Origin of the sequence: Microbacterium sp. ZW T6_19 (assembly GCF_044987465.1) — a bacterium.
Lineage (GTDB): Bacteria > Actinomycetota > Actinomycetes > Actinomycetales > Microbacteriaceae > Microbacterium > Microbacterium natoriense_A.
Window position 1 is genome coordinate 114,418 of the sequence record NZ_JBJDRH010000007.1, and the last position, 55,531, is coordinate 169,948.

Annotated in this window: 58 protein-coding genes and 2 tRNA genes (1 of these 60 cut by a window edge); 43 read left to right on the top strand and 17 right to left on the bottom strand. The window is 67.3% G+C overall.

The genetic code is table 11. The annotated features are described in order from the left end of the window. Positions 1–748: the 3' portion of a cytochrome c oxidase subunit I gene (ctaD, locus tag ACI3KT_RS12220; RefSeq protein ID WP_292908245.1), read on the top strand. The gene continues 983 nt to the left of window position 1, outside the view; 748 of the gene's 1,731 nt are visible here — the last part of the coding sequence; its start codon lies beyond the left edge, outside the window; the stop codon is at positions 746–748. A gap of 3 nt (positions 749–751) precedes the next feature. Continuing rightward, the gene (locus ACI3KT_RS12225) at positions 752–1,186 is read left to right on the top strand and encodes a cytochrome c oxidase subunit 4 (protein ID WP_292908247.1); all 435 of its coding nucleotides are present in this window, start codon (positions 752–754) and stop codon (positions 1,184–1,186) included. Positions 1,187–1,263: 77 nt separating this feature from the next. On the opposite strand, the gene ACI3KT_RS12230 is transcribed toward ACI3KT_RS12225, so the two are convergent. From ACI3KT_RS12230 to ACI3KT_RS12260, 7 genes are all read right to left on the bottom strand, one after another. Continuing rightward, positions 1,264–1,683 (bottom strand): rhodanese-like domain-containing protein, encoded by a 420-nt coding sequence (locus ACI3KT_RS12230; RefSeq protein ID WP_292908249.1) that lies wholly within the window; start codon positions 1,681–1,683, stop codon positions 1,264–1,266. A gap of 41 nt (positions 1,684–1,724) precedes the next feature. Continuing rightward, positions 1,725–2,261 (bottom strand): GNAT family N-acetyltransferase, encoded by a 537-nt coding sequence (locus tag ACI3KT_RS12235; RefSeq protein WP_404904517.1) that lies wholly within the window; start codon positions 2,259–2,261, stop codon positions 1,725–1,727. Beyond that, the gene (locus tag ACI3KT_RS12240) at positions 2,258–2,662 is read right to left on the bottom strand and encodes a RidA family protein (RefSeq protein WP_404904518.1); all 405 of its coding nucleotides are present in this window, start codon (positions 2,660–2,662) and stop codon (positions 2,258–2,260) included. The genes ACI3KT_RS12235 and ACI3KT_RS12240 overlap by 4 nt, the downstream gene beginning before the upstream one ends. Positions 2,663–2,732: 70 nt before the next feature. Beyond that, on the bottom strand, positions 2,733–4,547 hold the full coding sequence (locus tag ACI3KT_RS12245; RefSeq protein WP_292908255.1) for a cytochrome bc complex cytochrome b subunit: 1,815 nt from the start codon (positions 4,545–4,547) through the stop codon (positions 2,733–2,735). Beyond that, positions 4,544–5,620 carry a ubiquinol-cytochrome c reductase iron-sulfur subunit gene (locus ACI3KT_RS12250; RefSeq protein WP_292908257.1) on the bottom strand — a complete coding sequence of 359 codons (1,077 nt, stop codon included), beginning with the start codon at positions 5,618–5,620 and terminating at the stop codon, positions 4,544–4,546. Before ACI3KT_RS12250 ends, ACI3KT_RS12245 begins: the two co-directional genes overlap by 4 nt. 36 nt (positions 5,621–5,656) lie before the next feature. Next, positions 5,657–6,460 carry a c-type cytochrome gene (locus ACI3KT_RS12255; protein ID WP_307297738.1) on the bottom strand — a complete coding sequence of 268 codons (804 nt, stop codon included), beginning with the start codon at positions 6,458–6,460 and terminating at the stop codon, positions 5,657–5,659. A gap of 20 nt (positions 6,461–6,480) precedes the next feature. Beyond that, positions 6,481–7,095: a heme-copper oxidase subunit III gene (locus tag ACI3KT_RS12260; protein ID WP_404904657.1), complete on the bottom strand. Its 615-nt coding sequence runs from the start codon at positions 7,093–7,095 to the stop codon at positions 6,481–6,483. A 232-nt stretch (positions 7,096–7,327) separates the two neighbouring features. On the opposite strand from ACI3KT_RS12260, the gene trpD reads away from it, so the two are divergent. After that, positions 7,328–8,392: an anthranilate phosphoribosyltransferase gene (gene trpD / locus ACI3KT_RS12265; protein ID WP_292908263.1), complete on the top strand. Its 1,065-nt coding sequence runs from the start codon at positions 7,328–7,330 to the stop codon at positions 8,390–8,392. A gap of 7 nt (positions 8,393–8,399) precedes the next feature. Beyond that, the gene (locus ACI3KT_RS12270) at positions 8,400–9,386 is read left to right on the top strand and encodes a PHP domain-containing protein (RefSeq protein ID WP_404904520.1); all 987 of its coding nucleotides are present in this window, start codon (positions 8,400–8,402) and stop codon (positions 9,384–9,386) included. Position 9,387: 1 nt separating this feature from the next. Here ACI3KT_RS12270 and ACI3KT_RS12275 read toward each other — a convergent pair whose 3' ends face one another. After that, positions 9,388–10,317, bottom strand: a complete 930-nt coding sequence (locus ACI3KT_RS12275) for a 5'-3' exonuclease H3TH domain-containing protein (protein ID WP_404904522.1) — start codon at positions 10,315–10,317, stop codon at positions 9,388–9,390. A gap of 210 nt (positions 10,318–10,527) precedes the next feature. On the opposite strand from ACI3KT_RS12275, the gene rpsA reads away from it, so the two are divergent. The 4 genes from rpsA to ACI3KT_RS12295 all read left to right on the top strand — a co-directional run bounded on the left by rpsA (position 10,528) and on the right by ACI3KT_RS12295 (position 14,705). Continuing rightward, positions 10,528–11,982: a 30S ribosomal protein S1 gene (gene rpsA / locus ACI3KT_RS12280; RefSeq protein WP_292908269.1), complete on the top strand. Its 1,455-nt coding sequence runs from the start codon at positions 10,528–10,530 to the stop codon at positions 11,980–11,982. A gap of 94 nt (positions 11,983–12,076) precedes the next feature. Then, complete coding sequence (coaE, locus tag ACI3KT_RS12285) at positions 12,077–12,676, top strand: dephospho-CoA kinase (RefSeq protein WP_404904524.1); 600 nt, start codon at positions 12,077–12,079, stop codon at positions 12,674–12,676. Then, positions 12,673–13,884, top strand: coding sequence for an MFS transporter (locus tag ACI3KT_RS12290; protein WP_404904526.1), 1,212 nt, complete (start codon positions 12,673–12,675; stop codon positions 13,882–13,884). Before coaE ends, ACI3KT_RS12290 begins: the two co-directional genes overlap by 4 nt. A gap of 35 nt (positions 13,885–13,919) precedes the next feature. After that, complete coding sequence (locus ACI3KT_RS12295) at positions 13,920–14,705, top strand: GNAT family N-acetyltransferase (protein ID WP_404904528.1); 786 nt, start codon at positions 13,920–13,922, stop codon at positions 14,703–14,705. Here ACI3KT_RS12295 and ACI3KT_RS12300 read toward each other — a convergent pair. Then, entirely contained in the window at positions 14,684–15,292 is a 609-nt protein-coding gene (locus ACI3KT_RS12300) for a DUF4126 domain-containing protein (protein WP_404904529.1), read from the bottom strand. The two genes, ACI3KT_RS12295 and ACI3KT_RS12300, sit on opposite strands and share 22 nt — an antisense overlap. A gap of 58 nt (positions 15,293–15,350) precedes the next feature. Here ACI3KT_RS12300 and uvrB point away from each other — a divergent pair, with 58 nt between their 5' ends. Together uvrB and ACI3KT_RS12310 are read left to right on the top strand one after the other, a co-directional pair. After that, complete coding sequence (gene uvrB, locus ACI3KT_RS12305) at positions 15,351–17,423, top strand: excinuclease ABC subunit UvrB (protein ID WP_292908277.1); 2,073 nt, start codon at positions 15,351–15,353, stop codon at positions 17,421–17,423. A gap of 16 nt (positions 17,424–17,439) precedes the next feature. Beyond that, positions 17,440–17,772, top strand: a complete 333-nt coding sequence (locus ACI3KT_RS12310; protein ID WP_292908279.1) for a TfoX/Sxy family protein — start codon at positions 17,440–17,442, stop codon at positions 17,770–17,772. 13 nt (positions 17,773–17,785) lie between these two features. On the opposite strand, the gene ACI3KT_RS12315 is transcribed toward ACI3KT_RS12310, so the two are convergent. Further along, the gene (locus tag ACI3KT_RS12315; protein WP_404904531.1) at positions 17,786–18,028 is read right to left on the bottom strand and encodes a hypothetical protein; all 243 of its coding nucleotides are present in this window, start codon (positions 18,026–18,028) and stop codon (positions 17,786–17,788) included. 44 nt (positions 18,029–18,072) lie between these two features. On the opposite strand from ACI3KT_RS12315, the gene ACI3KT_RS12320 reads away from it, so the two are divergent. The 16 genes from ACI3KT_RS12320 (at position 18,073) to ACI3KT_RS12395 (ending at position 33,866) form a co-directional block, all read left to right on the top strand. Beyond that, the gene (locus ACI3KT_RS12320) at positions 18,073–18,528 is read left to right on the top strand and encodes a MarR family winged helix-turn-helix transcriptional regulator (protein WP_404904533.1); all 456 of its coding nucleotides are present in this window, start codon (positions 18,073–18,075) and stop codon (positions 18,526–18,528) included. Positions 18,529–18,537: 9 nt separating this feature from the next. Further along, positions 18,538–19,272 carry a DUF4129 domain-containing protein gene (locus ACI3KT_RS12325; RefSeq protein WP_404904534.1) on the top strand — a complete coding sequence of 245 codons (735 nt, stop codon included), beginning with the start codon at positions 18,538–18,540 and terminating at the stop codon, positions 19,270–19,272. Continuing rightward, positions 19,269–19,736: a hypothetical protein gene (locus tag ACI3KT_RS12330; protein ID WP_404904536.1), complete on the top strand. Its 468-nt coding sequence runs from the start codon at positions 19,269–19,271 to the stop codon at positions 19,734–19,736. Before ACI3KT_RS12325 ends, ACI3KT_RS12330 begins: the two co-directional genes overlap by 4 nt. Beyond that, positions 19,733–20,698 carry a MoxR family ATPase gene (locus ACI3KT_RS12335; protein ID WP_292908289.1) on the top strand — a complete coding sequence of 322 codons (966 nt, stop codon included), beginning with the start codon at positions 19,733–19,735 and terminating at the stop codon, positions 20,696–20,698. Before ACI3KT_RS12330 ends, ACI3KT_RS12335 begins: the two co-directional genes overlap by 4 nt. Beyond that, on the top strand, positions 20,695–21,954 hold the full coding sequence (locus tag ACI3KT_RS12340; protein WP_404904538.1) for a DUF58 domain-containing protein: 1,260 nt from the start codon (positions 20,695–20,697) through the stop codon (positions 21,952–21,954). Before ACI3KT_RS12335 ends, ACI3KT_RS12340 begins: the two co-directional genes overlap by 4 nt. Continuing rightward, on the top strand, positions 21,951–22,463 hold the full coding sequence (locus ACI3KT_RS12345; protein WP_307297705.1) for a hypothetical protein: 513 nt from the start codon (positions 21,951–21,953) through the stop codon (positions 22,461–22,463). The genes ACI3KT_RS12340 and ACI3KT_RS12345 overlap by 4 nt, the downstream gene beginning before the upstream one ends. Before the next feature lie 41 nt (positions 22,464–22,504). Then, positions 22,505–25,393 carry an excinuclease ABC subunit UvrA gene (gene uvrA, locus ACI3KT_RS12350; protein WP_307297704.1) on the top strand — a complete coding sequence of 963 codons (2,889 nt, stop codon included), beginning with the start codon at positions 22,505–22,507 and terminating at the stop codon, positions 25,391–25,393. Beyond that, the gene (gene uvrC / locus ACI3KT_RS12355; RefSeq protein WP_404904539.1) at positions 25,393–27,285 is read left to right on the top strand and encodes an excinuclease ABC subunit UvrC; all 1,893 of its coding nucleotides are present in this window, start codon (positions 25,393–25,395) and stop codon (positions 27,283–27,285) included. Before uvrA ends, uvrC begins: the two co-directional genes overlap by 1 nt. 30 nt (positions 27,286–27,315) lie before the next feature. After that, a complete protein-coding gene (rapZ, locus tag ACI3KT_RS12360) occupies positions 27,316–28,188 on the top strand; it encodes an RNase adapter RapZ (RefSeq protein WP_292908299.1) in 873 nt (290 codons plus the stop codon). A 68-nt stretch (positions 28,189–28,256) separates the two neighbouring features. Then, complete coding sequence (gene whiA, locus ACI3KT_RS12365; protein ID WP_292908301.1) at positions 28,257–29,234, top strand: DNA-binding protein WhiA; 978 nt, start codon at positions 28,257–28,259, stop codon at positions 29,232–29,234. Positions 29,235–29,435: 201 nt separating this feature from the next. Next, on the top strand, positions 29,436–30,062 hold the full coding sequence (locus ACI3KT_RS12370) for a superoxide dismutase (RefSeq protein ID WP_292908303.1): 627 nt from the start codon (positions 29,436–29,438) through the stop codon (positions 30,060–30,062). A gap of 99 nt (positions 30,063–30,161) precedes the next feature. Further along, positions 30,162–31,172, top strand: a complete 1,011-nt coding sequence (gap, locus tag ACI3KT_RS12375; protein WP_404904540.1) for a type I glyceraldehyde-3-phosphate dehydrogenase — start codon at positions 30,162–30,164, stop codon at positions 31,170–31,172. 11 nt (positions 31,173–31,183) lie between these two features. Then, positions 31,184–32,398 (top strand): phosphoglycerate kinase, encoded by a 1,215-nt coding sequence (locus ACI3KT_RS12380; protein ID WP_404904542.1) that lies wholly within the window; start codon positions 31,184–31,186, stop codon positions 32,396–32,398. After that, a complete protein-coding gene (gene tpiA, locus ACI3KT_RS12385) occupies positions 32,389–33,180 on the top strand; it encodes a triose-phosphate isomerase (RefSeq protein WP_307297693.1) in 792 nt (263 codons plus the stop codon). The genes ACI3KT_RS12380 and tpiA overlap by 10 nt, the downstream gene beginning before the upstream one ends. Positions 33,181–33,264: 84 nt before the next feature. Then, positions 33,265–33,513 carry a preprotein translocase subunit SecG gene (secG, locus tag ACI3KT_RS12390; RefSeq protein WP_045258292.1) on the top strand — a complete coding sequence of 83 codons (249 nt, stop codon included), beginning with the start codon at positions 33,265–33,267 and terminating at the stop codon, positions 33,511–33,513. After that, positions 33,513–33,866 carry an RNA polymerase-binding protein RbpA gene (locus tag ACI3KT_RS12395; RefSeq protein ID WP_045258293.1) on the top strand — a complete coding sequence of 118 codons (354 nt, stop codon included), beginning with the start codon at positions 33,513–33,515 and terminating at the stop codon, positions 33,864–33,866. Before secG ends, ACI3KT_RS12395 begins: the two co-directional genes overlap by 1 nt. A gap of 51 nt (positions 33,867–33,917) precedes the next feature. On the opposite strand, the gene ACI3KT_RS12400 is transcribed toward ACI3KT_RS12395, so the two are convergent. Continuing rightward, complete coding sequence (locus ACI3KT_RS12400; protein ID WP_404904544.1) at positions 33,918–35,114, bottom strand: hypothetical protein; 1,197 nt, start codon at positions 35,112–35,114, stop codon at positions 33,918–33,920. Positions 35,115–35,168: 54 nt separating this feature from the next. Next, a tRNA-Gly gene (locus ACI3KT_RS12405) sits at positions 35,169–35,239 on the bottom strand. A gap of 94 nt (positions 35,240–35,333) precedes the next feature. Here ACI3KT_RS12405 and ACI3KT_RS12410 point away from each other — a divergent pair. The 9 genes from ACI3KT_RS12410 (at position 35,334) to ACI3KT_RS12450 (ending at position 43,227) form a co-directional block, all read left to right on the top strand. After that, positions 35,334–35,407, top strand: a tRNA-Pro gene (locus ACI3KT_RS12410). 62 nt (positions 35,408–35,469) lie between these two features. Further along, positions 35,470–36,960, top strand: a complete 1,491-nt coding sequence (tig, locus tag ACI3KT_RS12415) for a trigger factor (RefSeq protein WP_404904547.1) — start codon at positions 35,470–35,472, stop codon at positions 36,958–36,960. A 67-nt stretch (positions 36,961–37,027) separates the two neighbouring features. Beyond that, positions 37,028–37,519 carry a tetratricopeptide repeat protein gene (locus ACI3KT_RS12420; RefSeq protein ID WP_307297687.1) on the top strand — a complete coding sequence of 164 codons (492 nt, stop codon included), beginning with the start codon at positions 37,028–37,030 and terminating at the stop codon, positions 37,517–37,519. Between the two features lie 81 nt (positions 37,520–37,600). Then, positions 37,601–38,197: an ATP-dependent Clp protease proteolytic subunit gene (locus ACI3KT_RS12425; protein WP_105674431.1), complete on the top strand. Its 597-nt coding sequence runs from the start codon at positions 37,601–37,603 to the stop codon at positions 38,195–38,197. Between the two features lie 20 nt (positions 38,198–38,217). Then, positions 38,218–38,859 (top strand): ATP-dependent Clp protease proteolytic subunit, encoded by a 642-nt coding sequence (locus ACI3KT_RS12430; RefSeq protein WP_045258297.1) that lies wholly within the window; start codon positions 38,218–38,220, stop codon positions 38,857–38,859. Between the two features lie 134 nt (positions 38,860–38,993). Then, positions 38,994–39,929 carry a sugar-binding transcriptional regulator gene (locus ACI3KT_RS12435; protein ID WP_292908325.1) on the top strand — a complete coding sequence of 312 codons (936 nt, stop codon included), beginning with the start codon at positions 38,994–38,996 and terminating at the stop codon, positions 39,927–39,929. Further along, entirely contained in the window at positions 39,926–40,927 is a 1,002-nt protein-coding gene (deoC, locus tag ACI3KT_RS12440) for a deoxyribose-phosphate aldolase (RefSeq protein ID WP_404904548.1), read from the top strand. Before ACI3KT_RS12435 ends, deoC begins: the two co-directional genes overlap by 4 nt. Before the next feature lie 9 nt (positions 40,928–40,936). Then, a complete protein-coding gene (locus tag ACI3KT_RS12445) occupies positions 40,937–42,379 on the top strand; it encodes an aldehyde dehydrogenase family protein (RefSeq protein WP_404904550.1) in 1,443 nt (480 codons plus the stop codon). Continuing rightward, positions 42,376–43,227 carry an aldehyde dehydrogenase family protein gene (locus ACI3KT_RS12450; RefSeq protein WP_404904552.1) on the top strand — a complete coding sequence of 284 codons (852 nt, stop codon included), beginning with the start codon at positions 42,376–42,378 and terminating at the stop codon, positions 43,225–43,227. Before ACI3KT_RS12445 ends, ACI3KT_RS12450 begins: the two co-directional genes overlap by 4 nt. Positions 43,228–43,347: 120 nt before the next feature. On the opposite strand, the gene ACI3KT_RS12455 is transcribed toward ACI3KT_RS12450, so the two are convergent. From ACI3KT_RS12455 to ACI3KT_RS12465, 3 genes are read right to left on the bottom strand one after another with little or no spacing between them, the layout of a single operon-like run. After that, entirely contained in the window at positions 43,348–44,115 is a 768-nt protein-coding gene (locus ACI3KT_RS12455; protein ID WP_404904554.1) for an ABC transporter permease, read from the bottom strand. After that, positions 44,116–44,871 carry a hypothetical protein gene (locus ACI3KT_RS12460; protein ID WP_404904556.1) on the bottom strand — a complete coding sequence of 252 codons (756 nt, stop codon included), beginning with the start codon at positions 44,869–44,871 and terminating at the stop codon, positions 44,116–44,118. After that, positions 44,868–45,626, bottom strand: coding sequence for an ABC transporter ATP-binding protein (locus tag ACI3KT_RS12465; protein WP_292908337.1), 759 nt, complete (start codon positions 45,624–45,626; stop codon positions 44,868–44,870). Before ACI3KT_RS12465 ends, ACI3KT_RS12460 begins: the two co-directional genes overlap by 4 nt. Before the next feature lie 129 nt (positions 45,627–45,755). On the opposite strand from ACI3KT_RS12465, the gene ACI3KT_RS12470 reads away from it, so the two are divergent. The 4 genes from ACI3KT_RS12470 to ACI3KT_RS12485 all read left to right on the top strand — a co-directional run bounded on the left by ACI3KT_RS12470 (position 45,756) and on the right by ACI3KT_RS12485 (position 49,253). Beyond that, positions 45,756–46,628, top strand: coding sequence for a sensor histidine kinase (locus tag ACI3KT_RS12470; RefSeq protein ID WP_292908339.1), 873 nt, complete (start codon positions 45,756–45,758; stop codon positions 46,626–46,628). Beyond that, entirely contained in the window at positions 46,625–47,296 is a 672-nt protein-coding gene (locus ACI3KT_RS12475; protein WP_404904557.1) for a response regulator, read from the top strand. Before ACI3KT_RS12470 ends, ACI3KT_RS12475 begins: the two co-directional genes overlap by 4 nt. A 139-nt stretch (positions 47,297–47,435) precedes the next feature. After that, a complete protein-coding gene (clpX, locus tag ACI3KT_RS12480) occupies positions 47,436–48,704 on the top strand; it encodes an ATP-dependent Clp protease ATP-binding subunit ClpX (RefSeq protein WP_307297675.1) in 1,269 nt (422 codons plus the stop codon). 12 nt (positions 48,705–48,716) lie between these two features. Beyond that, on the top strand, positions 48,717–49,253 hold the full coding sequence (locus ACI3KT_RS12485) for an NUDIX hydrolase (protein WP_404904558.1): 537 nt from the start codon (positions 48,717–48,719) through the stop codon (positions 49,251–49,253). Between the two features lie 91 nt (positions 49,254–49,344). Here the strand turns inward: ACI3KT_RS12485 and ACI3KT_RS12490 are convergent, their stop codons facing one another. Together ACI3KT_RS12490 and ACI3KT_RS12495 are read right to left on the bottom strand one after the other, a co-directional pair. Then, complete coding sequence (locus ACI3KT_RS12490) at positions 49,345–51,396, bottom strand: M3 family metallopeptidase (RefSeq protein ID WP_404904560.1); 2,052 nt, start codon at positions 51,394–51,396, stop codon at positions 49,345–49,347. Beyond that, entirely contained in the window at positions 51,393–52,301 is a 909-nt protein-coding gene (locus tag ACI3KT_RS12495; RefSeq protein WP_292908347.1) for a LysR family transcriptional regulator, read from the bottom strand. Before ACI3KT_RS12495 ends, ACI3KT_RS12490 begins: the two co-directional genes overlap by 4 nt. A gap of 81 nt (positions 52,302–52,382) precedes the next feature. Here ACI3KT_RS12495 and tdh point away from each other — a divergent pair, with 81 nt between their 5' ends. The 4 genes from tdh to ACI3KT_RS12515 are packed head-to-tail and all read left to right on the top strand — an operon-like array spanning position 52,383 to position 55,513. Further along, positions 52,383–53,426 carry an L-threonine 3-dehydrogenase gene (tdh, locus tag ACI3KT_RS12500; RefSeq protein WP_292908349.1) on the top strand — a complete coding sequence of 348 codons (1,044 nt, stop codon included), beginning with the start codon at positions 52,383–52,385 and terminating at the stop codon, positions 53,424–53,426. Positions 53,427–53,444: 18 nt separating this feature from the next. Beyond that, positions 53,445–54,623: a glycine C-acetyltransferase gene (locus tag ACI3KT_RS12505; RefSeq protein ID WP_404904561.1), complete on the top strand. Its 1,179-nt coding sequence runs from the start codon at positions 53,445–53,447 to the stop codon at positions 54,621–54,623. A 60-nt stretch (positions 54,624–54,683) separates the two neighbouring features. Then, on the top strand, positions 54,684–55,292 hold the full coding sequence (locus tag ACI3KT_RS12510) for a transcriptional regulator (protein WP_307297664.1): 609 nt from the start codon (positions 54,684–54,686) through the stop codon (positions 55,290–55,292). 2 nt (positions 55,293–55,294) lie between these two features. Further along, the gene (locus ACI3KT_RS12515; protein WP_292908355.1) at positions 55,295–55,513 is read left to right on the top strand and encodes a hypothetical protein; all 219 of its coding nucleotides are present in this window, start codon (positions 55,295–55,297) and stop codon (positions 55,511–55,513) included. The last annotated feature ends 18 nt before the right edge of the window (positions 55,514–55,531 follow it).

The following is a 55,531-nucleotide window of genomic DNA, read 5'->3' on the forward strand; positions in this document are numbered from 1 at the left end:
GTACGTCACCGGCTCGGTGCTGCTGCCCTTCTTCGCGGTCATGACGATGCTCATCGCCGTTCCGACGGGCGTGAAGATCTTCAACTGGATCGGCACACTTTGGCGCGGATCGGTCACGTTCGAGACTCCGATGGTCTTCGCCCTCGGCTTCCTCGTCTCGTTCGTGTTCGGCGGTCTGACCGGCGTGATCCTCGCGGCCCCGCCGCTGGACTTCGCGCTCTCGGACTCGTACTTCGTCGTCGCGCACTTCCACTACGTGGTGTTCGGCACCGTCGTGTTCGCGATGTTCGCCGGCTTCTACTTCTGGTGGCCCAAGTGGACCGGACGGATGCTCAACGAGCGTCTCGGCTACATCCACTTCTGGATGCTGTTCATCGGCTTCCACATGACGTTCCTCATCCAGCACTGGCTGGGCGTCGAGGGCATGGTGCGCCGCTACGCGGACTACTCGTCCTACGACAACTTCACGTGGCAGAACCAGGTGTCGACGATCGGTGCGATCATCCTCGGCGCGTCGATGCTGCCGTTCTTCCTGAACGTGTGGATCACGGCGCGCAAGGCGCCCAAGGTCACGGTCAACGACCCGTGGGGCTATGGCGGTTCGCTCGAATGGGCGACCAGCTGCCCGCCGCCGCGCCACAACTTCACGTCGATCCCGCGTATCCGCAGCGAGCGTCCCGCCTTCGACCTGAACCACCCGGAAGCCGCCGACTACCCTGTCGCCGGCGCCGAGCGAGAGGTGCACTGAGACATGCGCGACAACGTCATCCTCTGGTGGATCCTCACCGCGTTCTTCGCCCTGATCGGCGTGATCTACACGGGCTGGAACATTCTGGCCCACCCCGACCTCCCGCTCGTGAACCAGATCGAATGGGTCGGTACGGTCGCCCTGTTCTTCTCGGCCTTCATGGGCGCGATGATCGCGTTCTACCTCGACCGCACGCACTCTGCACAGGGTGGCGAACTGCCCGAGGATATCCTGACCGCTGACATCGATGACGGCGACCCGGAGCTCGGTGAGTTCAGCCCGTGGTCCTGGTGGCCGCTCGTGCTCGCCGGATCGGCGGCCGTGTTCATCATCGGTCTGGCCGTCGGGCACTTCCTGCTTCCGATCGGACTGGCGATCTTCGTCGTCGCGATCGTGGGCTGGGTGTACGAGTACTACCGAGGCAACTTCGCCCGCTGATGTGAGGCGACGAAAAGGGCCCCTGCTTCGGCAGGGGCCCTTTTCCTATGCTGAACGGGCCTGTGGGACCGGTGCCGTCACGCGCGAGTGCGTACCCGGGCGATGCCGGTGAGCGGGTCGACAGGGCGTCGGTGCACCCCGTCGGCGTCTTCGACGGGGTAGCCCTCGCGCACCCAGTATTCGAAGCCTCCGATCATCTCACGGACGGCATACCCGAGCTTGGCGAACTCCAGTGCCCCTTTGGCGCCGGCGTTGCATCCGGGGCTCCAGCAGTACACGACGACCTCGGCGTCTTCGGGGATCTCGAGGGGAGCGCGGGCGGCGATCTCGCTGTAGTGCATGTGGATCGCGCCTGCGACGCGCCCCTGAGCCCAGGCCTCGTCGGATCGTACATCGATGACGTAGATGCTCTCGCCCGCCTTGCGAGCGGCGTGGACGTCACTGGCATCCGTCTCGTAGGCGAGCTTGGCTGCGTAGTAGTCGGTGCGTTCGATCATGCATTCAGCCTAGATCTGAGGCTTTGGGCACGCGTCTCCCATTACCGTCGGGGATCGGTGGAATCCTGCCAGCGGGGGAGAGTTGCGGTCATCTGGATGCGGCGGCCGTGGGCCATGAGTCCGAGAGCCTGTTCCACATAGACCAGCGAGCGCAGGAAGTTCGTATCCGGTTCAGAGGGAACGAAGCCGCATGTCTCGTAGAACGGTCCGTTCCACGGCACGTCGGCATAGGTGCGCAGAGTGATCTGCGCGTGCCCCCGCCGAGCCGCTTCGTCGCGCGCCGCGTCGATGAGGCGGCGACCGTGTCCGCGCCGTGAATGCGAGGGAAGCACGGAGAGCTGCTCCAGATGCGCGTGATCCTCGATCTCGAGCACCTGAACGAACCCGATCGGCGTGAGGCTGTCCAGATCCTCGGCCACGAGGACGAAACCAGGAGCGGATGCTCGGTCTTCGGCACTGGTCGGCCCAGGCCAGTCCGCCGGGGAGAAGCGATCGACGAACGCGGTGTCGGCGATCGCCTCGATACGCTCGGTCGCGGGGTAGTCACCCGTTGACGCGGGACGGATGACGACGCTCACACCGCCACCGCCGCGACCGCCTCGATCTCGACGAGCTGGTCGGGATAGCCCAGTACCGTCACTCCGAGCAGGGTGCTGGGAACCTCGTGGTCCCTGAAAGCGGTGTGCACGACATCCCAGGCGGTGACGAGGTCGGCGCGGTCGGCGGAGGCGACCAGCACTCGCGTGCTGATGATGTCCGTCAGCGTCGCACCGGCGGCCTCCAATGCGGTGCTCAGCGTCTCCACGCAGCGAGCTGCCTGTGCCGCATAGTCATGGGGCGCCACCGTCTGCCCGTCGTCGTCGAGAGGGCAGGCGCCGGCGAGGAAGATCAGCCGAGACGCCGGTGGTGCCGTGGCTGCACTCGCATACGGCGCATCGGCCAGGGCGGAGGAACGGATCAGCTGTACGACGGACGACACCTCTCGAGGATAACGAAAGAAGACCCCGTCTCGAGCGAGTCGAAACGGGGCCTTCCGGACAGCGGCGAGACTACTCGCCGTCGTCCGACTTCTTGCGGGGCTTCTTGACCGGCTCGGTGGCGATCACCGAACTGGGGGTGTTCGGCGTCTCATCGATATGGGTCTCTTCACCCGGTGACAGCGGAGCGTCCGGGAAGCCGGCGCGCTCGTGCGCGCCCTGGATCTCGGCGGCCTCGGTCTCTTCGTTCTGAGCCGTGACATGGTGCTGGTGGGAGTCGGCCTCGTCGATCTCCGCCTGCGTGAGCGGGGCGAGACGGTCTTCGTAGAACCAGCGCGAGATCGCGGAGCGCAGGTTCTGCGTCCACGGGATGCGGCCCTTGTCGTTGGGGCGGACCACGAGGGGCTCATAGCCGTCGACGTCGATGAGCTTCCAGCGGTCGTACGTGTCGACCGGCTGGTGCACCTCGATGAACTCGCCACCGGGGAGGCGCACGATGCGACCGGATTCGTAGCCGTGCAGGACGATCTCGCGGTCCTTCTTCTGCAGAGCGATCGCGATGCGCTTGGCGACGAAGTAGCCGAGCACCGGGCCGATGATCAGCAGAGCCTGGAGCGTGTGGATCACGCCTTCCATCGTCAGCATGAAGTGCGTGGCGATGAGGTCGGACGAGGCGGCAGCCCACAGCACCGCGTAGAAGATGACTCCGGCCACGCCGATTCCCGTGCGCGTCGCCGCGTTGCGCGGGCGCTGTGCGAGGTGGTGCTCCCGCTTGTCTCCGGTGACCCACGCCTCGATGAACGGGTAGAGGGCCACGAGCACGATGAACAGGCCGAGGACGACGAGCGGAAGCAGGATGCCGAACGACCAGGTGCGGTCGAGGAACACGATGTCGAGGTTCGACGGAGCAAGGCGCAGCGCGCCGTCCGCGAATCCGATGTACCAGTCGGGCTGCGTTCCCGCCGAGACGGGGGACGGGTCGTACGGTCCGTAGTTCCAGATCGGGTTGATCTGGAAGAACGTGGCGATCAGGACGATCGTGCCGAACACGATGAACAGGTAACCGCCCATCTTCGACATGTAGACCGGCATCATCGGGTAGCCCACGACGTTGTCGTTCGTACGGCCGGGGCCGGCGAACTGCGTGTGCTTGTTGACGATCATCAGCATGAGGTGCACGACGATGAGGCCGATCACGAGCAGCGGCAGCAGCAGGATGTGCAGCGTGTAGAGACGACCGACGATCGCGGTGCCGGGGAACTCGCCGCCGAAGAGCAGGAACGAGGTCCAGGTGCCGATGAGCGGGATGCCCTTGACCATGCCGTCGATGATGCGCAGGCCGTTGCCCGAGAGCAGGTCGTCGGGGAGAGAGTAGCCGGTGAAGCCCTCAGCCATCGCCAGGACGAACAGCACGAAGCCGATCACCCAGTTGAGCTCGCGGGGCTTGCGGAACGCGCCGGTGAAGAACACGCGGAGCATGTGCACACCGATACCGGCGACGAACACGAGTGCGGCCCAGTGGTGGATCTGGCGCACCAGAAGGCCACCGCGCAGGTCGAACGAGATGTTCAGCGACGACTCGAGTGCGGCGGACATCTCGATGCCGCGCATGGGCGCGTAAGCGCCGGTGTAATGCGTCTCCACCATCGAGGCCTCGAAGAAGAACGTCAGGAAGGTTCCGGAGAGGAACACGGCGACGAAGCTCCACAGGGCGATCTCGCCCAGCATGAAGGACCAGTGATCGGGGAAGATCTTGCGGCCGAGCTCCTTGACGAAGCCGGAGAGGCTGGTGCGCTCGTCGATGTAGTTCGACGCAGCACCGACGAAGCGGCCGCCAAGGGGTGCCTTGGTGTCCTGCTCGTCCTTGGACAGCGTTGCGGTGCTCAATGGCGCTCCCAGAAGCTCGGGCCGACGGGCTCGGTGAAGTCACTGCGTGCGATGAGGTAGCCCTCGTCGTCGACGGTGATGGGCAGCTGAGGCAGCGGACGTGCAGCCGGGCCGAAGATGACCTTGGCGTGATCCGTCACATCGAACTGCGACTGGTGGCAGGGGCAGAGGAGGTGGTGCGTCTGCTGCTCGTACAGGGCGACAGGGCAGCCCACGTGCGTGCACACCTTCGAATAGGCGACGATGCCGTCGTAGGACCAGTCCTTGCGGTCCTCGGCTTCGGTGAGCTGCTCGGGACGCAGGCGCATCATGAGCACGATCGCCTTCGCCTTCTCCTCGAGGTAGCCGTCGTGGTGGCTGAGCTCGGCGAGATCCTCCGGGATGACGTGGAAAGCCGACCCGAGGGTGACGTCCGCCGCGCGGATCGGGGTGCCGTCGGGGTCGCGCACCAGGCGCTGTCCCTTGTCCCACATGGTCTGCTTCAACAGGACCACGGGATCTCCCGCTGTGGGGTCCTCCGGGGTGGAGTGCGGTGCGAGACCGCGGAACAGAGTGACCCCCGGAATGATCGATGCCACGACTGCGGCGAACAGCGAGTTGCGGATCATCGTGCGTCGTCCGAAGCCGGACTCCTCGTTCGCGTCGGCGAACGCCTTGATGGCCGCCTCACGGGTCGAGTCCTTGCCACGAGTGGGGTGACGGTACTCGATGTGCTCCTTGTCGCTCATCAGAGCCTTCGACCAGTGAATGGCGCCGAGACCGAGAGCGAGCAGCGCAAGGGCGATGCCGAGACCGATGAAGAGGTTGTTCTGGCGGATGTCGATCAGCGCGCCGCTCTCGATCGGGAACAGCATGTAAGCGGCGACCGCCCAGATGCTTCCGGCGAGAGACAGGTAGAACAGCGTGTAGACGGTGCGGACAGCAGCCTTCTCGGCGCGCGGGTCCTTGTCGGTCATCCGCTCGCGGTGCGGCGGCAGCCCGGGGTTCTGCACGGGATCGCTGACTGCGACACCCAGCCCCGGAGAGGGCTGGTAGGCCCTGTCAAGAGCCTGCGAGTCGTCGTCGTGTGCCATGGTGCTCCTCGTACGTTCCTCTTCGATGATTAAGCGTCAGTTGGACTTCGCCGTGATCCACACGGTGATGGCGACCAGGGCGCCGATGCCGAAGATCCACACGAACAGGCCCTCCGACACGGGTCCGAGAGACCCGAGCGACGCGCCGCCGATCTGCACGGACTGCTGCTGGAAGAGCAGTGCCGAGATGATGTCGCGCTTGTCCTCGTCCGACAGGTTCATGTTGCCGAAGACCGGCATGTTCTGGGGGCCCGTGACCATGGCGGCGTACATGTGCAGCGCGCTGGTCTCCGTGAGCGCCGGGGCGTACTTGCCCTCGGTGAGTGCGCCGCCGGCTGCCGCCACGTTGTGGCACATCGCGCAGTTGACACGGAACAGCTCTGCGCCATGAGCCACATCGCCCTCCCCATCGAGGATCCTGTCCTCGGGGAAGGTCGGGCCAGGCGCCTCGGACTGGATGTACGAGGAGATCGCGAGGATCTGCTCCTCGGTGAACTGCGGCTTCTTCTGCGGGGCCTGCGGTCCCTGCATCTGCAGCGGCATGCGTCCCGTCGAGAGCTGGAACTCCGCGGCGAGCTCGCCGACTCCGTAGAGGCTCGGTCCGTTGGCCGTGCCCTGCAGATCGAGGCCGTGGCAGGTGGCGCAGTTGGCGGTGAACAGCTTCTCGCCGTCTTCGACCGTCAGCGTGGATGCCGCAGCCGCCTGGGTGTCGGTCGACGCGAACGCCGCCGAGGCGCCTGCGTACACCGCGCCCGTGATCATGAGGCCTGCTCCGATCAGGGCTGCCGCGGCCAGGGGGCTACGGCGGCCGGAGGAACGGCGCTTCTTCTCTCGTGCCATCTCGGGGATCAGCTCCGCTCTTATTTCAGGAAGTAGATAACGACGAACAGCACGATCCAGACCACGTCGACGAAGTGCCAGTAGTAGGACACCACGATCGAGGACGTCGCCTCCTTGTGCCGGAAGTTCTTGACGGCGTAGGCGCGTCCGATGACGAGGAGGAACGCGACCAGGCCGCCGGTGACGTGCAGGGCATGGAAGCCGGTCGTCAGGTAGAAGGCCGAGGCGTAGGAGTCGGCGCTGATGGGCATGCCCTCTGCGACGAGCTGCGCGTACTCCCAGACCTGACCGGACACGAAGATCGCGCCCAGAGCGAAGGTGAGGAAGAACCACTCGACCATGCCCCATCCGAAGAGGCGGCGACGGCCAGCGGCGTTCTTCTCGCCCTTGGCGATACGGTACGGCTGCAGGTCCTCTGCGGCGAACACGCCCATCTGGCACGTGAACGAGGAGAAGACCAGGATCGCCGTGTTGACGAAGGCGTAGGGAACGTTCAGCAGCTCCGTGCGCGCCGCCCACAGTTCAGGGGAGGTGCTGCGCAGGGTGAAGTAGATCGCGAAGAGTCCCGCGAAGAACATCACTTCACTGCCGAGCCACACAATGGTTCCGACAGCTACCGGATTGGGCCGCTTGATCGTTCTCGCCGCCGGGGCATACGTCGCTGAGGTCGTCACTCCTCCATTATGGCCGATCCGCAGGGGTGATTCTTGCACCGGAGCGCCTGGTTTTGCCTCTCGTGCACTTAGGAGACCCTAAGAAAAGCCTGCGAATCGGCGGTGAATCCGCGGGAAATCGCCGGACACCGTCTCGCCTCGCGGTCACGGTGAACGGACTGCACGTTTTCTCGACGCCGATAGGATCGCACACATGGCTGATTCCCTGACCTGGTCCGACCTGCTCACGACCCTTCTGGAGCGGCGCGATCTCAGCGTGTGGGAGTCGACTTGGGCCATGCGCCGCATCATGCAGGGTGAGGTCTCGGAAGCGCAGCTGGCGGGATTCCTCGTCGCCCTTCGTGCCAAGGGCGAGACGATCGACGAGATCGTCGGCTTCCGTGACGCGATCCTCGAGGCCGCCGTGCCTCTGCCCGTCTCGCCGGACGTGCTCGACATCGTCGGAACCGGCGGAGATCGTGTCGGCACGGTGAACGTCTCGACCACGGCGGCCGTGATCATCGGCGCCACCGGCATCCCCGTGGTGAAGCACGGCAACAGAGCGGCGAGCTCGGCGTCCGGATCCTCCGACGTGCTCGGCGCGCTCGGTCTCGAACTGACGCTCGACCCCGCAGCGGTCGCGACCATCCTCGACCGCACCGGCATCACCTTCGCATGGGCAGGAGCCTTCCACCCGGGGTTCAAGCACGCGGGCGCCGTGCGCGCGGAGCTCGGAGTGCCCACGGTCTTCAACATGCTCGGTCCGCTGTGCAATCCGGCGCGAGCCGAGGCGAACGCGGTAGGCGTGGCGCAGATCGAGCGGGTGCCATTGATCACGGGCGTGTTCCGCACCCGCGGCGCCACCGCCCTCGTCTTCCGCGGCGATGACGGCCTCGATGAACTCACCACGACCGGCCACAGCCGGATCTGGGAGGTCACGCGCGGTGACATCCACGAGCACGACCTCGACCCCCGCGACCTCGGCATCCCGCTCGCCGAGCTGTCCGATCTGATCGGCGGCTCTCCCGCGCACAACGCGCAGGTCCTGCGTCGCACGCTCGAGGGTGAGAAGGGAGCGGTGCGCGACATCGTGCTGCTGAACGCCGCGGCAGGCATCGTCGCCTTCGAGCTCTCGCGGGATGCAGGGCAGGTGCAGCGTCCGATCCTCGATCGACTGCGTGAAGGCTATGAGCGTGCGGCGGCTGCTGTCGACGACGGCCGCGCCGTGGCGAAGCTCGACGAATGGATCGGCGTGAGCCGGGAGCTGGCTTCGGCCTGAGGATGCCGTGGAACCCGTAGACGCGCTGCTCGAGATCGCCTCGCTGCTGGAGCGCGAGCGGGCGTCCCGGTATCGGGCGAAGGCGTTCCGCGTCGCAGCCGCCGCGTTCCAGGATCTGCCTGACGACGTGAAGGACGACGCCACCAGGCTCAGAGCGGTCAAGGGGATCGGCGAGTCCACCTTCGCCGTGATCCGCGAAGCGCAGTCAGGGATCATTCCGACCTACCTGGTCGAGTTGCGGGGAGACGTCGAACCCGAGATCGCCTCGACGCTGCGTCCGGCTCTCCGCGGCGACCTCCACGCCCACACCGATTGGTCGGACGGGACGACCTCGATCTCGGTGATGGCCGCGGCGGCTCGTGCCCTCGGACACGAGTATCAGGCCGTCACCGATCATTCACCGCGGTTGCGCGTCGCGCGCGGGCTCTCGGCCGAGCGACTGCGCTCGCAGATCCCGCTCGTGCGCGCCGAGTCCGGCGACGGCTTCTCGATGCTCGCAGGCATCGAGGTCGACATCCTCGACGACGGAGCACTCGACCAGGACGACGAGCTCCTCTCCGAACTGGACGTCGTCGTCGCCTCCGTGCATTCACACCTGCGGATGGAGTCGCGTCCGATGACGGCGCGGATGATCGCGGCGGTGCAGAACCCGCGCGTGAACGTCCTCGGGCACTGCACCGGACGACTCGTCGAAGGCGATCGAGGCACGCGGCCTCCCTCGCAGTTCGACGCCGCCGCCGTCTTCGCCGCGTGCGCCGAGAACGGCGTCGCGGTCGAGATCAACTCCCGTCCGGAGCGACAGGACCCGCCCGACGAGCTGATCGCGATCGCTCTCGACGCCGGGTGCCTGTTCTCGATCGACTCCGACGCGCACGCGCCAGGGCAGCTCTCACTGCTCGACCACGGCGCTCAACGGGCGGAGCGGGTGGGAGTGCCCGCGAGCCGGATCGTCACCACCTGGGGGCTGGAGCGTCTGCTCGCCTGGGCCGACTGACTCACTCTCCGATCGTGGCGACCGCGGCGATGGCGCGCGTCATCGATCCGCCCAGGTTCCACTTCTCGGCCAGGGCGGTCGCGGCATCCGCCTCCGCCGGATCGAGCGGGCGCAGCCCGACGGACGGCGGCTCGACCTCGAGCGACTTCGCGACCTCGACCACCGTCGGGGCGACGTCGAGATAGGCGGAGGAGGCCTGGATCTTCGCCCGCACGCCGGCGCTCATGCCCTCGCCTGCCTCGGCAGCGGCGCGGATGCCGGCTAGATCGCCGTGCGCCTGCAGGAGTGTCGCCGCAGTCTTCTCGCCGACGCCCGCGACGCCCGGGAGGCCGTCGGATGCATCGCCGCGCATGGTCGCGAAGTCTGCGTACTGCGAGGGCAGGACCCCGTATTTCGCGACGACCACGGCATCCGTCACGACCTCGAGGTTGCTCATGCCGCGGGCCGTGTAGACGACCCGCACGTCGCGCGCGTCGTCGACGAGCTGGAACAGGTCGCGATCGCCGGTCACGATGTCGACCGGGATGGTCGACTTGGTCGCGAGCGTTCCGATGACGTCATCCGCCTCGTGAGCGAGGACGCCGACGATCGGAATGCCCAGGAGACCGAGGGTCTCGCGGATCAGGGGGAGCTGCGCCTCGAGGGGGTCCGGGACCTCTTCGATGTCCGGTCCGACCTCGACCACCTCGACCACCCGATGCGTCTTGTAGCTGGGGATCAGGTCGACTCGCCACTGCGGGCGCCAGTCGTCATCCCAACAGGCCACGACATGCGTGGGGTGGTACAGGGTGATCAGCTTCGCGATGATGTCGAGCAGTCCGCGAGCGGCGTTGATGGGGGAGCCGTCGGGCGCTGTGACCTTGTCGGGCACTCCGTAGAACGCGCGGAAGTAGAGCGAGGCGGTGTCGAGCAGCATCAGACGTTCGGTCACGGACCACAGTCTGACACGGAGCCGGATGCGCGCAGCATCCGCTTGTCCACGCCCCCGCGATATCTGGTAGCCTGAACTGTCACTCGTGGCAGGCCTATGCGTGCCCTCGTGACGTAGCAACCAAATCCAACCGCTGTGATGCATGCCGTCGGACGTGCGCGTCCGTTGCCCCACAGCCCGAGTCTCCATTCAACAAGGACAACCCACTACATGACTACCGCAACGACCGCCCCGGCCACCAAGCAGGTCGCCATCAACGACATCGGATCTGCTGAGGACTTCCTGGCCGCGGTCGAGAAGACCCTGAAGTTCTTCAACGACGGCGACATCATCGAAGGCACGATCGTCAAGATCGACCGCGATGAGGTTCTGCTCGACGTCGGGTACAAGACCGAGGGTGTCATCCCCTCGCGCGAGCTCTCCATCAAGCACGACGTCGACCCCAACGAGGTCGTCAAGGTCGGCGACGAGGTCGAGGCTCTCGTTCTCCAGAAGGAGGACAAGGAAGGCCGCCTGATCCTCTCCAAGAAGCGCGCACAGTACGAGCGCGCCTGGGGAGACGTCGAGAAGATCAAGGAGAACGACGGCGTCGTCACCGGTACCGTCATCGAGGTCGTCAAGGGCGGCCTCATCGTCGACATCGGCCTCCGCGGCTTCCTTCCGGCCTCGCTCATCGAGCTGCGTCGCGTCCGCGACCTCACGCCGTACCTCGGCCAGGAGATCGAGGCCAAGATCCTCGAGCTCGACAAGAACCGCAACAACGTCGTGCTCAGCCGCCGCGCGCTGCTCGAGCAGACGCAGTCGGAGTCGCGCACCACGTTCCTGAACAACCTGCACAAGGGTCAGGTCCGCAAGGGCGTCGTCTCGTCGATCGTCAACTTCGGTGCGTTCGTCGACCTGGGCGGCGTGGACGGCCTCGTGCACGTCTCCGAGCTGTCCTGGAAGCACATCGAGCACGCCTCCGAGGTCGTCGAGGTCGGCCAGGAGGTCACCGTCGAGATCCTCGAGGTCGATCTCGACCGCGAGCGCGTCTCCCTGTCGCTGAAGGCGACGCAGGAGGACCCGTGGCAGGTCTTCGCCCGCACCCACGCGATCGGTCAGGTCACGCCGGGTAAGGTCACCAAGCTCGTTCCGTTCGGCGCGTTCGTGCGCGTCGCAGACGGCATCGAGGGCCTCGTCCACATCTCCGAGCTCTCCAGCAAGCACGTCGAGCTGGCCGAGCAGGTCGTCTCCGTCGGCGAAGAGGTCTTCGTCAAGGTCATCGACATCGACCTCGAGCGTCGCCGCATCTCGCTCTCGCTCAAGCAGGCGAACGAGTCGGTCGACCCCAACGGCACCGAGTTCGACCCGGCGCTGTACGGCATGCTCGCGGAGTACGACGAGAACGGCGAGTACAAGTACCCGGAGGGCTTCGACGCCGAGACGGGTGCCTGGAAGGAAGGCTTCGACGCTCAGCGCGAGGCTTGGGAGCAGGAGTACGCAGCGGCTCAGGCTCGCTGGGAGGCCCACAAGGCTCAGGTCGTCAAGGCGGCCGAGGCTGAGGCAGAGGCGGGCGCCGACTTCGGCGGCCAGACCTTCTCCAGCGAGGCGACCGGTGCCGGCACGCTCGCCGACGACGAGGCTCTCGCGGCTCTGCGCGAGAAGCTCTCGGGCGGCAACGCGTAAGCATCTCACCCTGAACGGGCCGTCATCCTTCGGGATGGCGGCCCGTTCTGCATGTCCGCCGAGACGGGCCTCGGCGCGTGCCAGGATGGAAGGCATGCCACTCATCGCTCTCACCGGCGGCATCGCCTCGGGGAAGTCGACCATCGCCCGGCGTCTCGCGGAGCACGGCGCCGTCATCGTCGACGCCGACGCGCTCGTCCGAGAGGTGCAGGCCCCGGGTACCCCGGTGCTGACGCGTATCGCGGACGAGTTCGGCGCGGACGTCATCGCGGACGACGGGACGCTGGACCGGGCGGCGCTGGGGGCGAAGGTGTTCGGCGAACCGGATCGGCTCGCCGCCTTGAACGGCATCGTGCATCCGGCTGTGCGCGCCGAATCCCAGCGCCGATTCGATGAGGCGTTCCGGAACGATCCGGACACCGTGGTGGTCTATGACGTGCCGTTGCTGGTCGAGGCCCGGGTCGACGACCCCTGGGATCTCATCGTCGTCGCCCACGCGCCGGCCCCCGAGCGTCTGCGCCGTCTCGTCGAACTGCGCGGCATGGATCACGCCGCGGCTCAGGCGAGGATCGACGCGCAGGTGCCGGACGCACGCCGACTCGCGATCGCGGACGCGGTGATCGACACCGCCGGAACCCTGGCGAACACGCTCGAGCAGGTGGACGCGCTCTGGGAGCGGATCCGCGCGCAGTGACGTTCTCGGGCCACACCCCGGATTCCCGGGAGTACCGTCGCCTGATCCTCGGCCTCTTCTTCGCGGGGATCGCGACATTCGCCCAGCTCTACTCGCCGCAGGCGGTGCTGCCGCAGATCGCCGCGGATCTGGACGTCGGACCGGCGACCGCGGCGCTGGCGGTCTCGGCGGCGACGCTCGGCCTCGCGGCAGCCGTGATCCCGTGGTCGGTCGTGGCCGACCGGGCGGGACGGGTGCCGGCGATGGCCGTCGGCATCCTCGCCGCGACCGTTCTCGGTCTCGCCGCGCCGTTCAGCCAGGAGATCGCCGTGCTCCTGGTGCTCCGTTTCGCCGAGGGTGTGGCACTCGGCGCTGTGCCCGCCGTGGCTCTGGTGTACTTGAATGAAGAGGTGTCGCGCAGACATGCGGCCGCCGCTGCCGGGAGCTATATCGCGGGAACCACCGTCGGCGGGCTGCTCGGTCGCGTGGTCTCGGGCGTAGTGGCCGACCTCTCCGATTGGCGTACCGGCGTGTGGATCGCGGGCGCGCTGTGCGCGGTGTCGGCCGCGCTGTTCCTCTGGCTCGCCCCGCGGGCACGAGGATTCGTGCCCGGTCGGCTGCGCACGGCGGGCGGCCCCGGCATCCGCTCGCGCCTGCTCGCCCCATTGCGGTCCCCGCAGCAGCTCGCCCTCTACGCGCAGGGTTTCCTGCTGATGGGCGCGTTCGTCGCGGTGTACAACTACCTGGGCTTCCACCTCGCTGCCGCACCGTTCCTGCTGCCTGCGTGGCTGGTGACCCTGCTCTTCCTCGCCTACCTCGCCGGCACGGTCTCCTCGCCGTGGGCGGGACTTCTCGCATCGTCGAGAGGCAGGTACCCCGTACTGCTCGGCTCCATCGCGATCATGAGCGCGGGTGCGGTGCTGATGCTCGCTCCGCTCGCCGCCATCGTGCTGGCAGGGCTTCTCCTCTTCACTGCGGGCTTCTTCGGCGCGCACGCCGTGGCATCCGGCTGGACACCGGCCGCGGCCCCACCGGAGAGCCGGTCTCAGGCATCGTCGCTGTACTACTTCGGCTACTACGCAGGATCCAGTCTGTTCGGTTGGGCTCTCGGGCTCGTGTTCGGGTCTGCCGGCTGGCCATGGTTCGTCGGGACGGTCCTCGTGATGTGCGCAGCCGCCGCCTTCGTCGCGGCGACGGCTCTGCGCGCCGAGCCGAGCGGCTGGACGTGAGGGCAGAGCGCCTGAGCTCTGACAGAGTTGAGCGTATGCAGCATGGATTCCTCGACGCCTACGACGCCCAGCTCAGGACGGGACCAGAGACGGCGCACGCGTCGGAGCTGCGCAGGTACGGCCCCCTGCACCTTGCGGTCTTCGACGGGCGTCGAGGTTTCGTCACCTATGCGGATCTCGGCGGAGCGGATGCGGTGGGCCTCGGCGCGCTCGTCGACGCCGCGGTCGAGCATTTCCGTGACCGACCCGAGGTGGCCTCGGTCGAGTGGAAGACCCGAGGGCACGATGTCGCCGCCGGCCTCCACGAAGCGCTCGTCTCCCGCGGGTTCGCGCCAGAGGACCCTGAATCGATCATGATCGGAGAGGCCTCGCTGCTCGCCCAGCACGTCGAGCTGCCGGTCGGGGTCGCGATCCGGCGTGCGACGACGGACGATGAGGTGCTCGCCGCGGGGGAGATGCAGGGCCGGGTGTTCGATGATCCGGACTGGCGCTCGCGGGCGGAGTCGCTCATCGAGCGCCTCCGTCGCGACGACACGGCGGAGCTGTGGATCGCGGTCGCGGATGGCGCAGTGGTCAGCGCAGGGCGTCTAGAACCGGCCGCCGGCACCGATTTCGCCGGACTCTGGGGAGGCGCCACGGAACCCGGCTGGCGCGGGCGCGGCATCTACCGGGCGCTGACGGCGGAGCGCGCGCGATCGGCGCTGGCGCGCGGCACGCGCTACCTGCAGTCCGACTCCACCGAGTTCTCCCGTCCCATCCTCGAACGCGCAGGCCTGGTCAAGGTCTCGACCACGACGCCTTACGTGTGGACCCGCGCCTGAGCGGCGGCCCGCCGTCGTGATGAGCGCCGGCGCACCACGACGACCACGAGGACGACGAAACCGACCAGCAGGAGCGCTGCGACGCCGGGGATGACGATCGCGGCGGCTGCCAGCAGGAACGAGGCGCCGTCCTCGACCGTGCTGAGCACAGGGGCGGCGAGCCCCGCGGTCGTCGCGTTCGCCGCGACGCGGGCCGTAGCCTTCGTGATGTGCACGACGAGCGCGATCGCGATGCCGATCACGACGGGCACCCAGGCGTTGGTGGAGAAGAACGACGCGGGGTCGTCGACCGCGACGGTCTGCGCGCTCGCGCCGGCGCCGAACGCGATGCCTCCGGAAGCGGGACGGAGGATGCTCTGGACGACGTCGTTCATGGAGTCGAGAGCCGGGATCTTGTCCGCGACGATCTCGAAGAGCAGCAGCGCCCCGACGATCCAGAGCGCGAGGTCGCTGGACAGCCAGGACCAGCCCCCGGGCAGCTGCACCGCGGGGAGGAACCGGTCGGCGAGACCGAGCAGGAACAGGGGCATCCAGGCGTTGAGGCCGGCGGATGCCGAGAGGCTGGTGCCGATGATGAACTCGATCACGCCCCCAGACTAGGCGGCATCCGGCCTCGATGTCTGCGGCCCCGCCTACGCTGGAGGTATGCAACCCACGCGCAGTGTCCGTCCCTTCGAGGTCATCAGCGAGTACGAGCCCGCCGGCGACCAGCCGCAGGCCATCGCCGACCTCGCGGCACGCATCAACGCAGGTGAGACCGACGTCGTCCTGCTCGGCGCGACCGGCACCGGAAAGTCGGCGACGACGGCGTGGCTCGTCGAGCAGGTGCAGCGACCGACCCTCGTGCTCGCCCACAACAAGACCCTCGCCGCGCAGCTCGCGAACGAGTTCCGTGAGCTCATGCCGAACAACGCGGTCGAGTACTTCGTCTCGTACTACGACTACTACCAGCCAGAGGCCTACGTCCCGCAGACCGACACCTTCATCGAGAAGGACTCCTCGATCAACTCGGAGGTCGAGCGGCTGCGGCACTCGACCACCAACTCGCTGTTGAGCAGGCGCGACGTCGTGGTCGTCTCCACTGTGTCCTGCATCTATGGCCTCGGCGCGCCGGAGGAGTACCTGCGGGCCATGGTCGCACTGCAGGTGGGGGAGCGCTACGACCGCGACGCGCTGATCCGCCAGTTCATCGCGATGCAGTACAACCGCAACGACGTCGACTTCTCCCGCGGTAACTTCCGGGTCCGCGGCGACACCATCGAGATCATCCCGGTGTACGAGGAGCACGCGATCCGGATCGAGCTGTTCGGCGACGAGATCGAGGCGCTGTACTCGCTGCACCCGCTCACCGGCGAGGTGATCGAGAAGCTCGACTCGGTGCCGATCTTCCCCGCGTCGCATTACGTGGCGGGCACCGACGTGATCCAGCGGTCGATCGGCACGATCGAGGCAGAGCTCGAAGAGCGGCTCGCGGAGTTCGAGAAGCAGGGCAAGCTGCTCGAGGCGCAGCGTCTGCGCATGCGCACCACCTTCGACCTCGAGATGCTGCAGCAGCTCGGTTTCTGCTCGGGCATCGAGAATTACTCGCGACACATGGACGGGCGCGCGCCCGGTGAACCGCCGCACACGCTGCTCGACTTCTTCCCCGACGACTTCCTGCTCGTGATCGACGAGTCGCACGTCACAGTTCCGCAGATCGGCGCGATGTACGAGGGAGACGCCTCCCGCAAGCGCACTCTCGTGGAGCACGGATTCCGCCTTCCGAGCGCGATGGACAACCGGCCGCTGCGCTGGGACGAGTTCAAGAACCGCATCGGGCAGACCGTCTATCTCTCGGCGACGCCGGGCAAGTACGAGATGGGCATCGCCGACGGCGTCGTCGAGCAGATCATCCGCCCGACGGGCCTCGTCGACCCGCACATCATCGTGAAGCCCTCGAAGGGGCAGATCGACGACCTCCTGGAAGAGATCCGCATCCGGGTCGAGAAAGACGAGCGCATCCTCGTCACCACGCTCACCAAGAAGATGGCCGAGGAGCTCACCGACTTCCTCGGCGAACACGGCGTGCGCGTGCGATATCTGCACTCCGACGTCGACACGCTGCGCCGAGTCGAGCTGCTCAGCGAACTCCGCGCCGGGGTCTACGACGTGCTCGTGGGCATCAATCTCCTGCGCGAGGGTCTCGATCTACCTGAGGTGTCGCTGGTCGCCATCCTCGATGCCGACAAGGAGGGCTTCCTCCGGTCGGGAACGTCCCTGATCCAGACGATCGGTCGCGCGGCGCGAAACGTGTCGGGTGAGGTGCACATGTACGCCGATCGGATCACGGACTCGATGGCGAAGGCGATCGAAGAGACCGATCGACGTCGCGAGAAGCAGGTGGCGTACAACCTCGAGAAGGGCATCGATCCGCAGCCGCTGCGCAAACGGATCGCGGATATCACGGAAGTGCTCGCCCGCGAGGGCGCCGACACCGCCGACATGATGTCGAGCCGTGGTCGGGCGAGCGGCAAGGGCAAGTCGCCCACACCCAACCTCCGCCGCACCGGAATCGCCGCAGAGGGCGCCCAGCAGCTCGAAGCGACGATCCAGGACCTCTCCGACCAGATGCTGGCTGCGGCTGGTGAGTTGAAGTTCGAACTCGCGGCCCGGCTGCGTGACGAGGTGCAGGATCTCAAGAAGGAGCTGCGCGCCATGGAGCGCGCAGGTCACGCCTGATCATGGTCGCCCGCTGATGGATGCTGCGGGGGAGGAGCTCGCGGACCGTGTCCGCGCCCTTCTCGGAACGGACCCGGAGATCGAGGAGCGTCGCATGTTCGGCAGCCGCGCGTTTCTGGTCGAGGGCAGCATCCTTGTCGGCGCACGGAAGGGCGGCACGTTGCTCGTGCGGGTGTCGGCGGAGCATGGTGCGGCTCTGATGACGCGGCCGGGCGTGTCCCCAGCCGTGATGGGAGCGAAGACGATGAGTCCTCGCTGGCTCGACGTCGAGGCGTCCGCAGTGGCGGATGACTCGGATCTGATGTTCTGGCTCGATGTCGCGCGCGAGGACGGACTCGCTCAGGCCTGAGGTTTTCTCGGCGTCAGGGGCAGTACACGAGGGTCTTGGGTCCTGAGCGATCGATCTCGTGCTGCGTCATCGGTGCGCCGCAGAGCGGGCACGCGCGCTCCGCTCGTTCCTCGTTGCTCGGGGGCGGGGTCTTCTCGTATGGGCCGACGGACGCCGGACCCGCGAGCCGGACCAGATTCGCGTTGAACCAGGAGTAGAAACCGCCCGCCTCGCGAATGCGGGCGCGAAGCGGAGGGCGGTCGGAAGCAGTGGCCATGTTCATTAGTGTACTAACGATTAGTGTCTAGATATACTCGAGCGGTGACGGCATCCGATGATCTCCTCAAGCTCGAGAACCAGCTCTGCTTCGCGGTGGTGACTGCGGCACGAAATGTGGTGGCGATCTACCGGCCCATCCTCGAGCCCCTCGGGCTCACGCACCCGCAGTACCTCGTGATGCTCGCGCTCTGGGAGCGCGCCCCTCGCACGCTGAACGACCTCGCTGCAGATCTCGCCATGGAACCCGGCACGGCCTCACCGCTCGTCAAGCGGCTCGAAGCCGACGGGCTCGTAGTCCGGCAGCGCAGCGTCGATGACGAACGTCGACTCGACATCATGCTGGCCGATGCCGGGTCGCGCCTGCGCGAGCGTGCAGTCGACGTCCCGCACCAGGTGATGGCGGCCGTCGGCATGGGCGTCGACCAGATCGCGACACTGCGAGACGGGTTGTCCGCGTTCGCGGGCAGGAGGAGTTCGGAGCCCGTGCGCACGCCTTAGGGTGAGGGGATGCGACGCCACGGATCGAGCCCCGAACGGGCCGTCGTGTGGCGCGGGGGACTGCTTTTCGCCGTCGTCGCTCTGTTCCTGATCGTGATGATCGCTGCCGCGATGCAGGGCGCTGCGCGCATCCATCCGATCGGAGGGACTCCTGAACCGCGGCCACTCGAGACGATGCCCGTATTGCCCGGGGCGAGTGGCACACCCACGCCGGAGCCTCTGCCGCCGAACCCGGTGACCGAGCTGCTCGGTGCAGTCATCCTGGGAATCCTCGTGGTGCTCGTCGGCGTCGGTGTGATCGTGCTGATCGTGCTGCTCGTCAGAACTCTCGTCGGAGCCTGGCACGATCGCCCGCTGCGCCGTCGCGACGGCGACGAGGTCGGACTCGCCATCGTGCACGCGTCGGTCGACCCCGAACCCGAGGTCATCGCAGCCGCGATCCAACGGGGCATCGCCGGGGCGCTGCGCGAGATCGACGAACGCCCGCTCCCCGAAGACGCCATCGTCGCCGCCTGGGTCGGGCTCGAGGAGAGCGCGGCGGATGCCGGACTGGTGCGCGGCGCGAGCGAGACCCCGGGGGAGTTCGCCGTGCGCATCATCACGCGTAGGGCGGGGATCACGGCTGAGGCCGAGACGCTTCTGCGCCTGTACGAGCGTGTGCGCTTCGGCGGGCACCCGGCGCTCGAAGACGACCGAGCCGTCGCCAGGGCGGCTCTGAAGAACATCGAGGTGGGCTGGCGATGAGCTGGTGGAAGACCTCGTTCGTCGCCGTCGCTGCTGCAGGCGCGACGGTCGTCCTCTCTGCGCTCGGGGTCGAGCTCCCGTTCGCGATCGGATGGGCTCTGGCAGGTGGCGCGGTTGCGCTGCTCCCGCAGCTCGCGCTCCCGGTCGAACCAGGCGCGGATGCTCCGCACGTCCCCGCGGATCGCGAGCGTCGGGCCACCGAGATCTCGCGCATGGCGTGGGCGCTGAACGCCCGCACGGGGCTCGCCGGAGAACGCGTCACGCGGCGTGTGCGCAGCATCCTGCGCCACCGCCTTCAGGGCATGGGGATAGATCCCGACGATCCGGCGGATCGAGCGCGCCGTGACGCCGTGCCCGGAGGCGACGTCTGGGACAGGCTCGCCGGACAGAACACATCGATCGCCGCCGTCGAACGAGCCCTCGACGCCATCGACCGCCTTTCGCCGACCAAGGAGAAGAAATGACGAACCCCGCCGCGATCGCCGAGACCGGCGCGCAGATCCTCGCCGCTGTCCGCACCGTGGTCGTCGGGATGGACGATCCGCTGGAGATCGCGCTCGCGACCGTGCTCGCCGGCGGACACGTGCTCTTCGAGGATGTACCCGGCCTCGGCAAGACCTTGGCCGCACGGAGCCTCGCGGCCGCCCTCGGCCTCTCTTTCCGTCGACTGCAGTGCACGCCCGACATGCTCCCCGGTGACGTCACCGGATCCTACGTCTACGCTCCGGACAGTGGAGACTTCGTCTTCCGCCCCGGTCCGATCTTCACCGGGCTCCTGCTGGCCGACGAGATCAACCGAACCACGCCGAAGACCCAGTCAGCGATGCTCGAGGCCATGGCCGAACGGCAGGTCACGGTCGAGGGAAACAGCTTCGCTCTCGAGCCTCCCTTTCACATCATCGCCACCTCGAACCCGATCGAGTACGAGGGGACCTACGCGCTCCCCGAAGCACAGCTCGACCGATTCCTGGTGCGACTGTCGGTGGGGTACCCGGGTCCCGGTGGCGAGACGCAGATCCTGCTGAACCGCGTGGCCAGGCAGCAGGAGGCGACGACTGTCGCACCCGTGCTCGACCCTCAGCGACTGCTCGAGCTGCAACGCGAGGTCGAGGCGATCCGCGTCGATCCCGACATCGCGCGCTACTGCGTCGAACTCACCCGCGAGACGCGCACAGCATCGAACGTCGAAGTCGGCGCGTCGCCCCGCGGCTCGCTCGGACTGCTGCTGCTCGGTCGAGCACTCGCCGCCCTCGACGGCCGCGACTTCGTCCGCCCGGACGACATCAAGCGCATCGCCGTCCCGGTTCTGGCCCACAGGCTCACGCTGACCCCGCAGGCCTGGGCGCAGGGGATCTCCGCCGCCGACATCGTCGCGGGAGTGGTGTCGCGCGTCGCCGTGCCGCCGACCGTCAGGGCGCTCGGATGACTGAGGCCTCGCCGCACGGACGCGCGGGTCCCGCTTTCGTGATCGCGATCGGAGCGGCCGTGGTGCTGGGCGCGGTGGGACTGTTCGCCTCTCGCCCCGACATCGCCGCCATGGGCCTTCCGCTGGCGACATGGAGCGCTCTCATGATCAGGCAGGCGCGGCGCCGCGCTGACGTCGTCATGACGTTCAGCCCGATGCCCGGCGGCGAGGGCGAGGTCAGGACGGCGATCGAGGTCGACAGCGCGGCGGATGCCGTGGAACTGGTCCTCGTGCAGGCACAGCGGCGGACCCGACGGCTGATCGTGCCAGCATCGGGCGGATCGATCATCGCCCGCAGCAGGGTGCTGCACTCCGGACCGATCCTGGCCGTACAGGCCGTGGCGCGCGGGGTGTCGGGTGACGGCGCCCTGCTCTTTCCTGCATCCAGGCCCACCGTCGCGGCGCGCAGCATCGCCCCGCCTCGTCAGGGCCTCGATGTCGTGCCGGTGCCGCGCACCCTGACCGGGCTGCACGGCGCCCACGAGGGGCGCCGCCCCGGTCAGGGCGGTGACTTCCGGGACATCCATCCGTTCGCGCCGGGCGACGAGCTCCGGCGTGTGGACTGGCGCGCGACCGCGCGCCTCGCGCGTCGACCGGGCGATCTCCTGGTGCGACGGACCACCGCCCTCAGCGAAGCCTCGGTGGTGATCGCGATGGACACGGCGGAGGATCTGGGGACGGTCGTGGCATCGTGGGGAACCGGCGACTTCGAGCGCAGCGGCGTCACCTCGCTCGATCGCGCACGCCAGGCCGCCGGAGCGATCGCCGCCGCCGCGATCGGCGAGGGCGACAGAGTGGCGCTGCACGTGCTCGTGTACGGCGGCCGTTCGCTGCGCAGCGGCGGCGGGGCGCGGCATCTCGCCCGGCTGGAGACGACCATCGCCGCGATCGGCCAGGCCGGCGAGGACGCGCGTTTCCGGCGGACGCCGCACGTTGCGCACGGCTCAGTGATCTATGTGCTCTCCACGTTCTTCGAGGGCGCGGCGGCGCAGACCGCGATGATGTGGCGAGCCGGCGGGCATCGCGTGGTGGCGGTCGATGTGCTGCCCGATCTGGACCTCGCCCGGCTGACGAAGACGCAGCTCATCGCGCTGCGCGTCGTGCTCGCCGAGCGGGAGAACATATTCGGCGACCTCCGAGGGGCGGGCGTCGACGTCATCCTGTGGTCCGATGAGGCTGCGGCCGAGTTGCGTGCAGCGGCGAGGAGCAGGAGATGAGGGCCAACGACACCGTCACGACCGGCGCTGCCGTCTCTTGGCTCGCGCTGCGGGTGGCGCTGGTCGTGGTCGTGGGCGCCGGCGCCGTCACACTCACTCCGCTGGTCGGCTGGTCCGTCGCGGCGGTGCTGCTGGGCGTGCTCGCCGTCGTCCTGCCGCAGTCGTTCGCAGCATGGGGGTCGGTGGCGTGCTTCGTCATCGGGATGCTGATCGCCGGCCCTGATCCGGGCCGCGCGATGATCGCCGTGCTCGTCGTGCATCTGATCCACATCCTGACGACGCTGATCCTCGTCGTCCCGGTCCGCGCTCGCATCGTGCTCAGGGCTCTGAGGCCGACGGCGCTCCGCTTCCTGGTCGTGCAGGCGATCGCCCAGCCATTGACGCTCCTCGTCATGCTGGGATCTGCGCGCGAAATCGTCGAGGCGCCGTGGGTCGTCGTCGCTGGTGCGGCGGCGCTGGTCACGCTCACCGTCGTGCTGATCGTGGGCTCGACAGGCGAGGAGAAGTGAGCAGCGGAGCCAATGTCCGTGGCCCCTCGTAGACTTGATCAGTGCCTATCGTCCCGGTTGCAACCCCAGGAAAACTCAGTGTTCGCGGTGCCCGCGTCCACAATCTCAAGAACGTCGACATCGACATTCCCCGCGACTCTCTCGTCGTGTTCACCGGCCTGTCCGGATCAGGGAAGTCCAGTCTCGCATTCGACACGATCTTCGCCGAAGGGCAGCGCCGCTACGTCGAATCGCTGAGCGCTTACGCGCGGCAGTTCCTCGGGCAGGTCGACCGACCAGACGTCGACTTCATCGAAGGGCTGAGCCCCGCGGTCTCGATCGACCAGAAGTCGACCAACCGCAACCCGCGGTCGACGGTCGGCACGATCACCGAGATCTACGACTACATGCGCCTGCTCTGGGCGCGCATCGGCATCCCGCACTGCCCGCAGTGCGGAGAGAAGATCCAGCGTCAGACGGTGCAGCAGATCGCCGACCAGCTGATGGAGCTCCCCGAGCGCACGCGCTACCAGATCGTCGCGCCGATCGTCTCGCAGAAGAAGGGCGAGTTCGTCGACCTGTTCCGCGAGCTCGGGGCCAAGGGGTACTCCCGTGCGATCGTCGATGGTGATCTGATCCAGCTCGCCGAGCCGCCCACGCTGAAGAAGAGCTACAAGCACGACATCGCCGTCGTCGTCGACCGTCTCGTGGCAGCCGACGACATCCTCGGCCGCGTGACCGATTCGGTGGAGACGGCCCTCGGACTCGCCGGTGGCGTCGTGCAGGTCAACTACGTCGACGCAGAGGGCGACGACGCCTGGCAGTCGTTCTCCGAGAAGCTCGCGTGCCCCAACGGCCACGCGCTCACCCTCACCGAGATCGAGCCGCGCACCTTCTCATTCAATGCGCCGTTCGGCGCCTGCCCTGCCTGCTCGGGCCTCGGCACCAGCATGTCGGTCGACACCGATCTCATGCTCGGCGACGAGGAGCTCTCGATCCGCGAAGGCGCGATCATCCCGTGGACGACGCAGGGCAAGGGACTGTTCCAGTACTACGAGCGTCTGCTCGAGGGCCTGGCGGCCGATCTCAACTTCTCGCTCGACACCCCGTGGCAGGATCTGCGGGTCGATGTGCAGGACGCGATCCTGCGCGGCGACAACTACAAGGTCACCGTCAAGTGGAAGAACCGCTACGGACGCGAGATGCGCTACGCCTCGGGGTTCGAGGGCGTCGTGCCCTACATCGAGCGGCAGTACGCCCAGGCCGAGTCCGACACGCAGCGCGCGCGCTGGGGCGAGTACTTGCGCGAGGTGCCGTGCCCGGTGTGCGATGGCAACCGTCTCAAGCCCGAGGTCCTCGCTGTGCAGGTCCACGGGCACTCGATCGCCGAGGTCTCGCACCTGAGCCTCGCCGACGCCCGCGACTTCATGGAGACGCTGACGCTCACCGATCGCGAGGCGAAGATCGCGGCGCAAGTGCTCCGCGAGATCCGGCTGCGGCTCGATTTCCTGCTGCAGGTCGGCCTTGCCTACCTGAACCTCAGCCGCTCGGCGGGCTCGCTCTCCGGCGGCGAGGCGCAGCGCATCCGTCTGGCGACGCAGATCGGTTCTGGGCTGACGGGCGTGCTGTACGTGCTCGACGAGCCGTCGATCGGTCTGCACCAGCGTGACAACCGCCGGCTGATCGACACGCTGCTGAAGTTGCGCGACCTCGGCAACACGCTGATCGTCGTCGAGCACGACGAGGAGACCATCGAGGCGGCCGACTGGGTCGTCGACATCGGTCCCGGCGCAGGGGTCAACGGCGGCGAGGTCGTGCACTCGGGGCCGTATTCGGCGCTCCTGAGCGAATCCGCCTCGATGACGGGGGAGTACCTCTCCGGACGTCGTGAGATCCCGACCCCGAAGAAGCGCCGCAAGATCGACAAGAAGCGGATGCTGAGCGTGGTCGGCGCGCGCGAGAACAACCTCAAGAACGTCAACGCGGACTTCCCGCTCGGCCTGCTGACGGCGGTCACCGGCGTCAGCGGATCCGGCAAGTCCTCGCTCGTCAACGACATCCTGTATCAAGTGCTCGCCTCGCGGCTGAACGGGGCTCGCACGGTGCCGGGCAAGCACACACGCGTGTCGGGCCTCGACAACCTCGACAAGGTCGTGCACGTCGACCAGGCGCCGATCGGCCGCACCCCGCGGTCGAACCCGGCGACCTACACGGGCGTGTTCGACCGCATCCGCACGCTGTTCAGCGAGACGCCCGAGGCGAAGGTGCGCGGCTATCAGCCCGGGCGCTTCAGCTTCAACGTGAAGGGCGGGCGCTGCGACGCCTGCTCGGGCGACGGCACGATCAAGATCGAGATGAACTTCCTCCCCGACGTGTACGTGGACTGCGAGGTCTGCCACGGCAAGCGGTACAACCGCGACACCCTGGCCGTGCACTACAAGGGCAAGAACATCGCGGAGGTGCTCGAGATGCCGATCGCCGAGGCTGCGGAGTTCTTCGAGCCGATCCAGGCGATCCACCGGTACATGAAGACGCTCGTCGACGTGGGACTCGGCTATGTGCGGTTGGGTCAGTCGGCGACCACGCTGTCGGGCGGCGAGGCGCAGCGCGTCAAGCTCGCCACCGAGCTCCAGCGGCGCAGCAACGGCCGCAGCATCTACGTGCTCGACGAGCCGACCACCGGTCTGCACTTCGAAGACGTGCGCAAGCTCCTCGAAGTCCTGAACGGGCTGGTCGACAAGGGCAACACGGTCATCGTGATCGAGCACAACCTCGATGTGATCAAGTCGGCCGACTGGGTGATCGACCTGGGTCCCGAAGGGGGCTCCGGCGGCGGCGAGATACTCGCGACGGGCACTCCCGAGCAGATCGCGCGTGTCGATGAGAGCCACACCGGGCAGTTCCTCGCCGAGATCCTGGGTGAGGGGCGCGCCGCGCGGATGGCCGGCTGATGGCCGACGTGCTGCCCTACAAGCCGCGGGCGGGCGAGATCCCGACCGACCCTGGCGTGTACCGGTTCCGCGACGCGGACGGGCGCGTGCTCTACGTCGGCAAGGCGAAGAACCTGCGTCAGCGGCTGTCGAACTACTTCGCGCCGTTGCGCACCCTCCACGAGCGCACGAGGCGCATGGTCACGACCGCAGCATCCGTCGAGTGGACCGTGGTGCCCACGGACGTGGACTCGCTGCAGCTCGAGTACATGTGGATCAAGGAGTTCGATCCGCCCTTCAACGTGCGCTACAAGGATGACAAGTCGTACCCGTTCATGGCGGTCACCCTCGGGGACGAGGCGCCGCGGGTGATCGTCACGCGCAATCGCAAGATCCCCGGCGCGCGCTACTTCGGCCCCTACCCGAAGGTGTGGGCGGTTCACGACACGATCGACCTGATGATCAAGGCGTTCCCGATCCGCACGTGCAGCGACGCCAGCTACAAGCGCGCGATGCAGACGGGGAGGCCCTGCTTCCCCGGCCAGATCGGCAAGTGCGGCGGGCCCTGCTCGATGACGGTGTCGATCGACGAGCACCGTGCCATGGTCGACGATTTCGTCGCCTTCATGGCAGGGGGCGACGAGCGCTTCACCCGCGAACTGACGAAGCGGATGCTCGGTGCATCCGCCGACATGGACTACGAAGCCGCGGCGAAGTACCGTGACAAGCTCTCTGCGATCGAAGCCGTGCTGGGCAAGAGCGCCCTCGTGCTCGCGGCCGATGAGGACGCAGACCTCTTCGGCATCGCCGAGGACGAGCTGTCGGCGGCCGTGCAGCACTTCGTGATCCGCGGCGGACGCGTCCGCGGCGTCAGGGCGCTGACGATCGACAAGGAGATCGACATCACGGGTCCCGAACTCGTCGATCAGGTGCTGCAGCGCGCCTACGGAGACGCGCAGGACGTACCGCGCCGCATCCTCGTGCCCGTGCTGCCCGATGACGCCGCCGAGCTGGAGGAGTGGCTGCGCGAGCGCCGGGGCCGGAAGGTCGAGATCGCTGTCGCGCAGCGCGGCCAGCGGGCCGATCTCATGCGCACGGCGACGCTGAACGCGCAGCAGGCGCTGATCCGTCACAAGACCCGCCGCACGAGCGACTATGTCGCGCGCACCCAGGCGCTCACCGATCTGCAGGACGCTCTGGGGATGGCGGATGCTCCGCTGCGCATCGAGTGCTTCGACATCTCCCATCTCAGCGGGACGAACGTGGTCGCCTCCATGGTCGTGTTCGAAGACGGTCTTCCCCGCAAAGACCAGTACCGGTCGTTCAACATCGCCGAGACGACTGACGACACGGATTCGATGTACCAGGTGCTCACCCGGCGTCTCGCCTATCTCGACCGCCCGGAGCCGGAGGAGGACCTTTCGACGGGCTCGGCGATCCAGGAGGAGGAAGGGGTCGGGCGACGGAAGCCGCGTTTCGCCTATCCGCCGCAGCTGCTCCTGGTCGACGGAGGCCAGCCCCAGGTCGCAGCAGCGGCCCGTGCGCTGCGCGACTCCGGTCACACCGAGATCGCCGTGTGCGGTATCGCGAAGCGTCTCGAGGAGATCTGGCTGCCCGACGACGACTTCCCGGTCATCCTGCCGCGCACGAGCGAGGCCCTGTACCTGCTGCAGCGGCTTCGCGACGAGGCGCACCGCTTCGCGATCACCCACCAGCGCAAGCGCCGCCGCAACGACATCGCCTCGGTGCTGTCGGAGGTTCCCGGGCTCGGAGCCTCGCGCATCAAGGTGCTTCTGAAGCACTTCGGCTCCGTCACCGCACTGCGCGCGGCAGCCCCTGGAGAGATCGAGAAGGTGCAGGGCATCGGGCCAGTGCTCGCGCAGAACATCCACAAGCATCTCTCCAGTCGATAGGCTGGTCTCGGCGGGGGAGAAGGAGCAACGATGGCAGACGGGGACACGGGCGAGTTCCTCATCGTCACAGGCATGTCGGGTGCCGGGCGCACCACGGTCGCGAACGCGCTCGAGGACCTCGGATGGTACGTCGTCGACAACCTGCCGCCGCAGATACTGCGCCCGCTTCTCGACCTCACCGACATGGGCGGTGACGCGCTGCCGAAGATCGCCGCGGTCGTCGATGTTCGCGGACGCAACCTGTTCGACGACTTCCCGGGCGTGGCGAGAGCCCTTCGGTCCCGGGGATCGGTGCGAGTGCTGTTCCTCGACGCCTCCGACGACGTGCTGGTGCGGCGGTTCGAAGCCGTGCGCCGACCTCATCCGCTGCAGGACGACGGCACTCTCCTCGACGGCATCCGAACCGAGCGCGCCAAGCTGGCGCCGATTCGCGAGGCGGCCGACCTCGTGATCGACACGTCCTCGCTGAACATCCATCAGCTGGCGACCCAGGTCTCCGACCTCTTCTCCGAAGAGGGAGCGGCGCGCCATCGCGTCACGCTGCTGAGCTTCGGCTTCAAGTACGGGCTGCCGACCGATGTCGACCTCGTAGCGGACATGCGGTTCCTGCCGAACCCGTTCTGGAACGAAGAGCTGCGCGGTCAGACCGGGCAGGACGAGGCCGTGCGCGACTATGTGCTCTCTCGCGAGGGGGCGACCGAGTTCCTCGACGCGTACGCCGCCGCGCTCACGCCCGTGCTCGAGGGGTATCAGCGCGAGAACAAGAGCCACTCGACCGTGGCGATCGGCTGCACGGGCGGGAAGCACCGCTCCGTGGCGATGAGCGAGGAGCTCGCGCGACGCCTCGCGGCGGTCCCCGGAGTGGCCGTGAACGTGCGTCACAGAGACCTGGGCAGGGAGTAGCCGGGAATCAGTTCCGGGTAGGCTGGAGGTTTGCGTCGCGATCCGACGCGTGATCGTGAAGGAGTCCCGTGGCACTAACCACCGACGTCAAGGCTGAGCTCGTCAGCATCCGCAATGCACCCCCCACGGTGCGTGTCTCCGAGGTCACCGCTGTGCTCCGCTTCGCCGGCGGCCTGCACTCGATCGCCGGCCGCGTCGCCGTCGAGGCCGAGGTGGATGCCGAGGTGCTCGCCCAGCGCGTGGCAAAGGACCTCGCCGAGATCTACGGCGTGCGCCCGGAGATCGCCCAGGTGCAGTCGAGCACGGCGAATGAAGGCGCGCGCTGGGCGGTCCGTGTGATCTCGGCGGGCGAGACGCTCGCGCGCCAGACGGGACTTCTCGACCAGCGCCGGCGTCCTGTGCGGGGGCTTCCGAACCGGCTCACCACGGGGTCGCGGGCAGAGGTCGCCGGGCTCTGGCGTGGAGCGTTCCTCGCCGCCGGAACCCTCAGCGAGCCCGGGCGCTCGGCGATGCTCGAGGTGGCCTGCCCCTCGTCGGAGGCGGCCATGGCCCTGGTCGGCGCGGCCCACCGACTCGGCGTCGCGGCGAAGGCCCGTGAAGTGCGCGGGATGCCCCGCGTCGTCGTGCGCGAGGGCGAGGCCATCCGCAGCATCCTCAGCGAGATGGGGGCCCACCGCACGGCCGCCGCCTGGGAGGAGATGCGTCAGCGCCGCGAGGTCCGTGCCGGGGTCAACCGGCTCGTGAACTTCGACGACGCGAACTTGCGTCGCTCGGCGCAGGCCGCGGTCGCGGCGTGCGCGCGTGTCGAGCGCGCGCTGGAGATCCTCGCCGACGACGTGCCCGATCATCTGAAGGTCGCGGGCGAGCTGCGTCTTGCGCATCGCGACGCGAGTCTCGACGAGCTGGGTCATCACGCCGATCCGCCCATGACCAAGGACGCTGTGGCGGGCCGCATCCGCCGTCTGCTGGCGATGGCTGACAAGCGCGCCCAGCTGGAGGGCATTCCCGGTACCGAAGCAGCCGTGCCAGCGGGGCTGGACGTCTGAGGGTTCGACGAACTCAGCGACGCAGGCCTGACGAAGCGAGCCGGTCCCGAAAGGGACCGGCTCGCTTCGTCATCTGGCGGAAGGAACCCGACCACACGTGCGTTGTCGTCACTAGGATGAAAAGCGTCTGCTCCGCACCGCATTCGGTGGCGCGGAGGATCGGCAAGCGCCGCGGCGCGGCGCGGATTGGATGAAAGCGATATGGCTGTTTACACGCTCCCCGACCTTCCTTACGACTTCGCGGCGCTCGAACCGCACATCAGCGGCAAGATCATGGAACTCCACCATGACAAGCACCACGCGGCCTACGTCACGGGCGCGAACGCGGCGCTCGACGGTCTCGCAGAGGCTCGTGAGACGGGCAACCTCGCGAACGTCAACAAGCTCGAGAAGGACCTCGCGTTCAACCTCGGCGGGCACGTCAACCACTCGATCTTCTGGACCAACCTCTCCCCGAACGGCGGCGGCGAGCCCGAGGGGGAGCTCCGTGCGGCGATCGACGAGTTCTTCGGCTCCTTCGAGAAGTTCCAGGCGCACTTCACCGCGAACGCCTTGGGAATCCAGGGCTCCGGCTGGTCGGTGCTCAGCTGGGACTCGATCGGGCAGCGCCTGATCATCCAGCAGCTGTTCGACCAGCAGTCCAACGCGGCCCAGGGTACGGTGCCGCTGTTCCAGCTCGACATGTGGGAGCACGCCTTCTACCTCGACTACCTCAACGTCAAGGCCGACTACGTCAAGGCGGCGTGGAACATCGCCAACTGGGAGAACGTGGCTCGGCGCTTCGAAACAGCCCGTGAGAAGACCTCGGGCCTGCTGGTACTGTCGTAAACAAGACGGGCGTCCCGACGGACTCTGCCCGTCGGGACGCCGTTGTCCAGAATCAAGTTGAAACCGCGCGTATTGCGCACAAGAAATCAGGAGACCTTAGTGTCTGTCAAGATCGGTATCAACGGCTTCGGCCGCATCGGACGTAACTTCCTTCGTGCGGCTCTCGCACAGGGCGCTGACCTCGACATCGTCGCAGTCAACGACCTCACTGACAACAAGACCCTCGCGCACCTGCTGAAGTACGACTCGGTCGGCGGCGTCCTCGACGCCGAGATCAGCTACGACGACGACAGCATCACGGTCAACGGCAAGAAGATCAAGGCCTTCGCGGACCGCGACCCCGCCAACCTCCCGTGGGGCGAGCTGGGCGTCGACATCGTCATCGAGTCGACCGGCTTCTTCACCAAGGCGGAGCTCGCCAAGAAGCACATCGAGGCAGGCGCCAAGAAGGTCCTGATCTCGGCACCGGGCACCGGCGTCGACGGCACGTTCGTCATGGGCGTGAACGAGGACACCTACGACCCCGCCACGCAGCACGTCATCTCCAACGCGTCGTGCACCACCAACTGCCTCGCACCGCTCGCGCAGGTCTTCAACGACGCATTCGGCATCGACCGCGGCTTCATGATGACCGCTCACGCCTACACCGCAGACCAGAACCTGCAGGACGGTCCGCACGGTGACCTGCGTCGCGCCCGCGCCGCAGCGATCAACATCGTCCCCGCATCCACCGGCGCCGCGAAGGCGATCGGCGAGGTGCTGCCGGAGCTCAACGGCAAGCTGTCCGGCTCGTCGTACCGCGTCCCGGTCCCCACCGGCTCGATCGTCGACCTCACGCTGGTCACCGACCGCGAGAACCTCACGGTCGACGAGGTCAACGAGGCGTACAAGAAGGCCGCCGCAGACGGTCGCCTCGCTGGCTACCTGCAGTACAACGAGGACCAGATCGTCTCCAGCGACATCGTGCACAACCCGCACTCCTCGATCTTCGACTCCACTCTGACCAACGTCAGCGGCAACCTCGTCAAGGTCTCGAGCTGGTACGACAACGAGTGGGGCTACTCCAACCGTCTCGTCGACCTGACCGAGTACGTGGCCGAGCGTCTCTGAAGCTCAGACACATGACTCTGCGCACCCTGGACTCTCTGGGTCCGCTCGAGGGCAAGCGCGTCATCGTCCGTTGTGACCTGAACGTCCCGCTTCGGGATGGGGTCATAACGGACGATGGTCGTGTTCGCGCCTCGCTGCCGACTCTCAACGCACTCATCAACGCGGGTGCCCGCGTCATCGTGTGCTCGCACCTGGGCCGCCCCGATGGGGCCCCCGATCCGCAGTACAGCCTCGAGCCGGTCGCGCAGCGGCTGTCCGAGCTGCTGGGCGCTCCGGTCGCGTTCGCGCGCGACACGGTGGGCGAGTCGGCGAAGGATGCCGTCGCCTCCCTGGAGGACGGCGGAGTCGTCGTCATCGAGAACCTGCGATTCAACGCGGGGGAGACGGCGAAGGACGATGCCGAGCGCGCCGCATTCGCGGGGCAGCTCGCAGAACTCGGCGACGTGCTCGTCTCCGACGGGTTCGGCGTCGTGCACCGCAAGCAGGCGAGCGTCTACGACTTGGCTCAGCTGCTTCCGTCGGCGGCCGGTCTGCTGATCGCCGCAGAACTCGACGTGCTCGACCGTCTCACCGAGAACCCCGAGCGCCCGTACGCGGTCGTGCTCGGCGGATCGAAGGTGAGCGACAAGCTCGGCGTGATCTCGCACCTGCTTCCTCGCGTCGACCGGATCCTCGTCGGCGGCGGGATGCTGTTCACCTTCTTGAAGGCGCAGGGCCACGAGGTGGCCTCGAGTCTCCTCGAGGAGGACCAGCTCGACACCGTCCGCGGCTACATCGCCGAGGCGGCCGAGCGCGGCGTGGAGCTCGTGCTGCCGACCGACGTCGTCGTGGCGGAGAAGTTCGCCGCAGACGCGGCGCACGAGGTCGTCGCGGCGGATGCGATCGAGTCGACGGCCTTCGGCGCGTCCGGCATCGGTCTCGACATCGGTCCTGAGACGGCGGCGAGATTCGCCGACGTCGTACGCGGTTCGAAGACGGTGTTCTGGAACGGCCCCATGGGCGTGTTCGAGTTCCCCGCGTTCGCAGCCGGTACCAAGGCCGTGGCACAGGCGCTCACCGAGGTCGACGGACTCAGCGTCGTCGGCGGCGGTGATTCGGCCGCTGCGGTGCGTCAGCTCGGCTTTTCCGACGACCAGTTCGGTCACATCTCGACCGGTGGCGGCGCAAGCCTCGAGTTCCTCGAGGGCAAGAAACTACCCGGCCTGGAGGTGCTCGGATGGGTCTGAACACTCGTACCCCGCTGATCGCGGGAAACTGGAAGATGAATCTCGACCACCTGCAGGCGGTCGCGTTCGTACAGAAGCTGCACTGGACGCTGAAGGACGCCAAGCACGAGGACGGCTCGGTGGAGGTCGCGGTGTTCCCGCCCTTCACCGACATCCGCAGCGTGCAGACGCTGATCGACGCCGACAAGATCCCCTTCGCGCTCGGCGCGCAGGACCTGTCCGCACACGACTCCGGTGCCTACACCGGTGAGGTGTCGGGCGCGTTCCTCGCGAAGCTCGATGCGAAGTACGTCATCATCGGCCATTCCGAGCGTCGTGAGTACCACGCGGAGTCCGACGAGGTCGTGGCAGCGAAGACGAAGGCTGCGATCAAGAACGGCCTGGTTCCGGTGATCTGCGTCGGCGAGACGGCGGAGGACCTCGAGAAGTTCGGTGCGAGCGCCGTTCCGGCCGGTCAGCTCGAGGTCGCGCTGCAGGGGCTCTCGAAGGATGCCGACATCGTCGTGGCGTACGAGCCGGTCTGGGCCATCGGCTCGGGGCAGGCGGCGACGCCTCAGCAGGCGCAGGACGTCTGCGCGGCTCTGCGTGCGGTGATCGCGAAGGTCCTCGGCGACGACGCGGCTGCGCGGACCCGCATCCTCTACGGCGGATCGGTGAAGTCGTCGAACATCGCCAGCTTCATGCGCGAGCCCGACGTCGACGGCGCTCTGGTCGGCGGGGCGAGCCTCGTGGTCGACGAGTTCGCAGCGATCATCCGCTTCGAGAAGCACGTAGGCGTCTGAGCGTGTGGCGGGGCTCCGGCCTCGCCACACCGTATACTTGACCGTTACGGGGGCTATCCCGCCCCGGCGAAAGGCTTCTTCCTCGTGGAAATTCTCGAGTTCGTCCTGCAGGTGCTGCTGGGCATCACCAGCGTTCTGCTGACTCTCCTCATCCTGCTCCACAAGGGCCGCGGCGGCGGCCTGTCCGACATGTTCGGCGGTGGCATGTCCACCGCGGTCGGCTCGTCGGGCCTGGCGGAGCGCAACCTCAACCGCTTCACGGTGATCCTCGCGCTGATCTGGTTCGTGTCGATCGTCGCGCTCGGCCTCATCACGAAGTTCGAGGTGATCTGATGGCTACCGGCGGCAACGCGATCAGGGGCACCCGTGTCGGCTCCGGCCCGATGGGTGAACAGGACCACGGCTATCACGCCGACCGCATCGCGGTCTCCTACTGGGACGGCCTCGGCAACGAGACGGTCCGCTACTTCGCGGCAGGTCTGCCCGACGAGGAGATCCCGGAGATCATTGATCACCCGCAGTCCGGTCTGCCGGCCGGTCGCGACAAGGAGAACCCTCCGGCTCTCGCGAAGACCGAGCCGTACAAGACGCACCTCGCCTACGTGAAGGAGCGTCGCACCGACGAGGAGGCCGTCCAGCTCCTCGAGGACGCTCTCACACAGCTGCGCGAGCGACGCGGCCAGTAAGACATCGCAGAGAAGCCGCCGTGACCATCCGGTCGCGGCGGCTTCTTCATGTCACCGGCAGCCCGCCGCCGCGTCGATGTATGACTGCGGGGGATAGCCGTAGGCCCACACGCCGTTGGCGTCGTCGGTGTAGCCCATGCTGATCGCCCAGGCCGTGGCCCACTTCTCGATGCTGTCCTGCGTCGACGAGTCGTACATGTCCTGGCACTTCACGCTGATGGCGTGCCCGACCTCGTGGGCGACGAGCGACTTGCTCGTGATCGACGGCCACTGCTCGGCCACCGAATTCGACAGCTCGATCACCGCGTGGCCCGGTGTGGACCACCACCAGGTGGTGAGCCCGCCCATGCTGCCGTTGTCACCGACGCCGTTGACGATCGGGTTCCAGTCGAACTCGAGGAGCACCCCGGGCGCCAAAGACCTGGCGAACGCCTCGATTGCGAGGCGGTTTTGCATGAGCGGTCCCGCCTTCTCCGCAAGCTCCACCTGCTCAGAGGAGACGACCTGCGTGGCGGCGTCCTGAAGCGCGACGAACGAGGTGACGGCGTCCTGGTCGATCGACGTGACCTCAGCCAGATCCGCCGCGGACTCGCGCAGCGCGATCACCGCGTCGTTCTTCGCGGAGATGTGGGCGCTTTCGAACGGAGCGGCGGCCGAGGCGGCCGACGAGAGCAGCGTGATGCCGGCGTCCGAGACGGACGAGCCTGCGGTCTCGATCAGCGGTGATCGGTCGGCGAGGTCGTCATCGAGGTCGGCCAGATCGGCGCGGTCATCCGACAGGCGATCAGAGGCGGCGAACAGCTCCCAGAACCAGCCGGGCTTCTCCGTCCGGTCAGGGATCTCGGTGTCGAGCACCGTCTCGGTGTCGGCCACGACCTCATCGGCCTCGTCCACCGCTGCCGAAAGGACATCCTTGGATGCGGCGGGAGCGAGGGTGCCGTTGTCGCTCTCGAGGATCTGCGTCGCAGACGCGGTCACGGCATCGAGGTCGGTCGTCGACGCGCGAACGTCGAGGAGCGTCGCATGAGTCGAATCGGCCTGCGCCTCGAACTGCTCTGCCGCGTCATCGAAGCCGAGATTGCCGGCGAGCTGGAGACCGCCGAAGACCGCCCCGGCGGCGAACACGCCGACGATGCTGAGGATCAGGCCGGTGCGACGGCGGCGCGTCTTTCGACCCACCGCAGCGGTTCCGGAGAAGTGCATCGGCAGAGTGTGGACGCCGTGCGCTGCGGAGTGCGGATCGACCACGCATCCTCCCTAGTGAAAAGGCCCTCGCTGCGAAGCGAGGACCTGATCCGAGTGAGGGGGTGACGGGAATCGAACCCGCGCAATCAGTTTGGAAGACTGAGACTCTACCATTGAGCTACACCCCCGAACCGGCGAACCGGACTCAAACGACTATAGCGGACAGTGAAGAGTGCTCGCGTCCGTTAGACTCTTCGAGGCTGAATCTGCATGCGGATTCCCCGGGGCGTAGCTCAGTTTGGTAGAGCGCCCGCTTTGGGAGCGGGAGGTCGCAGGTTCAACTCCTGTCGCCCCGACACGGCTTCACAGGCCTGACAGCCGCGATTCAGCGCGGAAATCACAAGGAGAACACACCAGCATGGCGAACAGCACCGTCGAGAAGCTGACCCCGACCCGGGTCAAGCTCAGCATCACGGTCACCCCCGAAGACCTCAAGCCCAGCATCGCCCACGCCTACGAGCACATCGCTCAGGACGTGCAGATCCCCGGCTTCCGCAAGGGCAAGGTTCCGGCCCCGATCATCGACCAGCGCATCGGACGTGGCGCGGTCATCGAGCACGCCGTCAACGAGGGCCTCGACAAGTTCTTCCGCGAGGCCACCGTCGAGCACAAGGTGCGCGTCGTCGGCCGGCCGTCGGCGGAGATCACCCAGTGGCCGAACGAGAAGGACTTCTCCGGCGACCTGCTCGTCGACGTCGAGGTCGACGTGCGCCCCGACATCGAACTCCCCTCGTACGACGGCATCACGGTGACCGTCGACGCCGTCGAGACCGATGAGGCGGCCATCGATGAGGAGCTCGAGCGTCTCCGCGCCCGCTTCGGCACTCTCGTGCCGGTCGACCGTCCCGCAGCGAAGGGCGACTTCGTCGAACTCGACCTCGTCGCCACGATCGACGGCGCCGAGATCGACCGTGCCGAGGGCGTCTCCTACGAGGTCGGCTCGGGCGAGCTCCTCGAGGGCATCGACGACGCGATCGAGTCGCTGACCGCGGGTGAGGACACCACGTTCCGCTCGTCGCTCGTCGGCGGCGACCACGCCGGCTCCGAGGCCGAGGTCTCCGTGACCGTCAAGGCCGTCAAGGAGCGCGAGCTTCCCGAGGCCGACGACGACTTCGCGCAGATCGCCAGCGAGTTCGACACGATCGCCGAACTCCGTGAGAGCCTCTCCGAGCGCGTTGCTCAGCAGAGCGTCTTCACGCAGGGTTCAGCGGCTCGCGACAAGCTCGTCGAGACGCTGCTCGAGAAGATCGACATCCCGGTGCCGCCGCAGCTCATCGAGGACGAGGTGCACAACCACCTCGAGGGCGAAGGCCGTCTCGAGGACGACGCGCACCGCGCCGAGGTGACCGAGGCGAGCGAGAAGCAGTTCCGCACGCAGGTCCTGCTCGACACGATCGCCGAGCAGGCCGACGTGCAGGTCTCGCAGGACGAGCTCTCGCAGTACCTCATCCAGTCGGCCTCGCAGTACGGCATGGCTCCGCAGGAGTTCGTCGAGGCGCTGCAGTCCTCGAACCAGCTCCCCGCGCTGGTCGGCGAGGTCGCCCGCAACAAGGCGCTCGCGATCGCCCTGGGCAAGGTCAAGGTCGTCGACACGAACGGCAAGGCCGTGGACCTGAGCGACTTCATCGTGACCGACGACGAGGCTGAGGCTGACGCCGAGGCGGCTGAGGCTCCCGCCGAGGAGAAGCCCGCGAAGAAGGCTCCGGCGAAGAAGGCTCCCGCGAAGAAGGCGGCGGCCGAGAAGGCCGATGCCGAGACCGCCGCGAAGCCCGCCGCGAAGAAGGCTCCGGCCAAGAAGGCTCCGGCCAAGAAGGCTCCGGCCAAGAAGGCAGCCGACTCGGCTGAGTGATCGACAGATGGGATGAAGGGGGCGGATGCTGCGGCATCCGCCCCTTTCTCGTACAGGAGGACGACAGATGAACTGGGACGAGCGGATCGACGAGGTCTGGGCGGATGCGACGGGGGAGGAGGTCGGCGACGAGATCATCGCGCGCATCGACGCACTCGCCGCTGAACGCGGAGCGGATGATGCGCGGGCGGAGTTCGAGCGCGCGGGCGCCCGAGACTCCGCGGGTCGCCCCGCAGAGGCCGTGGAGCTGTATCGCCGAGCTCTCGAGCTCGGTCTCGATGCTGAGCACCGGCCGCAGGCGGTCGTCCAACTGGCCAGCTCGCTGCGCAATCTCGGTGAGTTCGATCAGGCGCTGGCCGTGATCAGGGCGGAGGAGGAGATCTCGGCCGACGGTCCGTACCGTGACGCCGTCGCCGCCGTCCACGCTCTCGTCCTGGCCAGTGCGGGACAACCCGCGCGTGGGCTCTCGGTCGCACTTCTCGCGCTGGTTCCGCACCTTCCCCGGTACCACCGGTCGATGACGGCGTACGCTCACGACATCGCCGACGCCGACGCCTGATATGCCGACGGCGAACACGACCTGAACCCCGCGTTGTCGCCGGTAGATTCGAATCACTGAAACACGGAATCAGGAGCTGACATGGCTGCAGAACCCCTCCTCGCGACGAGCGTCTTCGATCGTCTGCTGAAGGACCGCATCATCTGGTTGGGCTCGGAGGTGCGCGACGAGAACGCCAACGAGATCTGCGCGAAGATCCTTCTTCTCGCGGCAGAGGACTCGGAGAAGGACATCTTCCTCTACGTCAACTCGCCCGGTGGCTCCATCACCGCGGGTATGGCGATCTACGACACGATGCAGTTCGTTCCGAACGACATCGTCACGGTGGGCATCGGCATGGCGGCGTCGATGGGTCAGTTGCTGTTGACCGCCGGCACCAAGGGCAAGCGTTACATCACTCCGAACGCCCGAGTGCTGCTGCACCAGCCGCACGGCGGCTTCGGTGGCACTTCGAGCGACATCCAGACGCAGGCGCAGCTCATCACCTCGATGAAGAACCGTCTCGCTGAGATCACGGCGGCCCAGACCGGCAAGTCGGTCGAGCAGATCAACGCCGACGGCGACCGCGATCGCTGGTTCACGGCCCAGGAAGCGCTCGAGTACGGCTTCGTCGACCACATCCGCGAATCGGCCTCCGACGTCATCGGCGGCGGCGGCACCGAGCAGGACTCGAAGTAAGCGGAAAGAGAAGGAATCACATGTACACACCCACCTTCCGCGCTGCCGGCAACCTCCCGTCCAGCCGCTATGTGCTCCCGCAGTTCGAGGAGCGCACCGCCTACGGCTTCAAGCGCCAGGACCCGTACAACAAGCTGTTCGAAGATCGAGTGATCTTCCTCGGCGTGCAGGTCGACGACGCGTCGGCCGACGACGTGATGGCTCAGCTCCTCGTCCTCGAGAGCCAGGACTCCGAGCGCGACATCACGATGTACATCAATTCGCCCGGTGGATCGTTCACCGCGATGACCGCGATCTACGACACCATGCAGTACGTGGCGCCGCAGATCCAGACCGTGGTGCTCGGACAGGCCGCATCGGCGGCATCCGTGCTGCTGGCGGCCGGCGCGCCTGGTAAGCGTCTCGCGCTGCCCAACGCCCGCGTGCTGATGCACCAGCCGGCGATGGGCGAGGCTGGGCACGGGCAGGCGTCCGACATCGAGATCCAGGCGGCGGAGATCCTCCGCATGCGCACCTGGCTCGAAGAGACCATGGCCAAGCACACGGGCAAGACTGCTGAGCAGGTCAACCGCGACATCGACCGCGACAAGATCCTCTCCGCGCCCGAGGCGCTGGAGTACGGGATCGTCGACCAGGTGCTCAGCTCGCGCAAGCGCGTCTGAGTTCCACCCTGAAAGGACGCCGGTCAGTCGACCGGCGTCCTTTTGCGCACCCAGCCGAGCGCCGTCTGCTCATATGAGCAAGAGAGTGCGCGGACGCGGTGAAACGCCTATCCTGGTCGAGGAAGGAGGTTGCCGTGGAAGAAGAGCTTGTCATGGTTCGCGTCGCCGAGCTGTACTACGACGAGGACAAGACCCAGGACGAGATCGGCGCCCTCCTCAAGATCTCCCGATGGAAGGTCGGTCGGCTGCTCACGCAGGCGCGCGAACGCGGCATCGTCCGCATCGAGATCGTGCATCCGCGAGCCCGTCGCCTCGGGCTCGAGCGGCAACTGGTCGAAAGACACGATCTCGCGGCCGCCATCGTCGTGCCCTCGCCCGAGGGAGATGAGGGCACACTCGAGCGGGTCGCGCAGGCCGCAGCCGACTATCTGACCGCGATGCGCCCTGTGCCCCGCACGCTCGGTGTGAGCTGGGGGCGCACGCTGCGCGCCGTCGCCGAAGCACTGCCCGACGGCTGGGCGACCGGAGTGACGGTGGTGCAGCTCAACGGGGGAGTGAGCCTCAACCGCCGCTCCGGCGGAGCAGCCGGCCTCGCGGTCACGATCGCGCAGCGCGCATCAGGACACGTGTCGCTGCTGCCGAGCCCGGCGATTCTCGAACGGGTGGAGACCAAGCAGGCGATCGAGGCGGATCGCACCGTTGCGGCGGTCCTCGAAGAGGCGGCCGAAGCGCAGGCATTCCTTTTCACCGCTGGGCCGTGCGACGCGAGCTCTGCCCACGTCGAGAACGGCTATCTGACGGCATCCGACGTGGAAGAGCTGGCGCGCCGCGGCGCCGTCGGCGATGTCCTCGGCAGGTACATCGACGCCGACGGCAACATCGTCGATCCGCAGCTCGATGCCCGCACCGTCGGGGTCGACCTGGCGAGACTGCGCGCCGCCGCGCGAGCGGTCTTCGTCGCCACGGGCGAAGCGAAACATGACATTGCGCGCACAGTCGTCACGAGCGGCCTGTGCAGCGTCATCGTGACAGACGAGAACACAGCCAGAGCATTGTTGGAGGAACAGTGACGACCAAAGAACTCAGCCGCCGCAGCGCGGTCGACGTGCTGGGCGGTGAGCCCGACGATGCGACGCTTCGCCGCTTCCTGCACGGACTCCCCGGTGTGGACGCGGTGGGACTCGAGCAGCGCGCTGCCGGTCTCGGCACCCGATCGATCAAGACCACCTCGAAGGCGTGGGCGCTCGACACGATCATCAAGCTCATCGACCTGACGACCCTCGAGGGGGCGGACACACCGGGCAAGGTGCGCTCGCTGGTCGCCAAGGCGAAGACGCCGGATGCTGCCGACCCGACGACTCCGCGCGTCGCCGCCGTCTGCGTGTACGGCGACATGGTCGGATACGCCGTCGATGCGCTGGGCGCCGTGCACGGCGATCCTGATGACGGACTGATCTCGGTCGCCGCCGTGGCCACCGCGTTTCCGAGCGGACGATCGTCGCTGGCGATCAAGCTCGCCGACACGGCGGAGGCGGTCGCGGCAGGAGCCGACGAGATCGACATGGTGATCGACCGCGGCGCGTTCCTCTCGGGTCGTTACGGCCTGGTGTTCGACCAGATCGCCGCCGTGAAGGAAGCGTGCCGTCGGGAGGACGGCAGCTACGCCTCGCTCAAGGTGATCCTCGAGACCGGCGAGCTGAACACCTACGACAACATCAAGCGGGCCTCATGGCTCGGCATCCTCGCGGGCGGCGACTTCATCAAGACGTCCACGGGCAAGGTGCAGCCGGCGGCGACGCTGCCCACGACCCTGCTCATGCTCGAGACGGTGCGTGACTGGCACCGGGGCACGGGCGAGAAGATCGGTGTCAAGCCGGCAGGCGGCATCCGCTCGTCGAAGGACGCCGTGAAGTACCTCGTCACCGTCGCCGAGACCGTCGGCGAGGAGTGGCTGCAGCCGCACCTGTTCCGTTTCGGGGCGTCCAGCCTGCTCAACGATGTGCTCCTGCAGCGTCAGAAGCTCGCCACCGGCCACTACTCCGGCCCCGACTACGTCACGATCGACTGAGGACGAGATATGTCATTCCTGGAATACGCACCCGCGCCGGAGTCGAAGGCGGTCCTGAACCTGCGCGACAGCTACGGCCTCTTCATCGATGGCGAATTCGTGGACGGCAGCGGTGCGAGCTTCTCGACCATCTCCCCGTCTGACGAGACGCGCATCGCCGAGATCGCCTCGGCCTCCGACGAAGACGTCGACCGTGCGGTCGCCGCCGCCCGTCGCGCCTACGACAAGACCTGGTCGAAGATGAGCGGTCGTGATCGGGGCAAGTACCTGTTCCGCATCGCTCGCCTCGTGCAGGAGCGCGCCCGCGAGCTCGCCGTCGCCGAGAGCCTCGACAACGGCAAGCCGATCAAGGAGAGCCGCGACGTCGATGTGCCGCTCGTCGCCTCCTGGTTCTTCTATTACGCCGGTTGGGCCGACAAGCTCGACTACGCCGGTCTCGGAGCGAACCCGCGCGCGCTCGGTGTGGCGGGTCAGGTGATCCCGTGGAACTTCCCGCTGCTCATGCTCGCGTGGAAGCTCGCCCCGGCCCTGGCCGCCGGCAACACCGTCGTTCTCAAGCCCGCCGAGACCACGCCGCTGACGGCGCTGATCTTCGCCGAGATCCTGCAGCAGGCCGACCTGCCCACGGGCGTCGTGAACATCATCACCGGTGCGGGATCGACCGGCGCGGCGCTCGTCCGCCACCCTGATGTCGACAAGGTGGCCTTCACCGGCTCGACGGGGGTCGGTCGCGACATCGCGCGTGCCGTTGCCGGAACCGGCAAGAAGCTCACGCTCGAGCTGGGCGGCAAGGCGGCGAACATCGTGTTCGACGACGCTCCGATGGAGCAGGCGATCGAGGGCATCGTCAACGGGATCTTCTTCAACCAGGGTCACGTTTGCTGCGCCGGCAGCCGCCTGCTCGTGCAGGAATCGATCCATGACGAAGTCGTCGACCGGCTGAAGAGCCGCCTGTCGACTCTGCGCCTCGGCGACCCGCTCGACAAGAACACCGACATCGGGGCGATCAACTCTGCGGCGCAGCTGGCGCGCATCCGCGAGCTCAGCGACATCGGCGAGGCCGAGGGCGCGGAGCGCTGGACCGCCGAGTGTGAGATCCCCGAGAAGGGCTTCTGGTTCGCGCCGACGATCTTCACCGGTGTCGAAGCCTCGCACCGCATCGCCCGCGACGAGGTGTTCGGTCCGGTGCTCTCGGTCCTCACCTTCCGCACGCCGGCTGAGGCGATCGCCAAGGCGAACAACACTCCGTACGGCCTGTCCGCAGGAATCTGGTCGGACAAGGGATCGCGCATCCTCGCCGTCGCCGACCGCCTGCGCGCGGGCGTGATCTGGGCGAACACGTTCAACCGTTTCGATCCGTCGAGCCCGTTCGGTGGTTACAAGGAGTCCGGGTTCGGCCGCGAGGGCGGACGACAGGGTCTCACCGCCTATCTCCAGGGAGCAGCATCATGAGCAAGCGACTCACCGTGCCCAAGACCTACAAGCTCGCGATCGGCGGAGCCTTTCCTCGCAGCGAGTCGGGTCGCACCTATGAGGTCGTCTCGGCCAAGGGCGCGTTCCTGGCGAACGCGGCCAAGGCGTCGCGCAAGGATGCCAGGGATGCCGTCGTCGCCGCTCGTGCCGCGGTGAAGGGCTGGTCGGGGGCGACCGCGTACAACCGGGGGCAGGTGCTCTACCGAGTGGCCGAGGTGCTCGAAGGGCGCCGGGCGCAATTCATCGACGAGATCGTGGCGCAGGAAGGCGTTTCCGTCGCCGCGGCCGGAGCTCAGGTCGACGAGGCGATCGACCTCTGGGTCTGGTATGCCGGATGGTGCGACAAGTACGCCCAGGTCGCGGGCAACGCGAACCCGGTAGCAGGGCCGTACTTCAACATCTCCGTGCCGGAGCCCACCGGCGTCGTGGCGATCGTCGCGCCGCAGGACTCCGCGCTGCTCGGACTCGTCTCGGTCGTGGCGCCGGCGCTGGTCGCCGGCAACACCGTGGTCGTGATCGCCAGCGAACGGCATCCGCTCTCTGCGATCAGCCTCGCCGAGGTGCTCGCGACCAGCGACGTGCCCGGAGGAGTCGTCAACGTCCTCACCGGCTCGCCCGCGGAGATCGCACCGTGGCTCGCCTCGCATCAGGACGTCAACGCGCTCGATCTCGCCGGCGCAGGCGACCTCGATTGGGTGGACATGCAGATCGCCGCGGCTGAGACGCTCAAGCGCATCATCGCTCCGGGCGTCGTCGTGGCGTCGCCCGAGCGTATCGGCGCCTTCACCGAGGTCAAGACCGTCTGGCACACCAAGAGCATGGTCTGACGGAGGCGCTTCCGCGTATGTGACGCCCCAGCTGTCCGATGTCGCCCCCCGATCGGGGTGGCATCGGACAGATGGGGCGAAATCGTTGAGGGAGCGCGTCGACGAGATGTTGCGAGCCGGCTATGAGCCGCCGACATCGCGGGTGCGGAAGCACACCCAGGCCACGCATGCAGAGAGCGCGGACCACAGCGCCATGACGAGTCCGCCCACGACGGGTGCGAGCAGCCCGAGGCCGGGATACGGCATCAGGAGCTGGATGCCGGCGAGGTCGGGCAGGAACCTGAGTGCGGGGATCGCCCCGACGAACGAGACGGTGATGCCCAGTACGAGAGGGACGAGAACGATCAAAGTCACGACGTAGGTGCGCGCGAGTATCGTGATGCCCCCGGCGAGGACTCCGAGGAGGGCGTAGTTCACGCACACGCCCAGGAGGTTCCATCCCATCGCGGGGGTGAACTCCTCTGGCCTCAGACCGTGCTCCCCGAGGCTCGCCTGCTCGACGAGCACCGAGGCGCCGATCCCCAGGAATCCCGCGAGAGCGCACATCACGCCGATGAGCAGGAGCTTGGCGGCGACGATCCGGCCACGTCGCGGAGTGGCGAGGGCGGTGGTGCGCAGCTGACCGTCGAGGTACTCGGCCCCTGAGATGAGCGAGGCCAGCAGGATCACGAGAGGCTGCCCGAACCCTGCCGTCTCGAATCCGTGGGATTCCAGAGCGAACTGCCCACGGCGCGACGGATCGAAGGAGAGGCCCGAGGCGAGAGCGAGCATGGCGGGCACGACGAGCGCTGCGGCCAGCACCGTTCGGATGCTGCGCAGCGAGAACGCTTTCGTGAGCTCAGCACCCAGTGCGTGCCTGAACCGCAGGTGGATTGTCTGAGTCGGCATTCACAGGTCCCGTCGGCAGAACACGCTCGCGGAGACGATCAAGGAGACGACGGCCCACCCGGCGAGGACGGTTCCGCCGAGGCCCGGATCGAGGTAGAAGCCGGTCGTCGTGTCGTTGTACATCGCCGCCCCCGCGGTCGTCGGCAGATACCTGGCGCTGTCCCAGAATCCTGCGAGGAAGTCGCCGACGCCGATGATGAGAGGCACGATCAGGATGAGGGGCACGATCATCGTGCGGGCGAGGATGCCGAGAGCGAAGGCGATGAGTCCGGTGAGCGTCCAGGCGAGAACGACGCCGCCGATGCTCGCCCAGATCGGAGGGGTGAGCGCCCACGGGCTGATTCGGTCTTCTCCGGACGCGTGGGCGATCATGATCGTGCCGGTCATCGTGACGAACGCGATCGCGGCGATCGCCACCGCGAGAAGCGCTGCTTTCGTGACGAACACGCCCAGTCGTCTTGGCGTCGCGAGCAGGGTGGTGCGGATCTGCATGCCGCCGCCGTATTCGTTGCCTGCCCGGAGCGCCGCCAGGATGACGACGAGCACGTAGCCGAAACCCGCCATGTCGAAGCCCTGATACTCGGCAGGTATCGGTACGGAGCTGAAGAGCAGCTCGCTGTCAGAGGGATCACCCGTGGCGGGGGCCGAGTTCGCCCACGCCATCGGCCAAGTGCCCAGGATCGTGACGGACGCGATGATCCAGGTCGAGCGGGCAGAGAGGAGCTTCGTCGTCTCCGAGCGTGCGAGCGAGATCATCCGTCACCCTCCGCGTCCGCAGCCGACAGCGGATATCCGGCCGGGTCGCGATACTCCGTGCTCTCGCCCGTCAACGCGAAGAACGCGGCCTCGAGGCTCGCATGCTCTCCGCTGATCGCTGCGCGCGTTCCTGCGGCGACGACGCGGCCGCGTGCGATCACGACGACATCGTCGGCGATGTCGTCCATCTCGCTCATCAGGTGGCTCGACACCAGCACGGTCCTGCCCTCGTCGGCGAGGGTTCGTAGCAAGCGACGCATCCATCGGATCCCGTCGGGGTCGAGACCGTTCGTCGGCTCATCGAGGACGAGAACGGCAGGGTCGCCGAGCAGTGCGGTGGCGATCCCGAGTCGCTGCCCCATCCCGAGAGAGAAGCCGCCGATCCGCTTCTTGCCTGCGTCCTGCAGCCCGGTGAGCGCCAGGACGGCATCCACGCGCGAGAGCGGGATCGCGTTCGACTGCCCGACCCAGCGCAGATGCGCGCGCGCCGTGTGCCCCTTGTTCGCACCGGGTCCGTCGAGCATCGCGCCCACCCGGTGCAAGGGACGATCCAGCGTGCGATACCGGGCGCCGTCGATGAGCGCGCTGCCCGATGTGGGGCGATCCAGACCGAGCAGGATCCGCAGCGTACTCGACTTCCCGGCGCCGTTCGGTCCGAGGAATGCGGTGACACGTCCGGCCGACGCGGTGAAGCTGACGTCGTCGACGACCGCGCGCCGACCGTGACGTTTGACGAGGTGAGCTATTTCGATCATGCATCCACTCCATCGCAGCCGTCTGGTGCGAGGATCACCCTCAGCGGTGAACTTCTCGTGCGTCGTCGCGGCGGCATCTCACCCCTGCAGGTGAGGCGCCCGTCGACTGCGGCTCTTACGCTGGCATGTATGGCAACCCTCGATCGACCCGCGCGCCCAGCGCCGCGCGCATGGGTTCCGCTCGCCCTTCTCGCTCCGATCCCGATCATCCCGGCACTCGTCCTCGACGCGAACGGCCTGCTCCTGCTCCTGACGGTGATCCTGGCCGGGCTGATCGGGATGACGGCAGCTCTGGTCTGGGCCGTGCAACGCGGTCGCAGGCAACGCCACGCGTATGAAGCGCGGCTCACGGAGTGGGCGGCCGAGCGCGCGGTGGCGCAAGAGCGACTGCGGATCGCCCGCGACCTCCATGACCTGTCCTCCCACGGCATCGGGCTCATCACGGTTCGCGCCAGCTCGACAGGCTTCCTGGAAGGATCGGACGCGGCGGCGGAGCGTGAGCAGGCACTACGGGACATCGAGCGTGTCAGCCGTCAGACCATGACAGAGCTGCGTCGGATGCTCGCACTGCTGCGTGCCCCCGATGACGTATCGGCGCCGCTCCGGCCCGCAGACACCCTCGCGACTCTTCCCGCCATCCTCACGGAGGCCGAGCGACACGGCCTCATCACCCGGTTCGAAGGCTCGGTTCCCGACGCCGCCGATCTGAGCCAGGACGCGCAGCTGACGGCGTGCGCTGTGGTCCGGGAGGGGCTTGCGAATGCGCTCCGACATGCGGGGCCCACGACGGTGACCGTCACTGTCATCCACGACGAGGGCCATCTCACGGTCGGCGTCCGCGATGACGGTCCCCGGCCTGGTTGGCAGGCGGAGCCGGGAGCGGGCCACGGGCTCACGGGGCTCCGAGAACGGCTTGCGACTCATGGCGGGAGCCTCATCGGTTCGTCCGACGGCGCGGGGTTCGACCTCCGAGCCAGAATTCCCGTAGGCGTCAGCAGATGACCTCGACTCCTGTCCGCGTGCTGCTCGCGGATGACGAGCCGCTGCTGCGGCAGAGCCTGCGCATCGTCATCGACAGCCAGCCCGATCTCGAAGTCGTGGGCGAGACGACTGACGGGCCCGACACGGTGGAGGCGGCCCGGAAACTCTCTCCTGATGTCGTGCTGATGGACATTCGCATGCCGGGTGGGAACGGCATCCACGCCACAAGCGAGATCACGCGGGATCCTGAACTCGGAGAAACACGGGTGCTCGTGCTCAGCATGTACGAACTCGACGAATACGTGTACGGTGCTCTGCGGGCGGGGGCCAGCGGTTTCCTCCTGAAGGATGCTCACCCGGCCGTGCTGCTGGACGCGATCCGCCGCATCCACGCGGGCGAGGCGCTGTACGCGGCCACGATCCTCACCCGTCTCGTGGAGCACTACCTCGCCACGTCGACCCCAACGCGCGACGCAGGAGCGCTCGGCATGCTCACGCCCCGCGAAGGTGATGTGCTCACCTTGATCGGGCGCGGATGTTCGAACCAGGACATCGCGATCGAACTGCATGTCTCGGCCAACACGGTCAAGACCCACGTCAGCAATCTGCTTGCGAAACTGCAGGCGCGTGATCGTGCGCAACTCGTCATTGCCGCGTACGACATCGGACTCGTCACAGCGAGGAAGTGAGGTCGGCTCCACGCTTCGAATCGAGCGGGCGCGTTCGCCCGGCGCGGACTCGGAACATATGGTCCGCGCCAATGCGTCCCGGTGTCCGATACAGCGGTTAGGCTCGGATGACGATCTCGGCATCCTGAGGAGGACGCGCATGGCCCGTATCGGTGAAAGCGCCGACCTGTTCAAGTGCTCGTTCTGCGGAAAGAGCCAGAAGCAGGTGCAGCAGCTCATCGCTGGCCCCGGTGTGTACATCTGCGACGAATGCGTCGAACTGTGCAACGAGATCATCGAGGAGCGGATGGCGGAGTCCGCCGCGACCGGCACGGCCGACTTCGAGCTGCCCAAGCCGCGTGAGATCTTCTCGTTCCTCGAGGAGTACGTGGTCGGGCAGGAGCCGGCGAAGAAAGCTCTCGCCGTCGCCGTCTACAACCACTACAAGCGCATCCGCGCCCACGGCACTCTGCAGCCGGCCGAGCAGAAGGCCGAGAGCGTCGAGATCGCGAAGAGCAACATCCTGCTCATCGGTCCGACCGGCTGCGGCAAGACGTACCTGGCCCAGACGCTCGCGAAGCGGCTGAACGTGCCGTTCGCCGTCGCCGACGCCACCGCTCTCACCGAGGCGGGGTACGTGGGTGAAGACGTCGAGAACATCCTCCTCAAGCTCATCCAGGCCGCCGACTACGACGTCAAGCGCGCCGAGCAGGGAATCATCTACATCGACGAGGTCGACAAGATCGCTCGCAAGGCCGAGAATCCCTCCATCACGCGTGACGTCTCTGGCGAGGGCGTGCAGCAGGCCCTGCTCAAGATCATCGAGGGCACGGTCGCCTCGGTCCCGCCGCAGGGCGGGCGCAAGCACCCGCATCAGGAGTTCCTGCAGATCGACACCTCGAACGTCCTGTTCATCGTGGCCGGTGCCTTCGCAGGCCTCGAGGACATCGTCTCGGCGCGCGTCGGCAAGCACGGCATCGGCTTCGGCGCACCGCTGCACGACAAGGGCAAGGACCTCGATCTGTTCAGCGAGGTGCTCCCCGAAGACCTGCACAAGTTCGGCCTCATCCCCGAGTTCATCGGTCGTCTCCCCGTGGTGACCTCGGTGTCCCCGCTCGACCAGAACGCGCTGATCGACATCCTGACGGGTCCGCGCAACGCGCTGGTCAAGCAGTATCAGCGCATGTTCGAGATCGACGGCGTGCAGCTCGAGTTCGAGGAGGACGCTCTGCGGTCGATCGCGGATCTGGCGGTCGAGCGCAAGACGGGAGCCCGCGGTCTCCGCGCGATCCTCGAAGACGTGCTCGGCCCGATCATGTTCGAGATCCCCTCGACCGACGATGTGGCAAAGGTGATCATCACCCGCGCTGCCGTCGACGAGGGCGCCGCGCCCACGATCGTGATGGAGCGCAAGCGCAAGAGCGCGTGAGCGTCTGAGCGGATGAGCGCCTCCCCGGAGCGCTGGCACGTCGTCTGCAGCGAGCTCGTGGTCGCGGACCGCTGGATCCGTCTGCGTGCAGATGACTGCCGCGACGCGAGTGCGCGCTCGATCGCGCCGTACTACGTGCTCGAGTACGGCGATTGGATCTCGTTGCTCGCTCTCGACGAGTCGGGCGATGCCGTGGTCGTGGAGGAGTACCGGCATGGCGCGGGAGTCGTCGCGGTGGGCACCGTCGGCGGTGGGGTGGAGCCCGGCGAGCGCCCTGCGGATGCCGCAGTACGCGAGCTGCGGGAGGAGACAGGGTACGCAGCGGGTGAGATCATCGACCTCGGCGCCACCTGGGCGAACTTCGGAAACCACACCAACCGCGTGCACCACTTGCTCGCACTCGGCTGCCGATGTGTCGGCGAACAGCAGCTCGACCCGAACGAGTCGATCGCCGTCCATGTGCTCTCGCCTGACGGTCTCGACGAGCACCTCGAGCAGAGCTACCACCAGCTCACCTGGTACAAGGCGATGGAGTGGCTGGGGCGCTGATGGGCACGTCCCGGTTGGAATCGGGAGAACTCGGCTCCGTCGTCGAGGTCTGCGACTTGCCGCCGCCCTGACCGTCAGGTCAGGGGCATAGTCATCCTTCCAGTCCCCGGCGCTTCAGCAGGGGAGCGATTTCAGCATTGCGGCCGCGGAAGTCGCGGTACGCCTCGAGGGGATCCTTCGCGCCGCCGACGCCGAGCAGACGGGAGCGGAATCGGTCGCCGTTCTCGCGCGTGAGGCCGCCGTTCTCGCGGAACCACTCGACCGTGTCGGCGTCGAGCACCTCGCTCCAGATGTACGAGTAGTAGCCCGCGCTGTAGCCGCCCGAGAACACGTGCGCGAAGTACGCGGACGAGTAACGGGTCGGCACCACGGGATCGTCGAGGCCGATGTCGGCGAGAGCCGCCGCTTCGAAGGCCGCGACGTCGTCGACCCCGGCATCCGTCCCGATCCGATGCCAGGCCTGGTCGAGCCAGGCCGCAGCCAGGTACTCGCTGGTCGCGTGCCCTTGGTCGAAGGCCTCCGTCGCCCGGAGACGCTCGACGACCGCGGGGTCCAACGGTTCGCCGGTCTCGTGATGACGGGCGTAGTTGTCGAGCACTTCGGGCCAGAGGATCCACATCTCGTTCACCTGGCTGGGGAACTCGACGAAGTCGCGGAAGACGTTGGTGCCGGCGAAGTGCGGATAGGTGACGGTCGCGAACAATCCGTGCAGCGCGTGGCCGAACTCGTGGAAGAGAGTCGTGACCTCGTCGAGCGTGAGGAGTGTCGGCTCTCCTTCACCCGGCTGGGCGACGTTGAGGTTGTTCACGACGACAGGAGCCGTGCCGCGCAACCGCGACTGGCTCACGATCGGGTTCATCCACGCGCCGCCTCTTTTGGCGTCGCGCGTGTAGAGGTCGAGGACGTAGAGGCCGAGGGCGCTGCCGTCGGCGTCGAACACCTCGAAGACTCGGGCGCCGGGATGGTAGGAGGGAATATCCGCTCGCTCGGTGAACGTCACACCGTACAGCCGGGTCGCGGCGAAGAACGCTCCGTCCTGCAGCACGCGCTCGGCCTCGAACCACGGCCGCAGCGCCGCCGTGTCGATGTCGTATCGCGCCGTGCGGACTTTCTCGGTGTAGAAAGACCAGTCGTGCGCCTCCACGGGGAACGCAACAGGTTCGGTCTCATCGACGATCGCCTGCAGGGCTTCCCGTTCGGAACGCGCGTTGCGGGCAGAGGGTGCCGCGAGCTCTCGCAGCATCCGCTCGACCGCCTCCGGAGTGCCTGCGGTCTCGTCGGCCGTCACGTAGGCGGCGTGCGAGTCGTAGCCGAGCAGCGCTGCGCGCTCGGCGCGCAGCCGTACGATCTCGGCAAGGACCGGGCGGTTGTCGTTGTCGTTGTCGCGCGAGGCCCTGGCGAGAGATGCGGCCATGATGCGGCGCCGAGATTCGCGGTCGCACAGCTGCGCGAGATAGGGGTGTCCTGTGAACAGCGGCAGCGAGATCAGATGCCTGCCGTCGAGACCGCGGTCGCTCGCCGCACGGGCGGCCGCGGACAACTCGCCGCTGCTGAGACCGTCGAGATCGGCGGCATCGTCGAAGACGACGGCCAGCTCGTTCGTGTCGTTCAACAGGTTGCGTTCGAACGTCGTGCTGAGCGTCGACAGCTGCTGATTCAGCTGCGTGAGCCGGGCCTTGGCCTCATCGTCGAGTGCGGCGCCCGCATGCGTCATCTCACGGAACCAGCGCTCGACCAGGTAGCGCTGCTCGGCGTCGAGATCGAGCGAGCCGAGCTGCTCGTGCACCTGCCGCACGCGCCAGTACAGCGCGGCATCGAGCGTGATCGCGTCGTCGTGCGCTGCCATCAGCGGGGCGAGCTCCTCGTCGACCGCCTGGATCTCGGGTGTCGCGTCCGCCGAGCTCACGGTGTAGAAGGCGTGCGCGACTCGGTCGAGCAGCTCTCCTGAGCGCTCGAGCGCCTCTATCGTGTTCTCGAACGTCGGCATCGACCGCACCATCGTGATGCGCGAGATCTCGCTCAGGTGCTCGGCGAATGCCGCCTCGAACGCAGGCAGGTAGTGCTCGGGCCTGATGTTCGCGTAGTCCGGGAGACCGTAGGGGAGAGCGGATGGCTGCAGCAGCGGGTTCGATGCGTCGGTCATTCCTTGAGCCTAGTCATCACCCGCTCCAGCGCCTCGACGACGATCCGCACCGAGCGTCGGCGCAGATTCTCCGGGCGTGCGAGCACGTCGATGAGGCGATGGGTGCTCACGCCCCGAAGAGGAAGACGGACGATGTCACGGTCGTCGACGCTGCGCGAGGTGTAGCGCGGCAGCATCCCGAGCACCTCGCCGGCCGCGACGACGGCTGAGACCGCCCCGTAGTCGTTGATGCGGTGGCGCACGTCGACGGCGCGCCCTGTGACAGCAGAGACGGCGCGCAGGACGTCGTCGGGGGAATAGCCGACACGGCTGGTCACCCAGGGCTGATCGATGACATCGACGGGCTCGACCCAGTCGCGCGAGGCGAGCGCGTGGGAAGCGGCGACGGCGACGTCGAGTGGCTCGCGGACGAGTGTGAGACTGCGGATGCCGGTGCTCGGCCAAGGATCGGAGTGCTCCATGCGATGCGCAAGAACGAGGTCGTAGCGGGCTGTCAGCGCGGGGAAGTCGCTTTGCGCGACGTCCTCGTCGGTGAGCTTCACGGTGAGTGTCGATCCGGTCTCCGACAGCTCCCTGATGAGGGAGCCGAACAGCGCCTGCCCGGCGCTGTGGAATCCGCTCACGGTCACGACACCGCTCGGCAGGGTCTCGAACGCGTCGAGAGCGCTCCGCGCTGCCGCCATCGCGTCGATCGCCTCGGTTCCCGCAGCGGCGAGCACTTCGCCGGCGGCGGTCAACGCGAGTCGTCGGCCGTCCTTGCGCGTGAGTGGAGTGCGAAAGCCCCGCTGAAGTGCGGCCAGATGCTGTGACACTGCCGACGGGGTGACATTCAGTGCGTCTGCGACAGCAGCGGCGCTGCCCAGCGCGCCGAGCTCGCGCAGAATCTGCAGCTGGTGGATCTCCATGAGAAGAGTTTAGTAACGACTATATGAATGATGCAGAAAGTCCCGATTGATCTACATCATCGGATGCACTGGAATCGGAGCATGAGGGCATTGTTCAAAGCCGAACGGGCACCCGGACTCGAACTCACCGAGCGTCCGGATCCGGTCGCGGGGGCCGACGAGGTCGTCATCCGCGTCCTGCGCACCGGAATCTGCGGGACTGATCTGCACATACGCCGATGGGACGAGTGGGCGGCGTCTGCCATCTCCGCTCCGCTGATTCCGGGGCACGAGTTCTACGGCGAGGTCGTGGAGGTGGGCCCGCTCGTGCATGACATCGCGGTGGGCGACCGGGTCTCGGGCGAGGGGCATATCGTCTGCGGCACCTGCCGCAACTGCCGCGCCGGTCGTCGTCAGATGTGCATTCGCACGATCGGTCTCGGCCTGCAGCGCGACGGCGCCTTCGCCGAGTACCTCTCGCTGCCGGCGACGAACGTCTGGGTGCATCACGCGGACGTCGCGCCCGAGCTCGGCGCGATCTTCGATCCGCTCGGCAATGCCGTGCACACCGCTCTCACCTTCCCGCTCATCGGCGAAGACGTCCTCGTCACCGGCTGCGGCCCGATCGGGCTGATGGCGATCGCCGTGGCCCGTCATGCGGGGGCCCGTTTCATCGTGGCCACGGATGTCAGCGCACCACGGCTCGAGATGGCGAAGCGGATGGGGGCGGACGAGGTCGTCGACGTCTCCATGCGCGACATCCGAGACGCCCAGCACGCCCTCGGCATGCGCGAGGGTTTCGACATCGGGTTCGAGATGAGCGGTGCGGCGACCGCCCTTCCGGCCATGATCGACAACATGAACCATGGCGGACGGATCGCGATGCTGGGGCTGCCGAACACAGGATTCGGCGTCGACTGGGGCAAGCTCGTGACGCACATGCTCACCATCAAGGGCATCTACGGTCGCGAGATGTTCGAGACGTGGAATGCGATGGGCGCGATGCTGCAGACGAGCGCGACGCTGCGCGAGTCGATCGGGCGGGTCATCGCCGAGGTCATCCCGGCGAAGGACTGGGAGAAGGGCTTCGCCGCGGCGGAGTCGGCGGGAACAGGGAAGATCATCCTCGACTGGACGCGGTTGTAGAAGAAGACGGAGTTTGTGATGTACGGAACATTTCAGAAGCACGTGACGGCGGAACTCGCAAGCATCGAGGAAGCAGGTCTCACGAAGCACGAGCGCGGCATCCGCGGACCGCAGAGCGCCGAGATCATCGCGGACGGCGCGGAGGTGCTGAACTTCTGCGCGAACAATTACCTCGGTCTCGCCGACGACCCCCGGATCCTCTCCGCAGCCAAGGGGGCGCTCGACGAGTGGGGCTATGGACTCGCCAGTGTGCGATTCATCTGCGGCACTCAGGAGCAGCATCTCGAGCTCGAGCGTCGGCTTTCCGGCTTCCTCGGCACGGATGATGCGATCCTGTTCTCATCGTGCTTCGACGCCAACGGGGGAGTGTTCGAGACGCTCTTCGGCCCGGAGGATGCGATCATCTCCGACGAGTTGAACCACGCCTCGATCATCGACGGCGTCCGGCTGTCCAAAGCTCGTCGCCTCCGCTACCGCAACCGCGACATGGCCGACCTCGAAGAGCAGCTGAAGGCCGCATCCGATGCGCGATTCCGCGTGGTCGTCACCGACGGCGTGTTCTCGATGGACGGGTACATCGCACCTCTCGCGGAGATCTGCGATCTCGCCGAGCGGTACGACGCGCTCGTCTTCGTCGACGACTCGCACGCTGTCGGCTTCGTGGGCGAGAACGGCCGTGGCACTCCGGAACTCTGCGGCGTCGCCGATCGCATCGACATCTACACCGGCACGTTCGGCAAGGCGCTCGGCGGGGCGTCTGGAGGCTACGTCGCCTCGCACTCCGACATCGTCGCACTGCTGCGCCAGCGCTCGCGGCCCTATCTCTTCTCGAACACTCTCGCCCCGGCGATCGTCGCCGGCACGCTGACCGCGCTCGATCTCGTCGAGGCATCGGCCGACCTGCGAGCACGACTGCGCGAGAACGCCGCGCTGTTCCGCGAGCGCATGGGCGCCGAGGGCTTCGAACTCCTGCCGGGGGAGCACCCGATCGTTCCGGTCATGTTCGGAGATGCCGCGTTGACCGCGCGCATCGCGACGGAGATGCAGGCGCAGGGTGTCTACGTCACCGCCTTCAGCTACCCCGTCGTCCCTAGAGGGCTCGCCCGGATCCGTGTGCAGCTGTCAGCGGCGCACACGGCCGAGCAGATCGAGCGCTGCGTGGCCGCCTTCGTTGTCGCTCGGGCATCTGTGAGCTGATTCGGACAGCATGCAAAGAAATCCTTGCAAAGATCTCTTTGCAAGGGTATCTTTGCATACATGACGACGAACGAAGAAGGTCGCACTCTCGACTCCGGAGCGCTGAAGGCGCTGGCGCACCCGCTGCGGGTGCGGATCTACGATCTCCTCAGTGAGCGGGGACCGCAGACGGCCAGCACTCTGGCCGCGCTGATCGGGGAGACGTCCGGCGCCACCAGCTACCACCTTCGCGCGCTCGCGTCACACGACCTCATCCGCGAGGTCGCCGGTCGAGGTACCGCGCGCGAACGCTGGTGGGAGCGTCCGAAGGGGCGCATCAATCTTCCCGGTCCTGACGAGCAGATGTCGCCGTCGAACCGGGCCGCCGCGCAGATCGTCACGTCCGAGTTCTTCCGGCTGCGTCACCGGACGCTCATGGACTACCTGAACCGATCGAGCGCCGACGTGCCGGAGGGCTGGGAAGATGCCGGGCTCGTCATGACGACGATGCTCGACCTCACCCCTGACCAGATGGGCGCCGTCAAGGAGGAGCTCACCGCGGTGATCGACGCCGCCATCGAACGGTACCGCGGGCAGGAGACGCTGCCCGGAACGCGACGCGTGACTCTGCGCGCCGAGATATTCGACCTTCCGACGGCGAACAGCCGCCAGACGATGCCAGAGGAGTGATCATGACCACCGCAACGCTTCGACTCGCCACACCGACCCCCTTCGAGCGCGTCCTGCAGAGTGTCGCCCGCGGACTCTCCCAGCACGTCGAGCGCCGTGTAGCCGCGCGTGCCGCGCGCCGGGAGATCGCCTTCGACATGCTGCGCGAACAGCAGGCGCGACGCCACGATCCTCGTGAGGTGGAGCATCTGCTCGCGTCTGCGGGTCTCCCGCGCCGCTGACCGCGCGCCCCTTCCCGA

Coding starts and splice junctions, on each gene's coding strand:
- ACI3KT_RS12345 (WP_307297705.1), top strand. CDS start 21,951: ATGAGGGCCAACGACACCGTCACGACCGGCGCTGCCGTCTCTTGGCTC.
- ACI3KT_RS12330 (WP_404904536.1), top strand. CDS start 19,269: ATGAGCTGGTGGAAGACCTCGTTCGTCGCCGTCGCTGCTGCAGGCGCG.
- rpsA (WP_292908269.1), top strand. CDS start 10,528: ATGACTACCGCAACGACCGCCCCGGCCACCAAGCAGGTCGCCATCAAC.
- uvrC (WP_404904539.1), top strand. CDS start 25,393: ATGGCCGACGTGCTGCCCTACAAGCCGCGGGCGGGCGAGATCCCGACC.
- ACI3KT_RS12450 (WP_404904552.1), top strand. CDS start 42,376: ATGAGCAAGCGACTCACCGTGCCCAAGACCTACAAGCTCGCGATCGGC.
- ACI3KT_RS12465 (WP_292908337.1), bottom strand. CDS start 45,626: ATGATCGAAATAGCTCACCTCGTCAAACGTCACGGTCGGCGCGCGGTC.
- ACI3KT_RS12315 (WP_404904531.1), bottom strand. CDS start 18,028: ATGGCCACTGCTTCCGACCGCCCTCCGCTTCGCGCCCGCATTCGCGAG.
- uvrB (WP_292908277.1), top strand. CDS start 15,351: ATGCAACCCACGCGCAGTGTCCGTCCCTTCGAGGTCATCAGCGAGTAC.
- ACI3KT_RS12295 (WP_404904528.1), top strand. CDS start 13,920: ATGCAGCATGGATTCCTCGACGCCTACGACGCCCAGCTCAGGACGGGA.
- ACI3KT_RS12485 (WP_404904558.1), top strand. CDS start 48,717: ATGAGCGCCTCCCCGGAGCGCTGGCACGTCGTCTGCAGCGAGCTCGTG.
- ACI3KT_RS12460 (WP_404904556.1), bottom strand. CDS start 44,871: ATGATCTCGCTCGCACGCTCGGAGACGACGAAGCTCCTCTCTGCCCGC.
- ACI3KT_RS12445 (WP_404904550.1), top strand. CDS start 40,937: ATGTCATTCCTGGAATACGCACCCGCGCCGGAGTCGAAGGCGGTCCTG.
- ACI3KT_RS12515 (WP_292908355.1), top strand. CDS start 55,295: ATGACCACCGCAACGCTTCGACTCGCCACACCGACCCCCTTCGAGCGC.
- ACI3KT_RS12250 (WP_292908257.1), bottom strand. CDS start 5,620: ATGGCACACGACGACGACTCGCAGGCTCTTGACAGGGCCTACCAGCCC.
- ACI3KT_RS12340 (WP_404904538.1), top strand. CDS start 20,695: ATGACTGAGGCCTCGCCGCACGGACGCGCGGGTCCCGCTTTCGTGATC.
- ACI3KT_RS12505 (WP_404904561.1), top strand. CDS start 53,445: ATGTACGGAACATTTCAGAAGCACGTGACGGCGGAACTCGCAAGCATC.
- ACI3KT_RS12490 (WP_404904560.1), bottom strand. CDS start 51,396: ATGACCGACGCATCGAACCCGCTGCTGCAGCCATCCGCTCTCCCCTAC.
- ACI3KT_RS12425 (WP_105674431.1), top strand. CDS start 37,601: ATGGCTGCAGAACCCCTCCTCGCGACGAGCGTCTTCGATCGTCTGCTG.
- tpiA (WP_307297693.1), top strand. CDS start 32,389: ATGGGTCTGAACACTCGTACCCCGCTGATCGCGGGAAACTGGAAGATG.
- ACI3KT_RS12470 (WP_292908339.1), top strand. CDS start 45,756: ATGGCAACCCTCGATCGACCCGCGCGCCCAGCGCCGCGCGCATGGGTT.
- ACI3KT_RS12420 (WP_307297687.1), top strand. CDS start 37,028: ATGAACTGGGACGAGCGGATCGACGAGGTCTGGGCGGATGCGACGGGG.
- ACI3KT_RS12510 (WP_307297664.1), top strand. CDS start 54,684: ATGACGACGAACGAAGAAGGTCGCACTCTCGACTCCGGAGCGCTGAAG.
- trpD (WP_292908263.1), top strand. CDS start 7,328: ATGGCTGATTCCCTGACCTGGTCCGACCTGCTCACGACCCTTCTGGAG.
- ACI3KT_RS12325 (WP_404904534.1), top strand. CDS start 18,538: ATGCGACGCCACGGATCGAGCCCCGAACGGGCCGTCGTGTGGCGCGGG.
- ACI3KT_RS12335 (WP_292908289.1), top strand. CDS start 19,733: ATGACGAACCCCGCCGCGATCGCCGAGACCGGCGCGCAGATCCTCGCC.
- ACI3KT_RS12310 (WP_292908279.1), top strand. CDS start 17,440: ATGGATGCTGCGGGGGAGGAGCTCGCGGACCGTGTCCGCGCCCTTCTC.
- rapZ (WP_292908299.1), top strand. CDS start 27,316: ATGGCAGACGGGGACACGGGCGAGTTCCTCATCGTCACAGGCATGTCG.
- coaE (WP_404904524.1), top strand. CDS start 12,077: ATGCCACTCATCGCTCTCACCGGCGGCATCGCCTCGGGGAAGTCGACC.
- clpX (WP_307297675.1), top strand. CDS start 47,436: ATGGCCCGTATCGGTGAAAGCGCCGACCTGTTCAAGTGCTCGTTCTGC.
- ACI3KT_RS12230 (WP_292908249.1), bottom strand. CDS start 1,683: ATGATCGAACGCACCGACTACTACGCAGCCAAGCTCGCCTACGAGACG.
- ACI3KT_RS12370 (WP_292908303.1), top strand. CDS start 29,436: ATGGCTGTTTACACGCTCCCCGACCTTCCTTACGACTTCGCGGCGCTC.
- ACI3KT_RS12225 (WP_292908247.1), top strand. CDS start 752: ATGCGCGACAACGTCATCCTCTGGTGGATCCTCACCGCGTTCTTCGCC.
- ACI3KT_RS12475 (WP_404904557.1), top strand. CDS start 46,625: ATGACCTCGACTCCTGTCCGCGTGCTGCTCGCGGATGACGAGCCGCTG.
- ACI3KT_RS12455 (WP_404904554.1), bottom strand. CDS start 44,115: ATGCCGACTCAGACAATCCACCTGCGGTTCAGGCACGCACTGGGTGCT.
- ACI3KT_RS12430 (WP_045258297.1), top strand. CDS start 38,218: ATGTACACACCCACCTTCCGCGCTGCCGGCAACCTCCCGTCCAGCCGC.
- ACI3KT_RS12395 (WP_045258293.1), top strand. CDS start 33,513: ATGGCTACCGGCGGCAACGCGATCAGGGGCACCCGTGTCGGCTCCGGC.
- ACI3KT_RS12380 (WP_404904542.1), top strand. CDS start 31,184: ATGACTCTGCGCACCCTGGACTCTCTGGGTCCGCTCGAGGGCAAGCGC.
- ACI3KT_RS12255 (WP_307297738.1), bottom strand. CDS start 6,460: ATGGCACGAGAGAAGAAGCGCCGTTCCTCCGGCCGCCGTAGCCCCCTG.
- ACI3KT_RS12495 (WP_292908347.1), bottom strand. CDS start 52,301: ATGGAGATCCACCAGCTGCAGATTCTGCGCGAGCTCGGCGCGCTGGGC.
- tdh (WP_292908349.1), top strand. CDS start 52,383: ATGAGGGCATTGTTCAAAGCCGAACGGGCACCCGGACTCGAACTCACC.
- tig (WP_404904547.1), top strand. CDS start 35,470: ATGGCGAACAGCACCGTCGAGAAGCTGACCCCGACCCGGGTCAAGCTC.